Origin of the sequence: Faecalibacter macacae (assembly GCF_003687725.1) — a bacterium.
GTDB lineage: Bacteria > Bacteroidota > Bacteroidia > Flavobacteriales > Weeksellaceae > Empedobacter > Empedobacter macacae.
This window is the reverse complement of record NZ_RDOJ01000022.1, coordinates 1-42,703: the sequence shown is the minus strand read 5'-3', so window position 1 is coordinate 42,703 and position 42,703 is coordinate 1. Positions and strand designations below refer to the sequence as shown.

At 30.9% G+C, this 42,703-nt stretch carries 41 protein-coding genes and 1 tRNA gene; 14 read left to right on the top strand and 28 right to left on the bottom strand.

All coding sequences use genetic code 11. The annotated features are described in order from the left end of the window. Positions 1–84: 84 nt before the first annotated feature. Together aat and EAH69_RS12680 are read right to left on the bottom strand one after the other, a co-directional pair. Positions 85–723: a leucyl/phenylalanyl-tRNA--protein transferase gene (aat, locus tag EAH69_RS12685; RefSeq protein WP_121935583.1), complete on the bottom strand. Its 639-nt coding sequence runs from the start codon at positions 721–723 to the stop codon at positions 85–87. 70 nt (positions 724–793) lie between these two features. Continuing rightward, a complete protein-coding gene (locus tag EAH69_RS12680) occupies positions 794–1,168 on the bottom strand; it encodes a DUF3127 domain-containing protein (protein ID WP_121935582.1) in 375 nt (124 codons plus the stop codon). 119 nt (positions 1,169–1,287) lie between these two features. Between EAH69_RS12680 and EAH69_RS12675 the strand changes: the two genes are divergently transcribed. Together EAH69_RS12675 and EAH69_RS12670 are read left to right on the top strand one after the other, a co-directional pair. Beyond that, positions 1,288–1,369 (top strand) — tRNA-Leu (locus EAH69_RS12675). A gap of 302 nt (positions 1,370–1,671) precedes the next feature. After that, positions 1,672–2,271: an SOS response-associated peptidase gene (locus EAH69_RS12670; protein WP_121935581.1), complete on the top strand. Its 600-nt coding sequence runs from the start codon at positions 1,672–1,674 to the stop codon at positions 2,269–2,271. A 220-nt stretch (positions 2,272–2,491) separates the two neighbouring features. Here the strand turns inward: EAH69_RS12670 and EAH69_RS12665 are convergent, their stop codons facing one another. From EAH69_RS12665 to nadA, 15 genes are all read right to left on the bottom strand, one after another. Next, positions 2,492–3,607 (bottom strand): GNAT family N-acetyltransferase, encoded by a 1,116-nt coding sequence (locus tag EAH69_RS12665; protein WP_121935580.1) that lies wholly within the window; start codon positions 3,605–3,607, stop codon positions 2,492–2,494. 45 nt (positions 3,608–3,652) lie between these two features. Next, positions 3,653–4,144, bottom strand: a complete 492-nt coding sequence (locus EAH69_RS12660; RefSeq protein ID WP_121935579.1) for a DUF4833 domain-containing protein — start codon at positions 4,142–4,144, stop codon at positions 3,653–3,655. 15 nt (positions 4,145–4,159) lie between these two features. Beyond that, the gene (locus EAH69_RS12655; RefSeq protein ID WP_121935578.1) at positions 4,160–4,801 is read right to left on the bottom strand and encodes a VTT domain-containing protein; all 642 of its coding nucleotides are present in this window, start codon (positions 4,799–4,801) and stop codon (positions 4,160–4,162) included. Positions 4,802–4,853: 52 nt separating this feature from the next. After that, on the bottom strand, positions 4,854–5,513 hold the full coding sequence (locus EAH69_RS12650) for a DedA family protein (RefSeq protein ID WP_121935577.1): 660 nt from the start codon (positions 5,511–5,513) through the stop codon (positions 4,854–4,856). An 8-nt stretch (positions 5,514–5,521) separates the two neighbouring features. Further along, the gene (locus tag EAH69_RS12645; protein ID WP_121935576.1) at positions 5,522–5,887 is read right to left on the bottom strand and encodes a YraN family protein; all 366 of its coding nucleotides are present in this window, start codon (positions 5,885–5,887) and stop codon (positions 5,522–5,524) included. Positions 5,888–5,904: 17 nt separating this feature from the next. Beyond that, on the bottom strand, positions 5,905–6,540 hold the full coding sequence (gene upp / locus EAH69_RS12640) for a uracil phosphoribosyltransferase (protein WP_121935575.1): 636 nt from the start codon (positions 6,538–6,540) through the stop codon (positions 5,905–5,907). A 4-nt stretch (positions 6,541–6,544) separates the two neighbouring features. Beyond that, positions 6,545–7,483: a S66 peptidase family protein gene (locus EAH69_RS12635; protein ID WP_121935574.1), complete on the bottom strand. Its 939-nt coding sequence runs from the start codon at positions 7,481–7,483 to the stop codon at positions 6,545–6,547. Between the two features lie 87 nt (positions 7,484–7,570). Further along, complete coding sequence (locus tag EAH69_RS12630) at positions 7,571–10,003, bottom strand: TonB-dependent receptor (protein ID WP_121935573.1); 2,433 nt, start codon at positions 10,001–10,003, stop codon at positions 7,571–7,573. 376 nt (positions 10,004–10,379) lie between these two features. Next, positions 10,380–12,854, bottom strand: coding sequence for a TonB-dependent receptor (locus EAH69_RS12625; RefSeq protein WP_121935572.1), 2,475 nt, complete (start codon positions 12,852–12,854; stop codon positions 10,380–10,382). 612 nt (positions 12,855–13,466) lie between these two features. Beyond that, on the bottom strand, positions 13,467–14,315 hold the full coding sequence (locus EAH69_RS12620; RefSeq protein ID WP_121935571.1) for a hypothetical protein: 849 nt from the start codon (positions 14,313–14,315) through the stop codon (positions 13,467–13,469). Position 14,316: 1 nt separating this feature from the next. Continuing rightward, positions 14,317–15,102: a hypothetical protein gene (locus tag EAH69_RS12615; RefSeq protein WP_121935570.1), complete on the bottom strand. Its 786-nt coding sequence runs from the start codon at positions 15,100–15,102 to the stop codon at positions 14,317–14,319. Positions 15,103–15,165: 63 nt separating this feature from the next. Continuing rightward, positions 15,166–16,026: a carboxylating nicotinate-nucleotide diphosphorylase gene (gene nadC / locus EAH69_RS12610; RefSeq protein ID WP_121935569.1), complete on the bottom strand. Its 861-nt coding sequence runs from the start codon at positions 16,024–16,026 to the stop codon at positions 15,166–15,168. Between the two features lies 1 nt (position 16,027). Next, positions 16,028–16,894, bottom strand: coding sequence for a hypothetical protein (locus EAH69_RS12605; protein WP_121935568.1), 867 nt, complete (start codon positions 16,892–16,894; stop codon positions 16,028–16,030). A gap of 1 nt (position 16,895) precedes the next feature. Beyond that, positions 16,896–18,458 (bottom strand): L-aspartate oxidase, encoded by a 1,563-nt coding sequence (gene nadB, locus EAH69_RS12600; RefSeq protein ID WP_121935567.1) that lies wholly within the window; start codon positions 18,456–18,458, stop codon positions 16,896–16,898. Then, on the bottom strand, positions 18,458–19,462 hold the full coding sequence (nadA, locus tag EAH69_RS12595; protein ID WP_121935566.1) for a quinolinate synthase NadA: 1,005 nt from the start codon (positions 19,460–19,462) through the stop codon (positions 18,458–18,460). Before nadA ends, nadB begins: the two co-directional genes overlap by 1 nt. 189 nt (positions 19,463–19,651) lie before the next feature. Here nadA and EAH69_RS12590 point away from each other — a divergent pair, with 189 nt between their 5' ends. Beyond that, a complete protein-coding gene (locus EAH69_RS12590; RefSeq protein ID WP_121935565.1) occupies positions 19,652–21,007 on the top strand; it encodes an orotate phosphoribosyltransferase in 1,356 nt (451 codons plus the stop codon). Positions 21,008–21,066: 59 nt separating this feature from the next. On the opposite strand, the gene EAH69_RS12585 is transcribed toward EAH69_RS12590, so the two are convergent. The 3 genes from EAH69_RS12585 to trmB form a co-directional block, all read right to left on the bottom strand. Further along, entirely contained in the window at positions 21,067–21,561 is a 495-nt protein-coding gene (locus EAH69_RS12585) for a hypothetical protein (protein WP_121935564.1), read from the bottom strand. A gap of 87 nt (positions 21,562–21,648) precedes the next feature. After that, complete coding sequence (locus tag EAH69_RS12580) at positions 21,649–23,109, bottom strand: M20/M25/M40 family metallo-hydrolase (RefSeq protein WP_121935563.1); 1,461 nt, start codon at positions 23,107–23,109, stop codon at positions 21,649–21,651. A gap of 112 nt (positions 23,110–23,221) precedes the next feature. Continuing rightward, positions 23,222–23,899 carry a tRNA (guanosine(46)-N7)-methyltransferase TrmB gene (trmB, locus tag EAH69_RS12575; RefSeq protein ID WP_121935562.1) on the bottom strand — a complete coding sequence of 226 codons (678 nt, stop codon included), beginning with the start codon at positions 23,897–23,899 and terminating at the stop codon, positions 23,222–23,224. 147 nt (positions 23,900–24,046) lie between these two features. On the opposite strand from trmB, the gene EAH69_RS12570 reads away from it, so the two are divergent. Continuing rightward, on the top strand, positions 24,047–24,460 hold the full coding sequence (locus EAH69_RS12570) for a hypothetical protein (RefSeq protein ID WP_121935561.1): 414 nt from the start codon (positions 24,047–24,049) through the stop codon (positions 24,458–24,460). Between the two features lie 149 nt (positions 24,461–24,609). Continuing rightward, positions 24,610–25,107 (top strand): DUF6702 family protein, encoded by a 498-nt coding sequence (locus EAH69_RS12565; protein ID WP_121935560.1) that lies wholly within the window; start codon positions 24,610–24,612, stop codon positions 25,105–25,107. Positions 25,108–25,143: 36 nt separating this feature from the next. On the opposite strand, the gene EAH69_RS12560 is transcribed toward EAH69_RS12565, so the two are convergent. Both EAH69_RS12560 and EAH69_RS12555 read right to left on the bottom strand, forming a co-directional pair. After that, positions 25,144–26,403 carry a D-alanyl-D-alanine carboxypeptidase/D-alanyl-D-alanine-endopeptidase gene (locus EAH69_RS12560; RefSeq protein WP_121935559.1) on the bottom strand — a complete coding sequence of 420 codons (1,260 nt, stop codon included), beginning with the start codon at positions 26,401–26,403 and terminating at the stop codon, positions 25,144–25,146. Positions 26,404–26,419: 16 nt separating this feature from the next. Beyond that, positions 26,420–27,313, bottom strand: a complete 894-nt coding sequence (locus EAH69_RS12555) for a mechanosensitive ion channel family protein (protein ID WP_121935558.1) — start codon at positions 27,311–27,313, stop codon at positions 26,420–26,422. A gap of 150 nt (positions 27,314–27,463) precedes the next feature. On the opposite strand from EAH69_RS12555, the gene EAH69_RS12550 reads away from it, so the two are divergent. The 9 genes from EAH69_RS12550 (at position 27,464) to EAH69_RS12510 (ending at position 36,007) form a co-directional block, all read left to right on the top strand. Further along, on the top strand, positions 27,464–28,708 hold the full coding sequence (locus EAH69_RS12550) for an OmpA family protein (RefSeq protein WP_121935557.1): 1,245 nt from the start codon (positions 27,464–27,466) through the stop codon (positions 28,706–28,708). Between the two features lie 133 nt (positions 28,709–28,841). Next, the gene (tgt, locus tag EAH69_RS12545) at positions 28,842–29,972 is read left to right on the top strand and encodes a tRNA guanosine(34) transglycosylase Tgt (protein ID WP_121935556.1); all 1,131 of its coding nucleotides are present in this window, start codon (positions 28,842–28,844) and stop codon (positions 29,970–29,972) included. A gap of 1 nt (position 29,973) precedes the next feature. Next, the gene (locus EAH69_RS12540) at positions 29,974–31,068 is read left to right on the top strand and encodes an LptF/LptG family permease (protein ID WP_121935555.1); all 1,095 of its coding nucleotides are present in this window, start codon (positions 29,974–29,976) and stop codon (positions 31,066–31,068) included. Between the two features lie 217 nt (positions 31,069–31,285). Next, positions 31,286–33,208 carry a threonine--tRNA ligase gene (gene thrS, locus EAH69_RS12535; protein ID WP_121935554.1) on the top strand — a complete coding sequence of 641 codons (1,923 nt, stop codon included), beginning with the start codon at positions 31,286–31,288 and terminating at the stop codon, positions 33,206–33,208. Positions 33,209–33,267: 59 nt separating this feature from the next. Then, positions 33,268–33,777: a translation initiation factor IF-3 gene (gene infC, locus EAH69_RS12530; protein ID WP_230466820.1), complete on the top strand. Its 510-nt coding sequence runs from the start codon at positions 33,268–33,270 to the stop codon at positions 33,775–33,777. Between the two features lie 58 nt (positions 33,778–33,835). Continuing rightward, complete coding sequence (rpmI, locus tag EAH69_RS12525) at positions 33,836–34,033, top strand: 50S ribosomal protein L35 (protein WP_121935552.1); 198 nt, start codon at positions 33,836–33,838, stop codon at positions 34,031–34,033. A 105-nt stretch (positions 34,034–34,138) separates the two neighbouring features. Next, positions 34,139–34,483 (top strand): 50S ribosomal protein L20, encoded by a 345-nt coding sequence (rplT, locus tag EAH69_RS12520; protein WP_121935551.1) that lies wholly within the window; start codon positions 34,139–34,141, stop codon positions 34,481–34,483. An 89-nt stretch (positions 34,484–34,572) separates the two neighbouring features. Then, positions 34,573–35,238, top strand: coding sequence for a phosphatase PAP2 family protein (locus EAH69_RS12515; protein WP_121935550.1), 666 nt, complete (start codon positions 34,573–34,575; stop codon positions 35,236–35,238). Continuing rightward, positions 35,225–36,007 (top strand): nitrilase-related carbon-nitrogen hydrolase, encoded by a 783-nt coding sequence (locus EAH69_RS12510; RefSeq protein ID WP_121935549.1) that lies wholly within the window; start codon positions 35,225–35,227, stop codon positions 36,005–36,007. The genes EAH69_RS12515 and EAH69_RS12510 overlap by 14 nt, the downstream gene beginning before the upstream one ends. Before the next feature lie 46 nt (positions 36,008–36,053). Here EAH69_RS12510 and EAH69_RS12505 read toward each other — a convergent pair whose 3' ends face one another. The 6 genes from EAH69_RS12505 to EAH69_RS12480 form a co-directional block, all read right to left on the bottom strand. Beyond that, positions 36,054–37,010 carry a hypothetical protein gene (locus EAH69_RS12505; RefSeq protein ID WP_121935548.1) on the bottom strand — a complete coding sequence of 319 codons (957 nt, stop codon included), beginning with the start codon at positions 37,008–37,010 and terminating at the stop codon, positions 36,054–36,056. 103 nt (positions 37,011–37,113) lie between these two features. Then, positions 37,114–38,733, bottom strand: coding sequence for an FAD-dependent oxidoreductase (locus EAH69_RS12500; protein ID WP_121935547.1), 1,620 nt, complete (start codon positions 38,731–38,733; stop codon positions 37,114–37,116). Further along, the gene (locus EAH69_RS12495; protein WP_121935546.1) at positions 38,711–40,237 is read right to left on the bottom strand and encodes a polyamine aminopropyltransferase; all 1,527 of its coding nucleotides are present in this window, start codon (positions 40,235–40,237) and stop codon (positions 38,711–38,713) included. The genes EAH69_RS12500 and EAH69_RS12495 overlap by 23 nt, the downstream gene beginning before the upstream one ends. Continuing rightward, positions 40,230–40,448, bottom strand: coding sequence for a DUF350 domain-containing protein (locus tag EAH69_RS12490; protein ID WP_121935545.1), 219 nt, complete (start codon positions 40,446–40,448; stop codon positions 40,230–40,232). The genes EAH69_RS12495 and EAH69_RS12490 overlap by 8 nt, the downstream gene beginning before the upstream one ends. A gap of 12 nt (positions 40,449–40,460) precedes the next feature. After that, positions 40,461–41,870, bottom strand: coding sequence for a hypothetical protein (locus EAH69_RS12485; protein WP_121935544.1), 1,410 nt, complete (start codon positions 41,868–41,870; stop codon positions 40,461–40,463). Positions 41,871–41,873: 3 nt separating this feature from the next. Continuing rightward, positions 41,874–42,233, bottom strand: a complete 360-nt coding sequence (locus tag EAH69_RS12480) for an S-adenosylmethionine decarboxylase family protein (protein ID WP_121935543.1) — start codon at positions 42,231–42,233, stop codon at positions 41,874–41,876. Positions 42,234–42,703: the final 470 nt, after the last annotated feature.

Below are 42,703 nucleotides of genomic sequence, written 5' to 3'. Positions count from 1 at the left end.
TATTTTACTTTTCTTGCCATAAAAAATGCCCCCAAAAGTGTCTAACTTTTTGGGGGCAGTGTAGTTGAGTGGCTTTTTTATTTCTTATTCTTCTGGTTCTAAATAATTCAGAAATATTTCAGCCGGAATTTCTATTGCTCCTAATGATGCCAAATGTTCTGTAAATACTTGACAATCGATTAATTCATATTTCTTATGATATTTTGCGACAAATTGTATAAAACCAGCTTTTGATGCATTACTTACCTTAGCAAACATACTTTCGCCACAAAAGATATGTCCCATATCTAAACCGTAAAAACCACCAACTAATTCACCATTTTCCCAAACTTCAATACTTTTTGCAATACCCATTTCGTGTAATTTACAATAAGCATCAATCATATCATTAGTAATCCAAGTTCCATCTTGATCTTTTCTTGGTGCCTCTGAACAATTCATAATCACTTCGCGAAAAGCTTTATTTTCTGTAAAAGTGAATTGTTGTGTTCTAAAAACTTTTTTCATGGATTTAGAAACATATAAATTTTCTGGAAACAAAACGAATCGTTCTGGCGGAAACCACCATAAGATAGGATCATCTTCGTTAAACCAAGGGAAAATACCTTTCTTATACGCCAAAATAATGCGTTCTGGAGACAGATCGCCACCAATAGCTATAATTCCTTCAGCTGAAGCTTCGGAATAGTCTGGAAATGTTAAATCTTGACCTAAAAAATACATAGTTTAAAATTAAAAAACGTATCCTAAAGTTAGGATACGTTTTAAATTATATTTTTTGAAAATTTACAAATTAGAATGGTAAATCATCATCGTCAGAAGATCCAAAAGTATCAACTGGAGGAGCTGGTGCAAAGTTATCGTAACCTCCTTGAGCTGGAGCACCCATAGATTGAGCTAAGTTTTCAATTCTCCATCCTTGGATTGTGTTGAAGTATTTTGCTACTCCTTCTGGATTAATCCACTCACGACCACGAATGTTGATAGAAACTTTCACTTCATCACCAGGATTATAAGTGTTTAATACATCTGTTTTGTCTTGTGTAAACTCAATTAAAATATCTTGTGGATATTGTTCTTGCGTCGTTACAACAAATTCTCTCTTTTTGAAACTTGCGGTAATATTTTGAGTTTCAAACACTTTTTTAATTTTTCCTGTAATTTCCATTTTATAAAAGCTTTGCTACAAATTTAATTTTTAAAAAAAGATTAAAAAAATTTATTTGTAAATTTTGTTAGATAGAAATCTTGTGTATATTTGCACCACAAATCAATACAGATTTGCCTGCGGGCGTGGTGGAATTGGTAGACACGCTAGACTTAGGATCTAGTGCCGCAAGGTGTGGGAGTTCGAGTCTCCCCGCCCGTACAACTTCAAAAGGTAACTGAAATTCAGTTACCTTTTTTTATTTCTAATAAATTCTTTCAAACAAAAAAAGCAACCTTACTAATAAAGCTGCTTCATTTATTTCTTAAAATAATTTTCTTGTATTAATTCTTTGGCTTGCGATTAAATACATATAAAATGTAAATAAAAGCAATCACAATCATGATTAAAAATAATATCAATAACGGCATAATTCTTTCTATTTAATATTTAGCAATATTACTGAAATCTATTGAGATTCTTTTTATTGTAAATTTGAAAATTATCATAAATCCTTACTTGCTATGTGTTTTCATCAAAAAATAAATAAAAAACCTGAACAGATTGAAAAGAAATTTAATGCACAGTTTAAATTCTTCCAAGATTATAAACCACAAAATACGGTTAATGGATTTGATTTCCCAAAAACACCTGTTATTAAAAATACAGACAAGTTTACAATAGAAATGTTGCAATGGGGATTGGTTCCTAATTGGGCAAATGAAGAATGGAACAAAGCTTTTACACTAAATGCACGCTCTGAAACCTTAACTGAAAAACCTGCTTTTAGAAACATTACACAAAATAGATGCTTAGTAATTACAAATGGTTTTTACGAATGGCAACACAATGGAAAGATTAAAACGAAATTTGAAATTGGTTTTGATGATGAATTATTTGCCTTTGGTGGTATTTACGATTCTTACAACGGAAAACAATCTTACAGCATTGTAACCACCGAAGCTGAAGGTATTATGAGGGAGATACATAATGTTAAACTTAGAATGCCAATTGCTTTAAAAACTTCTGAAGATATGGAAGCTTGGTTGAATGGAGACCGCATAAAAGGATCATCTGATTTTACTGCAATAAATTTAGAACCTATACAACTGAATTTGTTTTAAATATTAATTAACAGTAAGTTATGTTTTGTTTAATAATTTTTATGTATTTATTTTTTTAATTTTACTACAAAGAATAGGAAAATAGATTAAACATTCTTGAAAATAAAATCGCGCAATAAAATGAAAAAGAAATTGCTGTTGAAAGGTAAAATGAGGAGGAATTTTGATCCAATCTCTTTTTCATAAATTTAAAAGGTCCAAGTTTACACTTGGACCTTTTTTATAGATTTTTTCTGAATGTTTTTCTTTGTTTATGAGTAATTGGATTAAATGCTTTCCAAAGTTGTTGAGCTTTTAAATTCTCTTTTAAGATTGGGTTAGTTTCAATCGTTTCAATTCCTCTTTTTTGATATTTTTCATGCAGTTGCTGAAAAATCAGTGCGTTTATTCCTTTACTTTGATATTCAGGATCAATTCCGATCAAATAAAATTCAGCATGTGTACTAGTTTTCATTACACGCATAAGGTGCCACCAACCAAATGGTAATAAGCTTCCGTTAGCTTTCTTGAATCCTTCTGAAAAAGAAGGCATCGTAATCGCAAAAGCAATCATTTTACCTTCAGAATCTTTTACACAAGAAATAAAATCAGGATGTATAAATTTTAAATATTTCTCTTTATAATGCTCTATCTGAAACTTTTCTATCGGAACAAAACTTTGTAAATCTGCATACGTTTTGTTTAACAAAGCAAACATTTCATCTACGTAAGGCATTAATTCTGCAGTCGTATTAAAATTAAAATTTGATACATTATAACGTTTAGCAATTAAATCTGATAGACGTTTCGACTTTTCAATTTCTATGTCAGAAAAACTAAATTTATACTCTACCCATTCTGCTTCCGGAACAAAACCTAATTCTTGGATATGATTATAATAATATTCGTGATTATAAATACCGATCATTGTCGCTTTATAGTCGTAACCTTGCGTTAACATACCGGCTTTATCCATATTCGAGAATCCCATAGGACCTTCCATATACTCTAAATTATGCTGACGCCCTAAAATTTCAACTTCATTTAGAAGTGCTTTTAAAATCTCAACATCATTATCATAATCTAACCAACCAAATCTAACTTTAGATTTTTTCAATTTATTTACTTCAGTCCAATTTACAATTGCAACAACACGACCTACAGCTTTGTTGTCTTTAAATGCTAAAAGAAATTTAGCTTCAACTGATTTAAAAATATCGTTTGAAGGATCAAAACTTTTTAATTCGTTTTTCTTAATTGGTGGAACCCAAAATGAATTATTCTTATAAATTTGAAAAGGTAAATCAACAAATATTTTCCAATCTTTTGAAGATTTTACTTCTCTTACTTCAATCATCCTGTTAAGTATTATAATAATTGCGTATGAAGTTAATAAAAATTATTAAAGAATAATTTTCTCAACAATAGATTTATTATTTTGATTTTTCCCGTAAACTAAGATATATTCGGCTTTTGCATTGATTCCATTTGACTTAGATTGTAACTTAATAAAAATATGATCTATCTTTATTTTGTGTTTTGAAGTTGTAATTTCAACCCAACGCTTGTCACCATCAGTTTTAATATGTAATATACTTTTCTTTGAGGCTGCTAAAGAAAATTGAGTTTTTGATGCATTAGTGTAGCTTACTCCATAAGCAAACTTTCTCTGTATACCTGTTAATTCTTCTTTTTGAACTTTGTCTTCATAATTAATTCTAAAGACATCTATTGGATCTGATTTATCTCCGCTCCACTCGTATACAAATGTATTATGGTTAGAACTATGCTGAATATAAAACAATAAATCCTCTGTTATTTTAGGTTTTGGATAACCCTCTTGAGCCATTAAAACATTAAAAGATAAAAGCAAAAAGAGTAAAATTCTATTCATATGTTTATAGTTATATTATTGCTGTTTAAATTTAGTTTTTATCCATTCTATACCGATAGGTAAAAGTGAAAAAATTATTATCACAAAAACCATTATCTCAAAGTTATCTTTGACAATTGGAATATTTCCTAAAAAATATCCTGCTAACGTTAAACCAAGAACCCAAATAAACCCTCCGATAATATTGAACTTAATAAACGTAGCATAATGCATTTTTGATATTCCGGCTACAAAAGGAGCTAAAGTGCGTACAATTGGAACAAAACGAGCTATTACTATTGTTTTTGGACCGTATTTCTCAAAGAAACTTTCAGTTTTAGTAATGTCTTTGTCTTGTATGATTCTTTTTCCAAAAACTTCTTGACGAATTAATTTTAAACCTAATACTTTTCCTATCGAATAATTGGTTGTATCTCCCAAAACAGCAGCAATAAATAATAAGATTAAAACAAAGTATATATTAACCTGATTAGGAAAAGAAGCAGCCAACATACCAGTTGCAAATAATAACGAATCTCCAGGAAGAAAAGGCATTACAACAATACCCGTTTCAATAAAAATTAAGCAAAATAAAATCACATAAAACCAATGGTGATAGGTGATTAAAAATTGCTCTAAATACATATCAATATGAAGTAGATAATCTAATATTTCCATAATTAAAAGTATAAAAAAACTCGGTTCAAAATTTGAACCGAGTTACTATTTTTTAAGCTTCTTTTTTCGAGAATTTTTCTTTGTAAATTTCAAATATTAGAGGGAATATAGAAATTACGATAATTGCAAGAACTACTTTAGAGAAATTTTCTTGAACCCATTCCATTCTTCCTAAAAAGTATCCGGCTAAAGTTAAACTTACAATCCAAACAATACCTCCAACTACATTATATGTAATAAATGTTTTGTACGACATTTTTCCGATACCAGCTACGAAAGGTGCCAGCGTTCTTACGATTGGTACAAAACGAGCAATAACAATAGTTTTAGCTCCATATTTTTCGTAAAATTCGTGTGTTTTATCTAAATGCTCTGGTTGAACAAATTGTTTCCCGAAGATTTTTATTTGAACGGCTTTGTAACCAATACTTCGCCCGATGGTATAATTTAAAGTATCACCGAGAATTGCTGCAATAATTAATAAACCAACAATTATCCAAACATTTAAATCATTATCTGGTAAAGCAGCTACCATACCTGCTGCAAATAATAATGAATCTCCTGGTAAAAATGGCATTACAACAACACCAGTTTCAACAAAAATAATTAGGAATAATATAGCATAAAGCCATAATCCGTAGTCGTTAGCAAATTGATTCAAATGTTGATCAATATGCATTACAATGTCAAATAAGTTTAATAAAATTTCCATTATACGTTTTAAAGTTCGATAGGACTAAAAGCTTCTTCGATATGATTAATAAACCATTCAGCCTTTTTCTTTTCGAGTGCTAAAATATCAAATCTAACGTCAGCATTCATATTATTTATCATAATAAATTGATGCGCTGCTGAAATTAATAATTTTTTCTTCTTTTTATTGACAGATTCTTCTGGCGAAAGTAACGGATTGTATGCTCTTGCTTTAATTTCTACAATTACAATTAATTGATTTTTTTGAATAATTAAATCAATTTCTGCTTTTTGATAGATGAAATTTCGAGCTAAGATTTCATAGCCATTCTTTTCAAAATAATCTGCTGCAAAATTTTCAGCTTCTCTTCCAAAATCAAAAGACTTACTCATTTTGCTATTTTTAATAATTACTTAGTTCCGAATAAACGATCTCCTGCGTCTCCTAAACCTGGAACGATGTAACCGTTTTCGTTTAATTTTTCGTCTAAAGCTGCTAAATAAATTGAAACTTCTGGATAAATTGCTTGTACAGCCTCAACACCTTCTGGGCATCCAACTAAACAAGCTAAACGAACAGATTTTGCTCCTTTATCCTTTAAAATTTCAATCGCTTTGATTGCTGAACCACCAGTTGCTAACATAGGATCTACTAAAATCACATCACGAGATTCTAAATCTGTAGGAAGTTTACATAAATATTCTACAGGTTGCAACGTGTCGTGATCGCGGTAAAGACCAATATGTCCAACTTTTGCAGTAGGAATTAAGATATGAATTCCTTTTACCATACCTAAACCAGCACGCAAAATTGGAACGATTGCAATATCATTTCCTTTAATTTTATAACCTATTGCTTTGGTAATTGGAGTTTCAACTTCAATTTCTTCCACTTCTAAATCGCGTGTAATTTCGTAACACATTAATCCAGAAATTTCGTCCACTAATTCACCAAATTCTTTTGTTGTTGTGTTTTTATCACGCATTTGCGTAATTTTCGCTTTAACTAATGGATGGTTAATTACGTGTAAGTTATCTTGTTTCATAATCTTAATAATTGAATTGCAAATTTACTGAATTTGTATCGACTTTTAAATGAAGTTTTTCACCCATTTTCAAAGCTAAATTATGTCCGGTGTGTCCGGCTGGAAATTCAAATACAATCGGAATTTGATATTCCTTCACTAATTCATAAATAACTTCATAGGTTTTAGGATCATAAGAATGATTGTAATTTTCTTTATTTTCTTCCTCTGTATCCATGTGAGTAAAACTTCCTAAAATTAGCCCTGAAATTTGATCAAAAATTCCATTTCGTTTTAAATTCATCAACATTCTGTCCACAGCATACCAATTCTCGAACCAATCTTCTAAAAATAAGATTTTATCTTTCGGTTGAATTGCAGAATTACTTCCTAATAAAGAATAAACTATTGAAAGATTTCCTCCAATTAATTCGCCTTCAGCTTCACCAGTTTTATTGAATGAATTCGAAGTTTCAATATGATAATTTGTTGTTTCTCCTACTAATGCACGATATAAACTTGGGTAAGAATCTGAATGATATGTAACATTCGCTAATTTTTTCGCAGTAACACCATGAATGGTTTGATAACCTAACGCATTGATGTGATTATGAAAAACTGTAATATCTGAATACCCGATTATCCATTTTGGATTAATTGTAAATTGTTCAAAATTTAATAAATCAATTATCTTAACCGAACCATATCCCCCACGTGCACACCAAATCGCTTTAATTTCTGGATCATCTAATGCCCATTGAAAATCGGTTGCACGTTGTGTATCAGTTCCTGCATACGCATATCCTAAATTAAATGATTCGTAAATATTTTTTCCTAAAACAGCTTCAAATCCCCACGAATTAATCAAAGCTATTGCCTCATCCAATTCGCCTTTTAACATTCGTTTTGCTGGTGCTACAATCGCTATTTTATCTCCTTTTTTTAAATAAGAAGGTTGTATCATTTTAATAAATAATTTGAGTAAAGTTAAACACAAAAAAAAGACGAACATCAAATGTTCGTCTTTTTATATTATGATTAAAATAACTTATTAGAAAGTTAATCTAACTGTTGCATTCCAAGTTCTTCCGTATCCGAAGTAAATTTGGTTGTTTACATCAATTCCTTTGTAAGTTGTACTGTTTTCAGTTGCCTGAATGTTTGTACTAGCTTCTTGGATGTAGATGTGGTTTAATACGTTGTTTACATTGAAACGTAAAGTTAACTTGTTCGTATCAGTTAATTTAGTATTCCAAGTAACACCAGCATCCATGATGTTGTAAGATGGTAACTTTAAGTTTCCGTTTGCTTGGTTTACACGAGAACCGTATAAATCTCCGTTGTAACGGTAATCAGCATCAAAAGATAATCCACGTAAAACTTCGTAAATAAATCCAGCTCCTAATTGAGTTTGTGCAGAATCACCAACTTTTAAACCATCAAAGTTTTCTGATCTCGGAGTTCCAACAACATTTTGAGCTTCGTCATAGTTAGTAACTAATGAGTTTCCTTTGTATTCCCAGTTTCCGATAGATCCGAAACCTGTTAATGTTAAGTTACGCATTGGTTTGTAGCTAACTTCTAACTCAACACCTTTGTGCTCTTGTTTTACACCACGATTTACAGTGTAAATGTATTGATTTGTTAAACCAGGGAAGTTTGGATTTCCGTTTTCATCGATAAATTGACTAGATGAAGTGATACGGTTTTCCCAAGTTGTATAGTATGCATTTAAGTTAGCCCAGAAGTTTCTAGCTTTAAATTTGTAACCAGCTTCTAAACCTAAGATTTCTTCATTTTTAGCGAATGGATTTACATCATTCTTGTAGTTCATGAAGATATTGTTTTGGTATGGTTGACGAGAATAGAAACCAGCATTTGCGAAGACTTGGTGGTTTTCTGAGATTCTATAACTTGCACCCCCTTTAATGTTGTAACCAAAGTTATCAACTTTTTCAGATTTTTCTTGACCAGCTTCGTAGTTGAAGTAATCTAAACGTTGATTTGTTTGTTGAGAAACAGACCCTTGAACGAAAGCAGTAACTTTATCAGCAGTATACTCGAATTGAGCGAATAATCCACCGTAGTTAACGCGTTGTTTGTAATCCCATCCAATTTTATCCTCAGCATTTTCAGCAAATCCGTTTAATGCTTTCCATGGATTAGTAGAGAAAGTACGATCTACTTGGTAAGAAGGATTTTGTTTGTTTACAGTTTCTGTAAAGTAATCACCTCCTAATAAATTGTTTAATTGACGGTTGTGTTGTCCTTCGTAAGTTCTTAAATCGAAACCAGCGTTAAAACTAAAGTTATCGTTGAATTTGTGATTTAAGTTAGATACTAAACCAAACCATTGGTGGTTGTTTACAGAAGATTGGATACGACCTTTAGCCTCTCCTCCTTCAGCAATTTGACGATCAAAAATTGTTTGTAAATTTCTTTGTCCAGTTAAAGCATCTTTTCCTGTTCCAACAGAAGCAGATCCTCCTCCTCGTCCCCAAGAAGCGTATAATACTGTAGATAACGAAGTTTTATTAGAAATATCCCAATCCCAGTTTAAGTTAGCTACTGGCTTGTGGTAGTAATTTCTTCTTTCATTAACTTCTTTACCGTTTAACATACCCCAGTTACGGTTGTATTTACGTCCGTACTGTAATAAATCAGCAATTGTGTTAGCCGAGTTTTGGTCGTGCCATTGTGGAGCACCAGTTAAGATAAAGTTGATTGTATGATCTTGAGATGGTTTGTAACCTAAAGAGATAAAGTAGTTTTGACCTTGACCTTTAGTTGCATCGTTGTAACCGTTACCTTGCCAGTGAGACATCATAACAGAAACACCAAATTTATTGTTAATTAAACCTGTATTGTAACCTAAAGTTGTTTTGTAATAGTGGTCATTAGCAACACCTGTTGTTAAGAAACCTCCTTGCTTTTTATCAGTAGCTTTTGTTACGAAATTGTAAGTACCACCAACTGAAGAAATAGCTAATTTAGAAGATCCTAAACCACGTTGAATTTGTACAGCACTTGCGATATCAGATAATCCTGACCAGTTAGACCAATATAATGAACCATTGTCCATTCCATTAATTGGCTGTCCGTTAAATAAAAATGCTGTATTAGATTGATCGAAACCACGTGTAACTACGCGAGACTCTCCGAAACCTCCTGATTGACCTGCTACATAAACAGATGGAGTATTAACGAAAGCTTGAGTAATATCTGCTGCTCCAACTTTGTTTTCTAAAACATCTTTTCTAATTGTTGTTGCTGCGATTGGTGTTTTACGATCATCTTGTAAATCGATTACTCCTTTTCCAACGATTAATGTTTCAGCTAAAGATACATTTTCCTCCTCTTCAAATAATACAACTTCATTTTGAACTTTAGTTGAATCAACTGGTTCAACTACTTGTGCGAAAGTATGTGATGCCGTTAAGGCAAAAGCTCCTACTAATAAAAGCTTCATTGAGTTTAACCTCATCTTGAAATAGTTTAATAAGTTTACTCCTGCAAAGGTGAGAACTTATATTTTTGATTAAATCTATTTAGAGAACTAATTCTGCATAAATATAAATTTCAATATTATCTATCAATAATTAAACAACTCGCATTAATATTAAAAACTAATTAAATAAATAACATAAATATTCAATATTAATGTATCATTATAATAAATGAAATAATAGTTTTTAGATAAATAAAATTAATATTTATTCATAATGTATACTTAATTTATTCTTAACACCCAATTATTTAGAACCAGTCTAAGTAAAATAGCTAATAAAATCAATATCAAAATAAAAAAGGGCGAACTAAAAAGTTCGCCCTAAAAATATATTAAGAAAATTTATTTCTTATTAGAAGCTGTAAGTTACACCTGCAGACCAAGTTCTTCCAACAGCATATCCAATACCGTTACGGTCAATTTTAGACACGTATTGATCGTTGAATAAGTTTCTTACGTTACCTCTAAACTTGATCTTTTGAGATCCAATTTTAAAGCTGTAAGTTAAACCTGTATTAGCTCTTACGAATGGACTGATTCTTGCCGCTTGGTAAACCTCACCTTTTTCAGCAGAAGCAATAACATTCTCTGGATTAACTTGTCCGTAAAGACCTCCATTGTACATGAAATCTACATCCCAGTATAAGTTACGTGTAAAGTTAACTTTTGTTCCTAAACCGAAAGTTACTTGTGCAGCTTCACCGATATAAGATCCAGTTAAATCAACCTTACCACTTTCGATTACTTCATTTGTATCAGTATACATTGTTTCAAATGGTGTTTCTCCATCATATTTCCAATCACCTACAGATAAGAAACCGTACATTCCGAATGCTTTAGATAATTTAGCATCGAAATCAACCTCGATTCCTTTATGTACTTGTGTAACATCTGTGTAAGAAGTATAAATTGGTAATTGTGTAACTTCTCCTGCATCATTAACACCTCTAACAGTTCCAGACATTCCTAAGAATCTGTTCCCCCAAGTTGTGTGGTATGCATTAACGTTAACTCTTAAGTTACGAGTTTGGTATTTGTATCCAATTTCGAAACCTGTAATTTCTTCGTTGTCAATACTTGGTTTACGTAAATCAACTTTATTATATTCAAATACGTTATCTAAGAATGGTTGACGAGAATAGCGACCTGCGTTAGCGAAAACTGTATTTTCCTCATTAATTTGGAATGCAGCACCTCCTTTAACATTCCATCCTGTTTTATTTACTTTTTCAGAAGCGGTTTCTACACCACCATAGTTCCAAGTATCAAATTTTTGGTAGAATTGATTAGAAACAGCTCCTTGAGCGAAAACTGAGAATCTTCCTGTTGTATACTCAACTTGTCCAAATACACCTTGATAATTAATATCTTCACGGTAATCTCTACCAGTTCTTTGAGATTTATCAGCTGAATTGAATAATGCAGACCAAGGATTTGTACTAAATGTTTCAGTAACTTGTTTTACTGGACCTAATACATTAGTTCCATTAATTTTAGTATAATCTTGCCAAGTAGTTAATCCAAATAAATTATTCATTTGTTGGAAGTGATATCCTTTGTACATACGGATATCAGCTCCTAAATTAAATTGCCATCCTGTTTTAGTATCGTAGTTGAAGTTTGTTACACCTCCGTACCAAAAGTGGTTGTTAACGGATGTTCTTATAGCTGCACCCTTACTTTGAGTTCTATAAGGATTTGAATTTGTTGGAGAGTGGAAGTAACCTCCAAGACCATCAGCTTGTTGAGCATTAATAACTGAGAAGTTATCAAAGTTAATCATTCCATTAACTTGGTTAGATGAAGTTTGACCTTGACCTCCTGTACCACCTCCTGTACCTGTAGAAGCATATAATACTGTAGATAAAGACGCATTATCATTAATTGTCCAATCCCAGTTTAAGTTAGCTACTGGTTTGTGGTAGTAGTTAGTTCTTAAATTTTTCCCCTCACCGTTTAAATAACCATATTGATTATTATATTTTTTTCCGTATCCAAATTGCTCAGCTGTAGCCCATTGAGACTCACTCTTTGTAGAGTAGTTTTGTCCGTGTTCTTGTGGAGCACCAAAGATCATGAAGTTAAATTGATGACGCTCGTTTGGTTTGTAACCAACAGAAACGAAATAAGCTTGTCCTGAACCGCTAGTACCCATTGCATAACTTCTGTGTGCTTGCCAGTGGTTAAATAAAACAGAAGCACCCCATTTTCCTTTCATACCTGTATTGTAAGCAATAGTAGCTGATTGATAGCTATCATTACCAACATTATATCTTACATAACCACCTTGTTGTTTATCAGTAGCTCTTGTAACCATGTTTACAGTTCCACCAACAGATGAAATTGCTAATTTAGAAGAACCTAAACCACGTTGTACCTGTACAGCGTTTGCAATTTCAGCTACAGCAGACCAGTTAGACCAGTATAAGTTACCGTCTTCCATACCATTAATTGGCTGTCCGTTTAATAAGTAAGCTGTATTTTGACTGCTGAATCCACGTAAGAACATTTTAGAATCACCAAAACCTGATGATTGATCTGCTACGTAAACAGATGGTGTAGTAGTGAAGATTTCTGGAAAATCAACATTTCCAGATGCTTTATCTTGAATTGCTTCTTTAGTAATTGTAGAAACCGCTACCGGAGTTTTACGATCTTCTACTAAATCGATTACCCCTTTACCAACAATTAAAGTTTCTGTTAAAGATACATTTTCTTCGTTGTTAATTGAAGTAGAATCAATTGGCTCAGTTACCTGACCAAAAGACATTGTTGCTGCTAAAGCAAAAGCTCCTACGAATAAAAGCTTAGTTGAGTTTAACCTCATCTCTTGAAATAGTTTTAAAAGTTTACAAAGCAAATTTCGAGATTATAGATTATTAAATCCTTATTTTAATATTAAAAAATTGTAATGTTTAAAGTGATTTTTGGCATTGATTTTTAATTCTCAAAAAAAATGATGTTTTTTTATCAATTTAATAATTTACAATCAAATATAAACAATATAAATTAAGAATTTAATAACGAAAATGTAATTTTATTAACCTATTAAAATAGTGGAGTTTAAGAATTTTATCCTTTTTTTCGATGAATTATCACTTTTTTAATAAAAGTTTAGAAGATTATTCAGTCTGATTTTAATTATTTAGAATCAGTCTAAGAGATTTTGAGCAGAATTATATATGTTAACAAAATCTTAGAATAGAAATATATTTTCTATATAGTAATTAAATAATGAACACTTTAAAGCATTCAAAATATACCTATTCAGAAAATCATTTCTAAACTAAAATTATATTAATCTCATAAAAATTGAGAGGATGTAAACTAATAATAAACGAAGCAGAATGCTCCTGTACTATTCAATGGTTTCATAAATTTAGACTCTTTTTTCTAATAAACAAACCATAAAGACAAATTTTATGAGTTTTTTATCACTCTATTTTCGGGTAATCCAGGCATAATATGGCGATTCAATAAAGTCTTTAAGCGAAGTGTATTTTCTTAACTGCTTTATCTTCTTCTTTTTAACTTCTGAAACTATGAAAATTGTATAAAAATCTTTTTGATGAAAAATATTTTTACTTTGTAAGATTATTTTAACATCTTGAAAATCAGATTGAGCTAAAGTCACTAATTCATCTTTATCTTGGATCAAATCTTTATACGGTAATGTATTCTTTAATTCTTGCACAGAATTATATTTTCCTAGATAAAACGGTTTAACGCCACCAATTTCATACACTTTTATATTTTTATCAGGTGTCAAAACCACTTCAAACGTTGTATTTTCGTCTTTCAAAATAGAAATTAAACGATTTTCAGTTTCAATTACTTTATTCGATAATTTAAAATTTACTGGAAATGAAGATGAAACTGCTAAAGGCTGACCATCTTTAGTTGATTTAGAAGGAATAATTTTCAATCGTTTTCGCTCTAATTCATTTACCATGTCAATAAAAGCTAAAACTGTGTATTCTTTATAAATTGGATTATTAGATTCTATTTGCTTTAACTCTAAATTTCCATCAGGTTGTATTGTAAATTTTAAATTTGCTGCTGCATCTCCAATGTTGAGATATTCGAACGAATCGACATAATTTTGTAAATGTCGCGTATAATTAGAAGTTAAATTCTTTTGAAAGCATGCAAACTGTTCTTCTCTTTCCTTTATCTTTTCGCATCCAGGAAAAATTGCAACCGTAAATTCGTTTGCTTGGGATGTTGATTGAGCAATAGCAGAAGTGAAAAATAATAAAGTTGATAGAAATGAGAAGATTTGTTTCATTTTAGTAAATATATTTTGATTGTTCTGATTTTAAGAATTTATCCATTGTATTAAACTCCTTTAATAATACTTCATTTTCGTAATATGAAATTTTAAATTTCTCTTGCTGATTTTTGAAAACATTTTCTACTTCTAATTTTACCTTTTTACCATTTACATTTTTTTCAACAATAAGATTCTTTGATTCTAAAGTCAAAGGTTTTAAAACGTCTACTAAATAAAACTCCATGATTGAATTTACTGTTCGCACCAACTCTTTGTCTTTATTATATATATTAAAAGTAAAATCTTTATCTAATCGAACGATATAATCCCCATTTTGTAAAGTAAAAAGTATTGGCTTCTTATCTATATCATTAACTAAAAGTTCCTCATTAAGATATTTAAGAGGTAAATTAAAAGCTAAAATTGCAGGTTTTCCATCTTGTGATTTTGCAGGTACAATTTTTTTCTTTGTATAATCTTGTATTTTATTAAAAAAATCAAAAATACTAGTTGCAAGATTATTCACTAATACAGATTGCTTATCAGAAGATTTATACTGATATTCTCCCGCGATACCAATTCGAAAGTTAACAGATTCTTGTACCGAACCTAATCTAGAGTAATTATTAAGATTCCTATATAGATAAAAGTAAGATTGCAACAACTCAACAGTATATGTATTAAAACACTGTATACGTTCAGCCTTTTCAGAAAATTGTTCGCATCCTGGCGCAATTGGATATTGTATTTGCCCGAAAGTAATTGTAGTAAAAAAAGTTATTAGTAGAGTAAGTTTTTTCATGTTATAAATATCGAAAAAGTTCATAAAAAAAAGGAACATTCTAATGAATATTCCTTTAATAAATTATTTTATTGCTTTTAAACTTATATCGAAATTTGGAGCTGAATGTATAATTGCACCCGAAGAAATAAAATCGACTCCAGTTTCTGCAATCGCGCGAACCGATTCTTTTGTAATTCCACCCGAAGCTTCTGTTTTTACTCTTCCTCCAATAAATTCAACTGCTTCTTTCATTGTTGTTAAATCAAAATTATCCAACATAATAAAGTCAACTCCTGCAGCTAAAGCTTCTTTCACTTCATCCATATTTCGCGTTTCAACTTCAATTTTTAAATCTAAATTATTCGCTTGTAAATAGGCTTTTGTTTGAACAACAGCTTTCGTTATATTTCCGCAAAAATCTACGTGATTATCCTTTAACATCACCATATCGTACAATCCAAAACGATGATTTTCTGCACCACCAATTTTCACTGCCCATTTTTCAATCATACGGAAATTTGGCGTCGTTTTTCGTGTATCTAAGATTTTTGTATTAGTTCCTCCTACCAATTTCATCATTTCGTTGGCATAAGTTGCAATCCCCGACATGCGTTGCATACAATTTAAAGCCAAACGTTCGCACGTTAAAATTGACTGAGCAGAACCTTTAATCTTAAAAGCTACATCGCCATATTTTACCTCATCACCATCGTTCATAAATTGTTCAACTTGTAAATCAGGATCAAATGTGTCAAAAATGATTTTTGCTAATTCAATTCCAGCAATAATACCATTGTCTTTTACTTTTAATTCAGCTTCCTGAATTGCTTCATAAGGAACCGATGCTAATGTCGAATGATCGCCATCGCCAACATCTTCTAAAAAAGCTTGACGAATAAATTGTTGTAATTTTTGTTCTGTTATATAATGTGGAAATTCCATGTTATCTATAAGTTAGTTTTGCAAATTTTGATTGATTAAATTCTTCTTTTGTTTTATACGAATAATATTCGGCCCAAGTATCTTTTTCTTCACGAATAACTTCAATTAAAACTTCATCTTCTGGTTTATTACTAAAGAAATTTTTCATCTGAATAATATATTCTTTCCCTTCCAATTCACCTTTTGTAATTAAAGTATTTCCTGACGAAAACGCTTCATTAATTTTAGTTGCATAAGGTTCTACCGTTGCTAATTCGAACAAATTATTGTATTTTCCTAAATAGAAATTTCTTCCATTTTTGTCTATTCCAATCGTACGAATTACGTTTTCTTTATTCAATCTAATTTCTATTATTTCATCTTCGAAATCAATTGTAAAAAGTACTCGCTCGAAGGCTGGAATAGAAGTATAAATTGTTTCGTCAAATTCAGAATCAAAACGAACCGGAATCGTCATAAAAACATCCATAGGATCTCCTTTTTGATCTAATCCTGGCTGAATAGTAGCTTCTAATTTGTCTAATTTATTTTGAATCATCACAATACTTGACCAAACAAAACTATTGAAAATTGGATTAGCTCCGTCGACATTAATATCTCCGAATTTCCCTTCTTTATCTATCTTGAAACGTAATTTAGAACTTGTATCACCGATGTGTAAATAATCTGCAATGTTCGAAAAGAATTCAATTTCATTAGCTATCGCTTGATTAAACGTTTCGTTAAAACATTTTTTTACCTCATCATTCGATTTAAAATGTTCACAACCTACAAAAACAGGCATCTTATCAACTTTTTTGACTTGTTGTGCATGTACACTTGTAAAAGCTGTAAATAGAGCAATAAATGCCAATTTCTGTAATTTCATTTTATAAATCTTTATTGTAAAAAGTTCCTTTATTTTCTTTTTGATTGATACTTTGCTGAATGATTAATTGCGCCACATCAACCAAATTTCTAAGTTCTAATAATTTTGGTGAAATAATAGAGAAGTTATAAATCTCTTTCACCATTTTTTCTATCTCATTGACACGAATTTGAGCAATTTGTAATCGTTCGTTACTTCGAACAATTCCGACCAATTCACTCATCATCGCTTGTAATTGTTTACGGAAATATGAAATCAAAACGAGCTCTTCTTGTACTTTCATTCCTTCAGCATTCCATTCTGGAAAATTAAAGTTAGATATAGAAAAGTCATTTTTGTCTAATTTTTCAATCGCATCCAAAGCTGCACGATGACCAAAAACCATTGCTTCTAATAACGAATTTGATGCTAAACGATTCGCTCCGTGTAAACCTGTATTTGAACATTCGCCAACAGCAAAAAGATTTTCAATCGAAGTTTTTCCGTCTAAATCGACATCAATACCTCCGCATAAATAATGCGAAGCCGGAACAACCGGAACCAATTCGGTAAACATATCATATCCTTCGTATTTACATTTTTCGTAAATATTTGGGAAATGTTCTAAGAATTTTTTTTGATCTAAATGACGACAATCGATGTATACGAAATCATCACCTCGCAATTTCATTTCGTTATCAATTGCACGCGCAACAATATCACGCGAAGCTAATTCTTCACGTTCATCATATTTATGCATAAACAATTCACCATCCGAAGTTCTTAGTTTTGCTCCAAAACCACGAACAGCTTCAGAAATTAAAAATAATTGTCCGTCCATTGGCGAATAAAAAGCTGTGGGATGAAACTGTATAAATTGCATTCCTGAAACTTTTGCTTTTGCACGACGCGCTAATCCGATTCCGTCACCTGTTGCAATAATAGGATTGGTTGTATTTTTATAAACATGGCCAACTCCACCAGCTGCTAATAAGGTAACTTTAGCCAAATGACGAATTACTTTTTGCGATTCTAAATCTAAAATATAAGCTCCGTAACAAGTTGTTTCATCAGCAAAATCACGATTCAAATGATGTTCAGTAATTAAATCTACAACAAAATGATGTGTCAATATTTCGATATTTGGATAGTTTTTGATCGCTTCTAACATCGCGCGTTCAATTTCCCAACCCGTAATATCTTTATGATGAACAATTCGGTTTTCGGTATGACCACCTTCTCGGCCTAAATCGTAAATTCCTTCCTTATTCTTATCGAAACGAACGCCCCAATCTACAATTTCTTTGATACGTTCTGGCGCTTCTTTCACAACTGCTTCTACAGCCGAAAGTTTACACATCCCATCTCCAGCAATCAACGTATCTTCTATATGTTTCTCGAAACTATCGTTAATAAAATCTGTAACTACAGCAACACCTCCTTGTGCATATTTGGTATTTGTTTCATCTTGATTCGCTTTAGTTACAATCGTAATTTTTGCATCAGGATGCTTAATTGCAATTTTTAAAGCGTATGATAAACCTGCAATTCCAGAACCAATGACTAATACATCTTGAATAGCCATTATTTTATTTTTTCAGATAATTCTAACATTCGATTAATCGAAGACAAAGCTTTTACGCGTAATTCTTCTTCGATCTGAATTTCTGGTAATTCGTATTTCATACATAAATATAACTTCTCTAAAGTTGATAACTTCATGTAAAAACATTCAGAACAATTACAAGATTCGTCTTGAACCAATGCTGGAATTAATTTTTTATTTGGAGCTAATTTTTGCATTTCGTGCAAAATACCTTCTTCCGTTGCTACGATAAATTCTTCAGCCTCATTTTCTACCACATAATCTAACAAACGAGAAGTTGACCCAATAAAATGAGCGAATTTTAATAAATCTTCTTGCGCTTCTGGATGTGCGATTAATTTTGCGTTAGGATTTTCTGCCATTTGTTGAGCAATTCTTTCTAAAGAAAAAGCTTCGTGTACAATACAAGCGCCATCCCAAAGAATCATCTTTCTATTACAAACCTGATTTAAGTAACGACCTAAATTACGATCTGGCGCAAAAATAATTTCTTGCTCTTCTGGTAACGAATTGATAATTGCCTCCGCGTTAGATGAAGTAACAATAATATCAGATTCAGCTTTTACACCCGCATCACAATTAATATAACTTACCACAATTGCATTTGGATGTTTTTCGCGTAAACCACGTAAACCTTCTGCCGAACAAGAATCAGCTAAAGAACAACCAGCTTTTGTATCTGGTAAAACAACTTTTTTTGTTGGATTTAAAATTTTAGCTGCTTCTGCCATGAAATGAACTCCACAGAAAACAATCATATCTGCTTCTGTTTTTGCTGCGGCACGAGCTAATTGTAAAGAATCCCCTAAATAATCAGCTAAATCTTGAATTTCGCCTGATTGATAATAATGAGCAAGAATTACTGCATTCTTCTCTTTACGAAGTTTATTAATTTCTTCAACTAAGTCAATCCCTTTCGGAATTTCTACGTTTAAATATCCTTTTTTATCTAAATTTTCAATCGCCTGATCTAAAGTAAGCATAGTCTTTATATAGTTATTATAATGGAAGTGATTTTAATTCCAATAAATTCATTTTAAGTACCAAAAATAACGATTTTCAAACGAACATTTATCAGACTTGAAACAGATATAAATAAAGATTACAAAAACTTTGCTTATAAATTAGGTAATAAATATTGAAGCAATTAACTTTGCTCAAACATTACACAAATGCAACAGCGCGAAGATTTCTTATTAAAAGCTTACGAGCTTGGAATTATTAAATTTGGAAACTTTACTTTAAAAAGTGGAATTGAATCTCCTTTCTACGTAGATTTAAGACCATTAGCTTCTAGTCCTCAATTATTAAAAACATTAGCCAATAACTTATTAGATTTAGTTGATGATGTACAATACGATTTAATCTGTGGTGTACCTTACGCAGCTTTACCAATGGCAACTACAATGAGTTTGACTTGTAACATTCCTTTAATTATTAAACGTAAGGAAAACAAAGGTTACGGAACTAAAAAGATGGTTGAAGGTGTTTTTGCTGAAGGACAATCTTGTTTATTAGTAGAAGATGTTATTACTTCTGGACAATCTTTATTAGAGACAATTGACCAAGTAGAACGCGAAGGTTTAAAAGTTAAAGATCTTGTTGTCGTTTTAGATCGTGCGCAAGGCGGAACTGATAAATTAAAAGAGCAAGGTTATAATGTAAGAACATTATTTACAATACACGAAGTAATTGATATTTTACACAAATACCACCGTTTATCTGACGATGAAGCAAAAAAAATTAAAGAATTTTTAGCTTTACCACCAGAAGCAGCTCCAGCAAAACAACGTATTGCATTAGAAGACAAGAAAATCGTTCATCCAGTAGGGAAACGTTTAGTTGAGTTAGCATTAAAAAAACAATCAAACTTAATTGCTTCAGCAGATTTAATTACAACTGAAGAAATTATTGATTTTGCTAATAAAGTTGGTGAACACATTGTCGCATTAAAATTACACTCAGATATTATTCAAGATTTCTCTGATAACTTAATTGTTGAATTAAAGAAAATCGCTCGCGAAAAAGAATTTTTATTATTCGAAGATCGTAAGTTTGGAGATATTGGAAATACGCAAGAATTACAATTCAAGAAATCGATTTACAAAATTTCTGATTGGGCAGATTTAGTAACTGTACACCCAATTGGAGGTTTAGAATCTTTAAAAGTTTTTGAAAATACAGGAGTTATCACTATTGTTGAAATGTCTTCGAAAGGAACTTTAACAGACGATTACTACTTTACAAAAGCGATTAACGTTTCGGAAGAATCAGGAAATGTATTAGGAGCTGTAGCACAACGTCAAATTCCGGATAATTTATTGTTATTTACTCCTGGAGTTAATATTTCTTCTACTGGAGACAGTAAAGGACAACAGTACAATACACCAGAGTTAGTATTTAAAAATTACCATACAGATTTTATGATCGTTGGTCGTGGAATTTATAAAGCTGTTGATGTTAAAACTGCTGCAAAAGAATACCAAACATTAGGATGGATTTCTTACTTACAAAGTTTAAATGACTAATCGAAAGATTTTATTATACATAAAAAGGAACTCAAATTGAGTTCCTTTTTTTATTTTATTTATCGTAACACCTTAGTTTCCTTAATTCCTGACTTCAAGAAAAAATCATCCAATAAATTCATTTTCTGCATACATTTATCTCCTAATGTAATTTCTTCATTACTTGTTCTAAATTGATCACAATCAAAACATATTTCAATAAATTCTAATAAATTATCATCTTTATCTAAAAATAAAATAGCATTATTAGGCATATAACATAAAGAATGCATACCTATGTTTAAATTTTTCTTATAACCGTAATTAAAAATAATATCTGTTAATTCATTTTTTTGATTGTCTTTTAAGTAAATAAACTCTTTGAATCTTTTTTTATCAAATAAAATTCTATCTTCTTTTAAGCTTCTGAAATAATCTTGCATTTCACTACCCATCACTTGCGCTCCTTTTTCTTTTGGTAAATACGTAGCTAAAACAACTTTAGCTGATATGTTATAAGGATATATTTTATTCCTTTCAGAAACAGTTAATTTATCCTGTTTTACACATGACATATTTTTATAAAATAATTTTTGTTTGTATTGACTACCACAACTTATCAGTGTAAATAACCCAATTATTATAAAACTATATTTCATCATTTATTTCAAAATAAATTTATGCGTTAATTTTTCTCCAGAGGTTGTTTCCAATAAAAGAATATAAGCTCCATTTAGTAACTGATTCAAGTTTATTTTATCGTTGTTATTTACTTGATTTTTTGTTGCAACTTTTTGTCCTGCTACATTAATAACAGTCGCAGATTTTATGGTTTGATTAGACGGGACTTCAAAACCAACATATTTTTGATTCATGTAAAATTTAGCTTTTGCTTGATCCACATTTCCTATTCCTAAAATTTCAGTTCTTTTTGCAGCTTCAACCAAGAATTCGATAGCTAATTTTGTAAACTTCGCAGCGTGCGATGGAGTTGCTCCTAAATTAGTATATGTATCTTGAGTCGTATGAATCAAATGATTTGAATCGTTAAAAGATGCCTCAAAAGGAAAAGCTGCTGGATAATTATTCATTGCCCAAGAATAATGATCTGAACAACCATAATTACATCTCGTAGTTCCGTAAGAGAATTGGTGATTTCCTATTGTATTATATTCTTCCATCAATTCAATCAAAAATAAATTTAACGTATTGTCAATAAAATAATCTGTAGCTAAATAAACATCTTGAGTTGAACCTTTATACGCAGTCATATCAAATTGGACATAACCAACAACGTTAATTCCTTCATTCGCATATGATGTTGCAATTTCATTAGAACCTACCAAGCCAATTTCTTCAGCTGCATAAGCCATAATTTCAACCGTACGTTTTGGTTTAAAGTTATTTGTTAATAAAACACGTGCTGCTTCTGTAATTGTTGCAATTCCGGATGCATTATCATCAGCACCTGGAGCAACAGCTTTATTAAAACCTGAAACTGTAGAATCTAAATGTCCACCGATTATTACATATTCAGATGGCAATTCGTTTCCATTAATCGTTAAGACAACCGATTTCATTGGTGTATTAACATGATCTACAATACGAACCGAAACATCATTTTGGCGACCAGCCGTTGCTATTATTGCTTCCCAACGTTCTTTTAAATCCTGTGCAGCAACATTTGCCTCAGCTCTAGTATGGAATCGAGTGCCGTAATTTTCTAAATGCTGAATTAATTCTTCAATATTATCTTCGTTTACATCATTCAATATCTGATTTACATACGCTTGTTCAGTAATATTATAATTTAAAACCTGTCGTGCCTCAACAACCGGACGCTGAATTAATTTATTTACTTCAGCTAGCGAAGCATGTTGTAAATATCCAGGACCGTGCGAAAGAATTTTCTGATGTAACTCGTGCGCTACTTCTGGATGAATATAAACAGAAGCCAAATTCCTATTAGTAAGTAATATATCAATTTGATTTGGATAAGATTCCTTTAATTCTTTAGCGTGCGAAGCCTCCATTGATGCGTAAACAAATTCAGATTTATCTTGTGCATTTGAAGTTATACATGCCAAAAAGCCTAAAGCTATTAAGGTAGATTTAAAATTCATACAATGTTAATTAAGCTACTAAAATACTATTTATTAACATATTAACACGTTAATAAAACAAAAAAGTCACAACCGAAGCTGTGACTTTAATCTTTTATTTTTTTAATGCAAATTAGTCTTTAAACTGAAACTTAATGTAAGTAATCGTTTTTCCTAATGCTTTAAATTTCTCTTCGTAATATGTCTGTACATCAGTAACAATAGAAGGCAATTCTCTGTTATCTGGATGATAAACATTGTGAGATGATTTAATTACTTTGTGTCCTAATAATTGAATCATTCCGTGTGTATATCCATGTAAAAATTCAGAATCTGTTTTTAAATTAACTGTTCCTTCTGGTTTTAAGATTTTATTGTAACGATCTAAAAACTCTGGATTAGTTAAACGGTGTACAGTTCTTCTGTATTTAATTTGAGGATCTGGGAAAGTAATCCAAATTTCACTTACTTCGTTTTCTGCGAAAACTTGATCGATTAATTCGATTTGTGTTCTCATAAAACCAACGTTATCTAAACCTTCTTCCAATGCAGTTTTTGCACCTCTCCAGAAACGAGCACCTTTAATATCAATACCAATAAAGTTACGATCTGCCTCACGACGAGCCATTGCTACCGTATATTCTCCTTTTCCACAACCTAATTCCAATACAATTGGGTTATCATTTTTGAAGAAATCTTTATTCCAATTCCCTTTTAACGGAAAGTTATTGACTGCTTCATCACGTGTTGGTTGAACTACATTTTCAAAAGTTTTGTTTTCGTTAAATCTTCTGATTTTATCTTTTCCCATTTCGGATTAATTAATTTGCTGCAAAATTACGAGAAAATACTGAATACTAAAAACATCCATATTTTTATAATTTAAGACAATATGATAGATGTTTTATAATAATGTAAAAAGGTTTGCTATTTTTGTAATGAATATAAATTAGAAAAAATGGATTTTATTAAACAATTTCATAGTGGTTGGGCATATTTAACAATCTTAATGGGTGTTATTTTTGTTGTATCAACTTTAGTGTATGCAGTTTCTAAAAAGGATACTGATAACGTAGTAAAGAAAATCGGATTAATTACAACAATCGCTTTCCACGTACAATTATTAGTAGGTTTAGTATACTACATCATGAAATTTTCTCAATTTGAAGGTGGAAACATCATGAAAAGTGACATTTTACGTTTAACTTTCGTAGAGCACCCAATGATGATGATTGCTTCTGTAGCGTTTATGACAGTTGCTAATGCAAAATTAAAGCGATCTACAATTGTTCCAATGTCTATTGTTATTTTTGCAGTAGTTTCTATGGCTTGTTTATTATCAAGAATTCCTTGGGCTATTTGGTTAGGATAAAACTTTAACACAATTACATATTAAAAAAGAGTATTAATAATTAATACTCTTTTATTTTTTATTTAATTTTACCCTTCTCATTAATATACTTAATCAGATAATAAATATTTATTCTACCTATTTTGGCATTAGAATTGAATTAAGTGTAAATGAAAAAAATGACTGCTAATATGAAAATTTGGAATTATATTCTTTTTTTGGTTCTTGCTGTAACATCAATTAATCTTAATGCGCAGCATCAATTTCATACATCAAATACAAATATTGATTACGAAATAGAAAGTGGAACTTTAAACATAACTGCTCGTTTATATACAAATGGTATAGAAAAAGCGATTGGTGAAAAGACTGGAAATAAATCTTCTTTTGACGCAAAACTGAAAGGATATATTAACAAAAATGTTGATATAAAAGTGAATGGAAAACCAGTAAATGTTACTTATTACGGTTTTCAAACAAACGATCAAACAACAAGAATTTATTTAAAAGCTGAAAAAATTAACGACATTTCGTCTTTAGATATAAGATTTGCTTTATTAATGGATTCATTTGAGGATCAACAAAACTTTATCAATGTTGACATCAAAAACAATAAAAAGAAATTCATTATTCGTAAAGAAAGTGAAGTCATTAAAATAAACTTCTAAAAAAACGCCTCAGAAATCTGAGGCGTTTTTTTATGCTTAAAAATTATCTCTTACTAATCGTAACAACTTTTCGTTTTCATTTCTAACCCAAGACAAATCTTTAGTTACATTATTATTCATCATACTAAATATTAATGTTTTTCCTGATTTTGTTTTTAAATAACCACTTAATGTTACTGTATTAGACAATGTTCCTGTCTTTGCATAAACATAAGGTTGAGCTGAATCTTTGTAACGATTTTTTATTGTTCCCGTTTTCCCTCCAACAGGAAAAATATTAAACAATCTATCTTCAGAAAATTCAGTATATAATTTTTCTAAAACCTGCGACATATTCTGAGGCGTAAAAAGATTATAACGCGATAAACCCGAACCATCATTCCAATTTGGTTTTTGTTTTAAATCAACCAAATATTTAGATGAAATAGTTTTTATGGTTTGAGCTGAACTTAATTTTCCGTTCATTGTACTTGATGAAAGTATTAATAAATGTTCTGCCAAAAAATTATCACTTTCTTCCATCATTTCTTTATAAATTTTATCCGATGATGCGCTATAAAATACAGTTACCGGAAATGGTAAAGGAGATTTTGTCATTTCAACAGGTTTTCCAATAATTTCTGTAATTGCGTCTTTTATTACATCTTCTTTTACAATAAAAGGAACTTTTACAGAAGAAGATCTTGCGCCAATATAAAATTGGTTATCATAAAAATCTCTTGCTTCTTGTGCTTCTTTTACAGTTGTTTTTTCTTTAAAAACTGATGGAAATGTTTTTAATGTATTTCCTGATTTTGTAATCGTAACTAAATTTTCGTTAATTGGGAATTGACTTCTTTCTGGCGAATAATTTTTTCTAAAATCATCCCAAGTCCATCCAGGAAGAAAAGATTCTTCATCAAAATTGTTCCAATGAAAAACTATTTTTGTTCCGTTGTTTTTTAAAAATTGTAAAACTTTAGGATTCTTAAATTTCGGATGCATAAAAGTAGGATCACCTGTCCCTTCTATATGCAGCTCCTCTCCTTTCATTACATATTTAAATGCCGGAATAGAATCTGATAAAGTTTTCATTGCGGCATACAACGTAAAAATTTTAGTGTTTGATGCTGGCGTAAAATATTTATTTCCATTATACGAAAAAACTTCTTTCTTCTCTTGAGGATCGTACAGATAGAACCCTACAAACTGAGTTTTATAAAAATCGCTATCTAAATGATTTTGCAATGCTTCAGTTTGTCCAAACGCCCAACTAAAAAGTAAAACAAATAGGAACTGTATTCCTTTGTATCGCATGTTTACTAAATTTTAATTAATCGTTGATAGGTAATTGATCATTTGATGAATTGCGAACAATCATTTCAGTATGTGGATAAGGAATAGAAATATTATTTTTATCTAAAGCATATTTAATGTTACGGTGTAATCGCCAATAAGCTGTCCAATAATTTTCATTTTTTATCATACAACGTACAGCTAAGTTGACACTGCTATCTGCAAATTCTAAAATCTCAACCGTCATATTTTGATCCTTTTCAACTAACTCTTCTTTTCTCAAAACTTCTAATATCACTTTTTGAGCTTCTTCAAAATCATCATCATATGAAATCCCAATATTTACATCTAAACGACGGAATTCTTTCACTGAATAATTGGTAATAGGATTATTAAATAAATTCCCATTAGGCAACGTAATCACCTGTCCTTTTGCTGTAGCTAATTTAGTATTCAAAATACTGATTGATTCTACTGTACCTTCTAATCCTTGGGAGATAATGTAGTCGCCTACTTTAAATGGTTTAAAAATGATAATTAAAATCCCAGCAGCGAAATTAGATAAAGAGCCTTGTAACGCTAAACCAACGGCTAAACCAACCCCACCAATTGCTGCGATGAAACCTGAGGCATTTAACCCTAATCGGTCCACCACAAAAATAACGATGATGACTTTTAGAACAATATTAATAATAGGAATCAAGAACGTACGAATCGAAAGATCAACATCACGTGCTATCATTCGTTTTTCAACGATTTTACGAATACGATTTGCTAACCAAAACCCAACGGTTAACGTTAGAATCGCAGAAACTAAACTCCATCCAATTTCGGATCCTTTTGTAATTAATAGGTTCGTTACATACTCCAAATCACGCAAAGGCGTTTCGATAACATCCTTTAAGCTGTCTACAGGTTCATTCTCTTGCATTTTCTTAAAATTTATTGATTAAGGTATTATTTCTCACAAAGTAGCAGAAAAAATATGAATTATAAAATCTCGACTTATAAAACTTTAAAGCAGAATATTTTGGCACAATATTAGTGAACGTAAATAATTGATAACCAAAACCTTTACACTATGTCTATTAACATTATTGACTTGGCTAAACAGTACTTAACGCCAAGCACAATTTCACACGTTTCTCAAGAAGTTGGAGAAAGTGAATCGACAGTTAGCAAAGCCATTAGCGCATTTATTCCTATTATTTTAGGAGGATTAGTAGAAAAAAATTCAAGCGCAAGTGGTTTATTACATTCATTAAAATCTTTCGGAGCATCTAAAGGATTAAATTCTTTATCTACTACAACAGAAACCTCTCCTGTATTAACAACAATTATTGATACATTATTTGGTTCTAACAAATCAACAATCATTGATAAAGTTGCATCATTTGCAGGACTTTCTTCAGGATCATCATCAAAATTATTTAACGTTGCTTCAGAAGCAATTTTAGGATCAATTGGTAAACACGCAAGTGATCATAATTTAGGTGAAGCAGAATTTTCTAGTTTATTAAATACTGGTAAATCATCGTTAATGTCATTAATACCTGCTGGTTTAGGTTTAGGATCATTAGGATTAGGAAATATTTTTGGCTCTGATAAGATTGAAACTCCAAAAGTTGAAACTTACACAAAAAGAGTTGAAGAAGAGGTAAAACCTTATGTAAGTCCATCTTATGATAACGAACCAGAGAAAAAATCAAGTATTTGGAAATGGTTATTACCATTACTACTATTATTATTAGGTGGTTATTTAATCTGGAACTTCTTGAAAAAACCAAAAACAGAGGTTGTGGATACTACAGTAAACGTAGAAAATGTTGATACTGTAACTAACGTTGCAACACCTACTGTTAGTGATATTAATCTTGATGGTGTTAACTTAAAAGGTTATTTAGGAGGTTTCGAAGAACAACTTATTTCTTTCATTAATTCTCCTGATTATACTAATTTAACGGAAGATCAATTAAAAGAAAAATGGTTCAACTTTGACAATGTAAACTTTGTTTTCGGAACTACAGATCAATTAGAAGATGGATCTAGTGTACAGTTAGATAACTTAGCACAAATTTTAAAGAAATATCCAAATGCTAAAATTAAAATTGGAGCATATACGGATAAAGTAGGTGATGATGCAAACAATAAAGCATTATCTCAGAAACGTGCTGATTTCATCAAAGCTGAATTAGGAAAATTAGGTGTTGGTGCCCAAGTTGTTGGTGCGGAAGGATACGGTGAAGAATTTGCTACTGTTGACGAAGCTGCTTCTGACGAAGATAGAGCTACTGACAGAAAAATGTCTGTAAGATTCACAAAATAATTGATTTAACATACGTTTAATTCAACTTGATATTTCTTAAATAGGAGTAATGTTATGCATTACTCCTATTTTTTTATTAAAATTTCGCTTTGTTAAAGTGTATCAACACAAACAATTAATATCTTTGCACACTATGAAATTTTCAATTGATAAAAAAGACGAATTTTCAAAGGCAAGAGCAGGTGTTTTAGAAACCGATCACGGTACAATTCAAACTCCTATCTTCATGCCTGTGGGTACAGTTGGTACAGTAAAAGCTGTTCATCAACGTGAATTAGAAGAAGATATTAAAGCGCAAATTATCTTAGGAAATACGTATCATTTATACTTACGTCCTGGAACAGATATTTTACATAAAGCTGGTGGTTTACACAAGTTCATGAACTGGTCTAAACCAATGTTAACAGATTCTGGTGGTTTTCAAGTTTTCTCATTAGCTTCTAGCCGTAAAAAATCAGAAGATGGTGTAAAATTCAAATCGCATATTGATGGTTCTTACCACATGTTTACTCCTGAAAAATCGATGGAAATCCAACGTTATATCGGAGCTGATATTTTTATGGCTTTTGACGAGTTAACAGGAATTCCTGCAAAATATCACGATGCTAAACGTGCAATGCATGTAACACACCGTTGGCTAGAACGTTGTAAAACTTGGTTAGATAATAACCCTGAATATTACGGACATAAACAATCTTTGTTCCCTATTGTTCAAGGAAACGATTTTAAAGATTTACGTAAAGAATCTGCTAAATACATTGCTGATTTTGGTGCTGATGGTAATGCTATTGGTGGTTTATCTGTAGGTGAACCAGAACCAATCATGTACGAAATGACTGATATCGTAACTGAAATCTTACCACAAGATAAACCTCGTTATTTAATGGGAGTTGGTACACCTTGGAATATTATTGAGTGTATTGCTTTGGGTGTAGATATGTTTGATTGTGTTATGCCAACACGTAACGCGCGTAATGCAATGTTATTTACATGGAATGGTGTAATCAATATTAAAAACGCAAAATGGAAAGATTGTTATGAACCATTAGATCCATCTGGTACAAGTTATGTTGATAGCTATTATACTAAAGCGTATGTACGTCACTTATTTAACGCCGGTGAATCTTTAGGTAAACAAATTGCATCTATTCACAACTTAGCCTTTTATTTAGATTTGGTTAGAGTTGCCAGAGAACATATCTTAGCAGGAGATTTCGCACAATGGAAAGAACAAATTGTTCCTCAATTAAAACAACGTCTGTAGTTTGAAAATTCTTGATAAATACATAGCTCGAAACTTTATTGGTACGTTTATCTTCATGGTACTGATTCTAGTATCTATTGCAATTGTCATAGATCTAAGTCAGAAACTTGCTCGTATCAACGATAGTGGTTCAACTGCAACAGAAGCTATTTTATACTTCTATCCTTTTTGGGGTATTTGGTTAGTAAATACTTTTTTACCTGTTGCCGTTTTCATTTCTGTAATCTATTTCACTTCTCGTTTAACTGATCAAACAGAAATTGTAAGTGTACTAGCAGGTGGTATTAGTTTTTACCGATTTACGCTTCCTTATATTTGGGTCGCTTTATTCCTTGCTGGATCTGCAATGTTAATGAACAACTTGGTTTTACCTTGGGCTAATATCAAGAAAAATACCTATCAATACGAGCATTTACTAAACTCGCGAGATCGGGAAGATTACTACAAAAGACAACGTGTTGGTTCACAAATATCAGCTAATGAATTTGTTTTTATCGATAGTTATGACCGAATTGAGAAATTAGGTAATTCTTTCACTTATCAAAAATTTGATTCAGTTGTTTTAAAAGAACAAGTAATTGCCTCGGCTTTTGATTGGAACGAAAAAGAAAAGGTATATGATTTAAGAAATGTATACATCAGAACGATTAATCCTGATCATACAGAAAAATTAGAATACCATCCTTCTTTAAAAAGAAAACTTCCGGCAACGCCTGACGAAATTTTACCAGAAGGTTATGTTGCTGAAACAATGAATACAGTAGAGTTGAAAAACTTTATTGATAGTCAAAAAGCAAAAGGATCTGCAAATGTTAATGCATACCAGAACGAGTTAAATGCTCGTATAGCTAATCCATTTTCAACATTTATTCTTACCATTTTAGCCTTATCGCTATCATCTACAAAAAGACGTGGAGGAATCGGAATTAATTTAGCAGTTGGTATTACATTGGCCTTTGTTTACATTTTCTTCTCTCAGATTACATCAACATTCTCCGAGAAAGGCTATGTTTCTCCATTCATTGCTGCTTGGATTCCTAACATATGTTTCGGTGTATTAACTTTATACTTATATTTAAAAAGAGCAAGATCATAAAATCTTATTCAAAATATTTAAAAATCCTGTTCCTGATCGAACAGGATTTTTTTATTTCATAACATCATGAAAAATAGAGTCCTTAATCAAAAAATAAGACCTCAAAAATCGATCCCAACAAATTTCTGATAATTCATATAAAATCAATTATTTAAAAATTTTTAATGCTTACATATAATTCGTAATTTTGCACTTTAATTAATCGTATATAGGAACAATGATAAATGTATCTCTTCCTGATGGAAGCGTAAGACAGTATGAAAGTGGCATTACTCCAATGGGAGTAGCTCAAAGCATTAGCGAAGGATTAGCGCGTAATGTAATTTCGGCATTAGTAAATGATAAACAAGTAGAGGTTTCAACCCCTATTACCGAAGATGCTACGATCAAATTATTAACCTGGAACGATGATTTAGGTAAACAAGCTTTTTGGCACTCATCTGCTCACTTATTAGCACAGGCAATCGTAGAATTTTATCCAAATGCTAAATTAACTATCGGACCATCAATCGAAAATGGTTTCTACTATGATGTTGATTTTGGTGATGAAAAATTTGGAGAAGCTGACTTTGCTAAGGTTGAAAAAGCAATGTTAGAAAATGCTAAAAAGAAAGCAGAATTTAGATTATACCCTGTATCTAAAGCTGAAGCATTAGAAACTTATAAAGACAACGAGTACAAAACAGAGTTAATCTCTAACTTAACAGACGGAGAAATCACATTTTGTACACACGATAACTTCACAGACTTATGTCGTGGAGGACACATCCCACACACAGGAATTGTTAAAGCAGCGAAAATTTTAAGCGTTGCTGGTGCATACTGGAGAGGAGATGAAAAAAATAAAATGTTAACTCGTGTTTACGGAATTACATTCCCAAAACAAAAAGATTTAACGGATTATTTAACTTTATTAGAAGAAGCTAAAAAACGTGATCACCGTAAATTAGGAAAAGAATTAGGTTTCTTTGCTTTCTCTGAAAAAGTAGGACAAGGTTTACCATTATGGTTACCAAAAGGAGCTGCTTTAAGAAGAAAATTAGAAAACTTCTTATTAAAACAACAAACTCGTTTAGGATACGAAATGGTTGTAACTCCACACATCGGTCAAAAAGAATTATATGTAACTTCTGGTCACTATGCTAAATATGGAGCGGATTCATTCCAACCTATTTACACACCAAACGAAGGTGAAGAATTCTTATTAAAACCAATGAACTGTCCACACCACTGTGAGATTTACAAAACTTCACAATGGTCTTACCGTGATTTACCAAAACGTTTTGCTGAATTCGGTACAGTTTACCGTTACGAGCAATCTGGTGAATTACATGGTTTAACTCGTGTTCGTGGATTTACTCAGGATGATGCTCACATTTTCTGTACTCCAGATCAATTATTAGAAGAGTTTAAAAAAGTAATTGACTTAGTATTATTCGTTTTCAGAAACTTAGGATTTGATAACTATTCAGCTCAAATCTCTTTACGTGATCCTGAAAACAAAGAAAAATACATTGGTAGCGATGAAAACTGGGCTAAAGCTGAACAAGCAATTATTGTAGCTGCAGAAGAAAAAGGTTTACCAACTGTTGTTGAATATGGTGAAGCTGCTTTCTATGGACCTAAATTAGACTTTATGGTAAAAGACGCTTTAGGACGTAAATGGCAATTAGGAACAATCCAAGTAGATTACAACTTACCAGAACGTTTCGATTTAACATACATTGGATCTGACAATGAAAAACACAGACCAGTAATGATTCACCGTGCACCATTCGGTTCTATGGAGCGTTTCATTGCTATCTTGTTAGAAAATACAGCAGGTGATTTACCATTATGGTTAACTCCAGACTTATACACTATTTTACCAATTAGTGAAAAATATGTGGAATATGGAGAAAAAGTATTAAATTTGCTGGCTGAAGAGGAAATTAACGGATTGATTGACAGTAGAAATGAGAAAACTGGAAAGAAAATTCGTGATGCCGAAATGAAGAAGATTCCTTTCATGTTAGTGATCGGTGAAAAAGAAGCCGAAAACGGTACAGTTTCTGTACGTAAACATGGAGAGGGTGACTTAGGTGAAATGACAGTAGAGCAATTTACTCAGTTCATCAAAGAAGAAACAAAATTAAAATAATTTAAAAACAGAATACTATCGCAATTAGAAGAAAAGGCGGCAGAGGACCAGCCAGAGTAATTAAGGAAGATCAACACAAGATCAATGATAAGATTGACGCGCAAGAAGTGCGTGTTGTTGGAGAAGGTATAGAGGCTGGTGTTTACCCAATCGCTAAAGCTTTAGAGTTAGCTCAAGAGCAGAATTTGGATTTGGTAATGATCAGTGAAAAAGCCATCCCACCTGTTTGTCGTATCGTAGAGTACAAAAAGTTCTTATACGAGCAAAAAAAGAAAGAGAAAGAACTTAAAACTAAACAACAAAAAGTTGTTGTGAAGGAAATTCGTTTCGGTCCTCAAACTGATGATCACGATTACGAATTCAAAAAACGTCACGCTAAAGCTTTCTTAGAAGAGGGATCTAAATTAAAAGCCTACGTTTTCTTTAAAGGACGTTCGATTATCTTTAAAGATCAAGGTGAGATCTTATTATTACGTTTAGCTCAAGAACTTGAAGAAGTTGGAAAAGTTGAACAAATGCCTAAATTAGAAGGTAAAAGAATGATTATGATGATGGGACCTAAAAAATAATTTTAGGTTTCATCTCAAAAAATATAAAACGTTTTAATTTTAAATACAATTTGTAATCATGCCAAAATTAAAAACAAAATCTGGAGCGAAAAAACGTTTCAAATTAACAGGAACTGGTAAAATTAAAAGAAAACACGCTTTTAAAAGCCACATCTTAACTAAAAAAGAGACTAAACAAAAACGTAACTTAACTCAAACTGGTTTAGTTGACAAAGCTGATGTTAAGTCTGTAATGTCTCAATTAGCTTTAAGATAATCCAAAAATAAGAGAAATCTTATTGGTTTATTAATTCATTATTAACCCTGTTGTTGGGCCTATTTAAGTAGAGTAATCTCGCCCACATCAAAAAAATTAAAAATTATGCCAAGATCAGTAAATGCTGTAGCGTCTAGAGCGCGTAGAAAAAGAGTTTTAAAACTTGCAAAAGGATATTTCGGAAGACGTAAAAACGTTTGGACTGTTGCTAAAAATGCAGTAGAAAAAGGTTTAGTATACGCTTACCGTGATAGACGTCAAAAGAAAAGAAATTTCCGTGCGTTATGGATTCAAAGAATTAACGCAGGTGCTAGATTACACGGAATGTCTTATTCTCAATTCATGGGAGCTACTAAAAAAGCAGGTATCGAATTAAACCGTAAAGTTTTAGCGGATTTAGCGATGAACCACTCAGAAGCTTTCAAAGCAATCGTAGAAAAAGTAAAATAATTTAACTATATTATTAAAACGTTTTAAAACTTGGCTTTTGCCAAGTTTTTTTTTATTTCTAATTTTGATACAATTCCAATCAAAATTATATGGACTCTAAAGACCTAATTCAGAGAATCTGGCCATTTTTCATCATTTTCTTTTGTTACAATTTTATTGCATTAGCAATGACGCAATATTTTGGTCGAGACGATTTACACTTAATAGTAAATCAATACCACACACCTTTTCTAGATACTTTCTTTAAATATTACACCGACTATGGTACAACTGGTTTCATAATACTACTTGTAGCTTATATTGTATATAAATCTAATTGGATAACTTTAGGTTACGCTTTACTAACAGAAGGTATCGCATCCTTACTAAATGTATTTGTAAAAAAAACATACTTCAAACACGTACATCGACCATCATATTATTTCAATCAAAAAAATATTGATTTATATATGATTGAAGGCGAACGTTTACAAATCCCATATACTTTTCCATCCGGGCATACATTATTAGCCGTAATTATTGCAATGACATTATGTACGATGACCAAAAATAGATTCTTACAAATCATCTTTTCCTTACATTTTCCATTAATTGCATTTAGTCGAATTTATCTTTCAAAACATTTTGCAATAGATACGATTGGTGGAGCAATGGTTGGATTCTTTGCTTTTATTTTAGTATATTATATCCTAAATAATTGCAATAAAGATTTTCTTTATAAATCAATAATTAAACGCAAAAATGCAGCAGGATAATCAAATGAAAATAAGTTTAATCCAATATGATGTAATTTGGGAAGATGCCAAAGCTAATCATGATTATTTAGATCAACTTTTAGAAAATCACGAAACAGATTTAATTCTTTTACCTGAAATGTTTGCATCAGGATTTTCAATGAGTGTTGAAAAAATTGGTGAAAAACCTTTTGGACCCACCTTCGAATGGATGGAAAAGAAGGCGAAAAAATTAAATTGTGCCATTGCAGGAAGTGTTTCTACTTTAGAAAATGATAAATACTTTAATCGTTTTTATTTTGTAACACCTAATAGCGGAATTTACATTTACGATAAAAAACACCTATTTTCTTACGGTAAAGAAGCTACAGTTTATTCAGCAGGAGATAAAATTGTAACCATTGATTACAAAGGTTGGCAAATTCGACCTATCGTTTGTTACGATTTACGCTTCCCAGTTTGGATTCGTAATACGGAAGAAAATCCTTACGATTTATTATTATGCAATGCTAGTTGGCCAAAAGCACGTCGAGAAGCTTGGATTTCGCTTTTAAAAGCACGAGCAATAGAAAATATGGCTTACGTTGCAGGAGTCAATAGAACAGGCGTAGATGGCTATGATTTGGAATATAAAGGCGATTCACATTTGTTTGATACATTGGGTGAAGATTTGAATGTTATCAATAATCATCCTGAGATTTTACAATTCGAAATTGATAAAGAAAAACAAGATAAAACACGCAAACATTTTAATTTCTTAAATGATCGCGATTCGTTTTATTTTGGATAGAACAAAAAATGCCTTTCTATCAAAGAATGGCATTTTTATTTTATTATCATTTTTGACAAAAATCTAACAAATAATTTCGAACTCTAAAATCTGTTATATCACCTACATTTTTAAAAGAAATACAAGCTTCATCTATTCTATTTTGAGCTAAAAAAGACACACCTAATCTTATGTAATTATCGTCTTTAAATTTATTAAAACGATTAGGCTTAATCTTTAATTTTGTAAACTCATCATACAAATCAATTATATTAATAAATTCATTTTTATAATAATAACGATCTATTTGAGCACTTATCTCAAACAATCTTTTCTCATCTTTATTAGTTAATTCTGGATATGAAGTAATAGATACGCCTGTATAACGTAACAAAACATCTTTATCTGTTGTATTTTTGAAATATTTTGAAGCTTTTTTAAATCTTTCGATATAATCATTATCAGCTAAATTATTTTCAGAATTTATGATCTTAAAATCTTTAATTTTATTATCGACAGTCAAAATATACTCAAATTGTAATGGCAAACTATCCGGATTGATAATATTTCTCTTATCTGAATTAGAATTACCATTTAATAAAATAAAAAAATCATAAGTTAGATCATGATTAAAATCGTAAGCTGAAATTCCATTATCTAAATAAACCTTTCTATCATTATAGTCAATTTCTTTAAGAGAAAATTCGGGAAATCTTTTAATAAAATCATCAATTTTTAAAAAATAATTAGTCGTATGACCTTTGATTTCTTTTGTAATAAGATAATTTTCTTTAATAGTATAAGTGAATTCAGGATAATTCTTATCAGATAAATTTATAATATTTTCCTTAAATTTAGGTTTAAATAATTGTCCATTAATTTTAAAAGAATTTTTATCAATTTGATAAATCATTTTTTTACTGTAATCAGAATTATTTATATCTAAACGAGTGTTGTTATTATTTAATGTCCTAACTAATATCCATTTACCAATTAATTCAGTAGGCTGAGCGTTAAGAATCATAAAAAAGAAAATATAAAAAAAACAAGTGAATCTTAATTTCATTAGGTGATTAATTGATAATTTAACAATACCTTATAACAGAAATGAAACAAAAATAGTATAATTATTTATAGAAAATTTCCAACACTTCATCAGCAGTATCCAAACCTTGATAAAAAGCTTCTTCAAAAATCGAGATACCACTTAGATCTGAATGTGCAAAGAAAATTTGATTGTTGATGTTTTTCTTTAAATCAGATTTTTCTTTTGAGAATAAAAATCCCTTTGTTGGACTAATCATTCCATGCCCACGACGATAGATTTCGATGGATTCAATATGTTCCTCTATCTCGTAATGCGCTTTTGATAAATCTTCGATGATAATTTTTTTCCAATCTTCATCTTTCATATCATACATTTTACGTCTTAATTGATTCAAATCTTCGCCTTCCAAACTATGAAAATAGGTAATTACAAAAGGAGATTTAAATTGTTCTAACGATTGATGTTGTGCATAAATATAACCTAAACCTGTTCCATTATGTATCACATTATCCCAAGCCAATGGAGCTCCGTCTGCGAGAGGAAAACGCTTCAAAACAATTGTTGCGATAATCCAAGGCGCATAATTAAAAGATTTTGTCGCTTTTTTACGTTCAGGTAATAAATATTGATTAACAAATTGAGGCGCACAATTCACGACTATTTTTGCCTTTATTATTTTGGATTGATTATTCTTTTCATCAAAAACTAGCACTTCTACTCCATCAGAATTAGAATTGATTTGATAAACGAGATGATTGTTTAAAACTTTACCATCCACATATTTTTTGAGATGATTAGCTAAACGTTGATTACCTTCTTGCCACGTCAAAACTAAACCATCATAAGCTTTAAAATCATGTTTTCTGGCTGCGAAATAATGAATTCCAGCAAAAGCCGAAGTTTGTTTAATTCCTGTCCCGTAATCATCACGACAACAATAATTCACGTATGTAAAAAGATTTTTTGAAGTGAATTGTTCTTGTTGTAACCATTCTTCCATCGTTAAATGATTCAATCCAAAAAATGAATGTTGCTTCGAAGCATTTCTCAAAGGAATATCAAAAATATATAAATCATCTTCTCCTTTTAAAAAGGTAAAATCATTCATTTTTTTTAAAAATAAATCAAATTCATCTTTCTCCTTTTGATTTAATCCATAACGAGGAATCAATCCTTCTTGCCAATAATTTTTAATAAAAAGACGTTCGTGAGGCGCGTAGGTTAATTGTTCTTCATCAAAAATAGGTTGATTGTTTTCGTCAAAATCTCGAATTATTTTTTCTTCTTTCAAAAATTCTAACAATTCATGATTCGATGCATTCGGAATTGGTAAATAATGTGCACCCAACGGAAATTTAGCATATTTATTTTCTCCACCTGTTGAATTTCCTCCAACTTGATCTTCTAATTCAAGTAACAAAAAATCATTGAAACCTTTTTTAGTAAATTGGCGAGCAGCAGATAATCCAGTTATTCCACCACCAATGATTAGAACCGGAATTTCTATTTCTGATGTTGATTTAGGAAAATTAGGAAAACGAAGACGATGTCCTAAAATATGATTCGTTCCTGTTAATTTCAAAAACAAATCATTTCCTTTCTTTTTACACGCATTTAAAAAAGTTAAACCGATTGTAAATAGTGCCGATTGTTTGATAAAATCTCGGCGCGACCAATTAGATTTTACTCCATTCTTCATCAAAATAACGTACTAAAATTTGATTATCTAATCGGTTAATTTCAACTTCTCGTGGTGCAATATCTTCAGGAAAATCAGTTAATTTTTTAAAATCGTAATCGTAATATTTCAATCCATCAACTTTATTTACTACTCGATTCAGGTTAATCTTCATTTCTGACGAAAATAAAGTAAATCCCCACTCACCAAAAGATGGAACATACGTATGATATGCCTGATTATTTGGGTAGATTGAACCTATCGTTTCATTCACACACCAAAAAGATTTTGGAGCAAAATAAGGTGAAGTTGTTTGCACAGAAACTACCGCTTGTGAATCTAAACTTTGCATCAAACTACGATAAAAAGTCGTTGTATATAATTTTCCTAAACTATAATTAGAAGGATCTGGAAAATCGATTATCATCACATCAAACTGTTTGGTATTATTTTTAATCCAGATAAATGCATCGGTATTGATAATTGTTGTGCGTGGATCGTTTAAGGAGTTCTTATTGTAATCGACTAAAATTTCATTGGTTTTAAAAAGATTCGTCATTCCTTCATCCAAATCAACCAATGTAATTTCTTTTACATTAGGATATTTGTAAACTTCTCGCGCAGCCAAACCATCGCCTCCACCTAAAATTAAAATACGCTCCGGATTTTTTGCTGCAGCCATTGCTGGATGAACTAAAACTTCGTGGTAACGGTATTCGTCTTTTGTATTAAACTGTAAATTATTATTCAAAAACAGTTGATAATTACCTTTATTTTCAGTTAAAACGATGCGTTGATACGTTGTAGAATGTTCATAAATGATACGATTGGCATACAATTGATTTTCTGAAAACTTTAAAATATCATTCGAATAAATCAAAAGAACAATTAAAATCAATAAACTTCCAAAAGATTTTAATTTCAGTTGTTTTGGTTTTACTAAATCATCTTTCAAATAAAAACATAAAACAATTCCGACCAAAGTATTTATAATTCCGAAAAACAAAGATGTTCCCATTACTCCTAATTTTGGCAAAAGCAAAATAGGAAACAGTACGGATGCGATTAGAGCACCGATATAATCGAAGGTAAAAACATTAGAAACTAATTCGCGAAATTCAACTCGATCCTTTAAAATACTCATTAACAAAGGAATTTCCATTCCAGCTAAACATCCTGTTAAGAAAACAAAAAAGTAAAGTAAAAACTGAAAATGTTCGACATGCTGAAAAAGTAGGAACAAAATTACCGCACTCGAACCACCTATAATTCCGATTAATAATTCGATTTCGATGAAACGATCAAATAAATTTTTCTTGATGAATTTGGCTAAATATGAACCAACACCCATCGAGAAAAGATAAATTCCAATGACAAACGAAAACTGACGAACCGAATCTCCTAATAAATAACTTGCCAACGCACCTGCGACTAATTCGTAAATCAGTCCACAAGTCGAAATGATAAAAACAGCAACAAGGAGAAATATTTCGAAATGTTTTCGTTTCGTTATTTTTTTATCCATGAATGGCGGCTGCAATAATAATAGAAATTCCTAAAATCATAGCTCCAAAAACGATTGCCAAAGCCATGTTTTTATTTTCTACAATTTCTTTCCAAGATTTCTCTGGCGTTAATCGTTCCATGATCCAATAAGCTACTAATAAAACTGTAACTCCGATAATTGAATAAATAACTGACGCAATAATGCCTTTATAAAATAATTCTAATTCCATAGTATTTGATTTTTATTTGTGTCCTGATCCATCCGAACTATAACTTCTGTAATAATGCGTACGTGATCCTGTATATGTATGATCTTCTAAATAATTAAGTGAGGTTGAAGTAGTACATTCTTCCAAGTAATTGCTGTAAACGGTATAAGCAGTAAAAATTAATAAGCCTCCGATAATGATGTATTTTAAATTAAATAACTTTAAAATATCGTCGTAAGAAACGTGAGTCAAATTACTGTAAAAAGGAGATCCATCATTTAAAAATTTGTTATTGTAAATTAGATATCCTGCAAAAAACAAAATCCCTAAAGCTATAATTAATGAAAAATAGTTAATATCTCCATGCACCAATCGATAATCAATATCATAATTTATTGGCTCTTGTAAATTAGAACTTGTTTCGAAAACCATGTGATACGTTCCGGCAGGAATTTTACAAAATTCGACCGTTACACCACTCGCATAATTAATGTTGTTATCATAATGAACTAACATTTTAGATTCTCTAACCTCGTTAGTTTTCTCGTTTACCAACTTTACCCAAAGATTTAATTCTTTGTTATTAGTTTCAGAAATACCATCAAAAACTAACTTTTTAGTAGTTCCTCCAAGCGAAAAACTTTGTCCAATAAATTGATTTGTTGTTTCTGCAGAAGTAAATTTCTCGTCAAAACTCACTTTTTGTTTTCGTAAATTATTAAAATTAACTAACATGAAAAGTGAAACTAATACAATTGCAACGAGCCCAAATAATTTAAAAAATAGTAACTGAGCTTCTGTTCCTATATAACTAACAGATTTTGCATTTTGGAAAAATAAACGAAATTGATCAATAGATAAATAAGCACCCGAATAATATTCTTTATTTCCATCAATATGTTCTTCCGAAATAAATTTATTATCGTTATAGGAATGGATATATGTATTATTTGTAGTTGCTCCAGTTAAATCTTCAAATACAAAACCGACTGCATTTTCTACTTTACATTGATCAATATATTCTAACTTATATTTATGTCTCGAAAATTTTACGGTGTTCTCGTCTATAATTTCTAAATCTTTTTCTTCAATTAATTGTAACTGACTAAAATAATCATAGGCATGAGAAAAATAAATATCTTCGTCATTATCAGATAAACCAACATACTCAAAATGTATTGTACCAGAATCATCTCTACGTTCTATTATCGTAATAATTCTGTACGTTTTATTCTTTACACGTATTTTTTCGTTTAATTCTGTAACTACATTTTTAGATAAATCCGAGAATTTCTTTTCAAACGTGAAATCCGAATCAAGAATTAAACCTTTATAATCAGTTTTATAATATCTATGACAAGAAGGGCAAACATAACCTTTGTAGTCTTTTACTTCTACACTAAACTGTTGATCATGCTTACAATTCGGACAAACTATATTCATAGCTTAACGATTAACCAAAGTTTCATTTAAAACATCTGCTTTAAAATATTCTTTGAAGGCATAACCAATTTTAAGTACTTTATCCGAATTATCTTTTAAATAATTACATAAGTATATATCCAAAGTTAATTGATTAAATTCTGGCCATGTATGGATGCAAATATGTGATTCCATTAAGCAAATCGCAGCAGTAAAACCATCGGTATCGAATTGATGTGACGAAATTCCTACAATTTTTAAATCCTCTAATCGAATTAATTCTTCTGAAAAGGCAAGAAAACTCTCTAATGAAGTTAATAAGCTTACATCATCAACTTTTAAAGTCAATAATTGATGTAAACCAGGAGAGTAATTATGATTCATTATTTCTTATAGTGTTTATTGACCAAAAATAACAAATATATTATAGATGAAAAATTATTAAGGGCGTTCCCTCGCTTTTAGTTTTAATAACATTAATGTCACTCCAATCTTAACGAAGATTATTTTCACGAAATATATTAACTATTCCATCGCTCGGTCGGGCTATCCGTTCCAATCTTTGCTTTTACATAAATTTATCAAGCAAAATTATCATCTATTTTCATCATGAGCTTGTCGAAGGATCTAAGATAAAAAGCAAAGGATTTCCACTGCTATCCCTAACGCGTTTTATATTATACGTTATGCAAAAATAACAAGCCTTGTCACTTCGAGCATGTAGAGAAGTCTTTTATTTCTATAAACGACTTTAGCCAGTTCGAATATTTAAAAAACAAATTATAAAAAACGTCATCCTGATTTCTATGACAAAACCAAGTTATTTTTATAAATATTTTGATTTTTAATTAGTG

Coding starts and splice junctions, on each gene's coding strand:
- EAH69_RS12620 (WP_121935571.1), bottom strand. CDS start 14,315: ATGAAACAAATCTTCTCATTTCTATCAACTTTATTATTTTTCACTTCT.
- EAH69_RS12480 (WP_121935543.1), bottom strand. CDS start 42,233: ATGAATCATAATTACTCTCCTGGTTTACATCAATTATTGACTTTAAAA.
- EAH69_RS12665 (WP_121935580.1), bottom strand. CDS start 3,607: ATGATTGAAGTAAGAGAAGTAAAATCTTCAAAAGATTGGAAAATATTT.
- EAH69_RS12635 (WP_121935574.1), bottom strand. CDS start 7,483: ATGATACAACCTTCTTATTTAAAAAAAGGAGATAAAATAGCGATTGTA.
- EAH69_RS12650 (WP_121935577.1), bottom strand. CDS start 5,513: ATGGAAATTTTATTAAACTTATTTGACATTGTAATGCATATTGATCAA.
- EAH69_RS12560 (WP_121935559.1), bottom strand. CDS start 26,403: ATGCGATACAAAGGAATACAGTTCCTATTTGTTTTACTTTTTAGTTGG.
- EAH69_RS12500 (WP_121935547.1), bottom strand. CDS start 38,733: ATGAAGAATGGAGTAAAATCTAATTGGTCGCGCCGAGATTTTATCAAA.
- EAH69_RS12680 (WP_121935582.1), bottom strand. CDS start 1,168: ATGGAAATTACAGGAAAAATTAAAAAAGTGTTTGAAACTCAAAATATT.
- aat (WP_121935583.1), bottom strand. CDS start 723: ATGTATTTTTTAGGTCAAGATTTAACATTTCCAGACTATTCCGAAGCT.
- EAH69_RS12570 (WP_121935561.1), top strand. CDS start 24,047: ATGGATTTTATTAAACAATTTCATAGTGGTTGGGCATATTTAACAATC.
- EAH69_RS12580 (WP_121935563.1), bottom strand. CDS start 23,109: ATGAATTTTAAATCTACCTTAATAGCTTTAGGCTTTTTGGCATGTATA.
- thrS (WP_121935554.1), top strand. CDS start 31,286: ATGATAAATGTATCTCTTCCTGATGGAAGCGTAAGACAGTATGAAAGT.
- EAH69_RS12630 (WP_121935573.1), bottom strand. CDS start 10,003: ATGAGGTTAAACTCAATGAAGCTTTTATTAGTAGGAGCTTTTGCCTTA.
- trmB (WP_121935562.1), bottom strand. CDS start 23,899: ATGGGAAAAGATAAAATCAGAAGATTTAACGAAAACAAAACTTTTGAA.
- upp (WP_121935575.1), bottom strand. CDS start 6,540: ATGAAACAAGATAACTTACACGTAATTAACCATCCATTAGTTAAAGCG.
- EAH69_RS12615 (WP_121935570.1), bottom strand. CDS start 15,102: ATGAAAAAACTTACTCTACTAATAACTTTTTTTACTACAATTACTTTC.
- EAH69_RS12660 (WP_121935579.1), bottom strand. CDS start 4,144: ATGAATAGAATTTTACTCTTTTTGCTTTTATCTTTTAATGTTTTAATG.
- tgt (WP_121935556.1), top strand. CDS start 28,842: ATGAAATTTTCAATTGATAAAAAAGACGAATTTTCAAAGGCAAGAGCA.
- EAH69_RS12510 (WP_121935549.1), top strand. CDS start 35,225: ATGCAGCAGGATAATCAAATGAAAATAAGTTTAATCCAATATGATGTA.
- EAH69_RS12625 (WP_121935572.1), bottom strand. CDS start 12,854: ATGAGGTTAAACTCAACTAAGCTTTTATTCGTAGGAGCTTTTGCTTTA.
- EAH69_RS12590 (WP_121935565.1), top strand. CDS start 19,652: ATGCAACAGCGCGAAGATTTCTTATTAAAAGCTTACGAGCTTGGAATT.
- EAH69_RS12555 (WP_121935558.1), bottom strand. CDS start 27,313: ATGCAAGAGAATGAACCTGTAGACAGCTTAAAGGATGTTATCGAAACG.
- EAH69_RS12490 (WP_121935545.1), bottom strand. CDS start 40,448: ATGGAATTAGAATTATTTTATAAAGGCATTATTGCGTCAGTTATTTAT.
- EAH69_RS12515 (WP_121935550.1), top strand. CDS start 34,573: ATGGACTCTAAAGACCTAATTCAGAGAATCTGGCCATTTTTCATCATT.
- EAH69_RS12605 (WP_121935568.1), bottom strand. CDS start 16,894: ATGAAATTACAGAAATTGGCATTTATTGCTCTATTTACAGCTTTTACA.
- EAH69_RS12655 (WP_121935578.1), bottom strand. CDS start 4,801: ATGGAAATATTAGATTATCTACTTCATATTGATATGTATTTAGAGCAA.
- EAH69_RS12485 (WP_121935544.1), bottom strand. CDS start 41,870: ATGAATATAGTTTGTCCGAATTGTAAGCATGATCAACAGTTTAGTGTA.
- EAH69_RS12550 (WP_121935557.1), top strand. CDS start 27,464: ATGTCTATTAACATTATTGACTTGGCTAAACAGTACTTAACGCCAAGC.
- EAH69_RS12495 (WP_121935546.1), bottom strand. CDS start 40,237: ATGGATAAAAAAATAACGAAACGAAAACATTTCGAAATATTTCTCCTT.
- rpmI (WP_121935552.1), top strand. CDS start 33,836: ATGCCAAAATTAAAAACAAAATCTGGAGCGAAAAAACGTTTCAAATTA.
- EAH69_RS12645 (WP_121935576.1), bottom strand. CDS start 5,887: ATGAGTAAGTCTTTTGATTTTGGAAGAGAAGCTGAAAATTTTGCAGCA.
- rplT (WP_121935551.1), top strand. CDS start 34,139: ATGCCAAGATCAGTAAATGCTGTAGCGTCTAGAGCGCGTAGAAAAAGA.
- EAH69_RS12670 (WP_121935581.1), top strand. CDS start 1,672: ATGTGTTTTCATCAAAAAATAAATAAAAAACCTGAACAGATTGAAAAG.
- EAH69_RS12505 (WP_121935548.1), bottom strand. CDS start 37,010: ATGATTCTTAACGCTCAGCCTACTGAATTAATTGGTAAATGGATATTA.
- EAH69_RS12565 (WP_121935560.1), top strand. CDS start 24,610: ATGAAAAAAATGACTGCTAATATGAAAATTTGGAATTATATTCTTTTT.
- nadC (WP_121935569.1), bottom strand. CDS start 16,026: ATGGAATTTCCACATTATATAACAGAACAAAAATTACAACAATTTATT.
- EAH69_RS12585 (WP_121935564.1), bottom strand. CDS start 21,561: ATGTCATGTGTAAAACAGGATAAATTAACTGTTTCTGAAAGGAATAAA.
- nadA (WP_121935566.1), bottom strand. CDS start 19,462: ATGCTTACTTTAGATCAGGCGATTGAAAATTTAGATAAAAAAGGATAT.
- nadB (WP_121935567.1), bottom strand. CDS start 18,458: ATGGCTATTCAAGATGTATTAGTCATTGGTTCTGGAATTGCAGGTTTA.